The sequence below is a fragment of the Caldivirga sp. genome (assembly GCF_023256255.1).
GTDB lineage: Archaea > Thermoproteota > Thermoprotei > Thermoproteales > Thermocladiaceae > Caldivirga.
Window position 1 is genome coordinate 1 of record NZ_JAGDXD010000055.1, and the last position, 57671, is coordinate 57671.

The 57671-nt window shown below is 40.7% G+C and carries 66 protein-coding genes and 2 tRNA genes (1 of these 68 running past the window's edge); 30 read left to right on the forward strand and 38 right to left on the reverse strand.

Features of this window, described 5'->3' with window-relative positions:
- Positions 1–290: 290 nt before the first annotated feature.
- A complete protein-coding gene (locus Q0C29_RS08455) occupies positions 291–755 on the reverse strand; it encodes a PaREP1 family protein (protein ID WP_292000223.1) in 465 nt (154 codons plus the stop codon).
- Positions 756–1085: 330 nt separating this feature from the next.
- Here Q0C29_RS08455 and Q0C29_RS08460 point away from each other — a divergent pair, with 330 nt between their 5' ends.
- Both Q0C29_RS08460 and Q0C29_RS08465 read left to right on the forward strand, forming a co-directional pair.
- Complete coding sequence (locus tag Q0C29_RS08460) at positions 1086–1292, forward strand: hypothetical protein (protein ID WP_292000224.1); 207 nt, start codon at positions 1086–1088, stop codon at positions 1290–1292.
- Positions 1293–1366: 74 nt separating this feature from the next.
- Complete coding sequence (locus tag Q0C29_RS08465) at positions 1367–3598, forward strand: glycoside hydrolase family 31 protein (protein ID WP_292000225.1); 2232 nt, start codon at positions 1367–1369, stop codon at positions 3596–3598.
- On the opposite strand, the gene Q0C29_RS08470 is transcribed toward Q0C29_RS08465, so the two are convergent.
- Positions 3595–4206 (reverse strand): DedA family protein, encoded by a 612-nt coding sequence (locus Q0C29_RS08470; RefSeq protein ID WP_292000226.1) that lies wholly within the window; start codon positions 4204–4206, stop codon positions 3595–3597. The genes Q0C29_RS08465 and Q0C29_RS08470 overlap by 4 nt on opposite strands.
- A gap of 69 nt (positions 4207–4275) precedes the next feature.
- A complete protein-coding gene (locus Q0C29_RS08475) occupies positions 4276–5511 on the reverse strand; it encodes a M48 family metallopeptidase (RefSeq protein WP_292000227.1) in 1236 nt (411 codons plus the stop codon).
- Between the two features lie 131 nt (positions 5512–5642).
- Here Q0C29_RS08475 and Q0C29_RS08480 point away from each other — a divergent pair, with 131 nt between their 5' ends.
- The 3 genes from Q0C29_RS08480 to Q0C29_RS08490 all read left to right on the forward strand — a co-directional run bounded on the left by Q0C29_RS08480 (position 5643) and on the right by Q0C29_RS08490 (position 8270).
- Positions 5643–6008, forward strand: a complete 366-nt coding sequence (locus Q0C29_RS08480; protein WP_292000228.1) for a DNA-binding protein — start codon at positions 5643–5645, stop codon at positions 6006–6008.
- A gap of 283 nt (positions 6009–6291) precedes the next feature.
- A complete protein-coding gene (locus Q0C29_RS08485; protein ID WP_292000229.1) occupies positions 6292–7671 on the forward strand; it encodes a digeranylgeranylglycerophospholipid reductase in 1380 nt (459 codons plus the stop codon).
- 8 nt (positions 7672–7679) lie between these two features.
- Complete coding sequence (locus tag Q0C29_RS08490) at positions 7680–8270, forward strand: class II aldolase/adducin family protein (protein ID WP_292000230.1); 591 nt, start codon at positions 7680–7682, stop codon at positions 8268–8270.
- On the opposite strand, the gene Q0C29_RS08495 is transcribed toward Q0C29_RS08490, so the two are convergent.
- Together Q0C29_RS08495 and Q0C29_RS08500 are read right to left on the reverse strand one after the other, a co-directional pair.
- Positions 8253–8531 carry a hypothetical protein gene (locus tag Q0C29_RS08495; protein WP_292000231.1) on the reverse strand — a complete coding sequence of 93 codons (279 nt, stop codon included), beginning with the start codon at positions 8529–8531 and terminating at the stop codon, positions 8253–8255. The genes Q0C29_RS08490 and Q0C29_RS08495 overlap by 18 nt on opposite strands.
- Entirely contained in the window at positions 8531–8899 is a 369-nt protein-coding gene (locus Q0C29_RS08500) for a winged helix-turn-helix domain-containing protein (RefSeq protein ID WP_292000232.1), read from the reverse strand. The genes Q0C29_RS08495 and Q0C29_RS08500 overlap by 1 nt, the downstream gene beginning before the upstream one ends.
- Before the next feature lie 137 nt (positions 8900–9036).
- On the opposite strand from Q0C29_RS08500, the gene Q0C29_RS08505 reads away from it, so the two are divergent.
- Positions 9037–10344: a hypothetical protein gene (locus Q0C29_RS08505; protein WP_292000233.1), complete on the forward strand. Its 1308-nt coding sequence runs from the start codon at positions 9037–9039 to the stop codon at positions 10342–10344.
- 81 nt (positions 10345–10425) lie between these two features.
- Here the strand turns inward: Q0C29_RS08505 and coaBC are convergent, their stop codons facing one another.
- Positions 10426–11649, reverse strand: a complete 1224-nt coding sequence (coaBC, locus tag Q0C29_RS08510) for a bifunctional phosphopantothenoylcysteine decarboxylase/phosphopantothenate--cysteine ligase CoaBC (protein ID WP_292000234.1) — start codon at positions 11647–11649, stop codon at positions 10426–10428.
- Positions 11650–11741: 92 nt separating this feature from the next.
- Between coaBC and Q0C29_RS08515 the strand changes: the two genes are divergently transcribed.
- The 4 genes from Q0C29_RS08515 to Q0C29_RS08530 all read left to right on the forward strand — a co-directional run bounded on the left by Q0C29_RS08515 (position 11742) and on the right by Q0C29_RS08530 (position 14002).
- Positions 11742–12941 (forward strand): cation:proton antiporter, encoded by a 1200-nt coding sequence (locus Q0C29_RS08515; protein WP_292000235.1) that lies wholly within the window; start codon positions 11742–11744, stop codon positions 12939–12941.
- Between the two features lie 48 nt (positions 12942–12989).
- Positions 12990–13202, forward strand: coding sequence for a hypothetical protein (locus Q0C29_RS08520; RefSeq protein ID WP_292000236.1), 213 nt, complete (start codon positions 12990–12992; stop codon positions 13200–13202).
- A 111-nt stretch (positions 13203–13313) separates the two neighbouring features.
- Positions 13314–13538: a histone family protein gene (locus Q0C29_RS08525; protein ID WP_012186746.1), complete on the forward strand. Its 225-nt coding sequence runs from the start codon at positions 13314–13316 to the stop codon at positions 13536–13538.
- Complete coding sequence (locus tag Q0C29_RS08530) at positions 13535–14002, forward strand: SAM-dependent methyltransferase (protein ID WP_292000237.1); 468 nt, start codon at positions 13535–13537, stop codon at positions 14000–14002. The genes Q0C29_RS08525 and Q0C29_RS08530 overlap by 4 nt, the downstream gene beginning before the upstream one ends.
- An 11-nt stretch (positions 14003–14013) precedes the next feature.
- Here Q0C29_RS08530 and Q0C29_RS08535 read toward each other — a convergent pair whose 3' ends face one another.
- The 3 genes from Q0C29_RS08535 to rpl12p all read right to left on the reverse strand — a co-directional run bounded on the left by Q0C29_RS08535 (position 14014) and on the right by rpl12p (position 15273).
- Positions 14014–14643, reverse strand: a complete 630-nt coding sequence (locus tag Q0C29_RS08535) for an ERCC4 domain-containing protein (protein WP_292000238.1) — start codon at positions 14641–14643, stop codon at positions 14014–14016.
- A 92-nt stretch (positions 14644–14735) separates the two neighbouring features.
- Positions 14736–14809, reverse strand: a tRNA-Thr gene (locus Q0C29_RS08540).
- 140 nt (positions 14810–14949) lie between these two features.
- Complete coding sequence (gene rpl12p / locus Q0C29_RS08545) at positions 14950–15273, reverse strand: 50S ribosomal protein P1 (protein ID WP_292000239.1); 324 nt, start codon at positions 15271–15273, stop codon at positions 14950–14952.
- 140 nt (positions 15274–15413) lie between these two features.
- Between rpl12p and Q0C29_RS08550 the strand changes: the two genes are divergently transcribed.
- From Q0C29_RS08550 to Q0C29_RS08570, 5 genes are read left to right on the forward strand one after another with little or no spacing between them, the layout of a single operon-like run.
- The gene (locus Q0C29_RS08550) at positions 15414–15980 is read left to right on the forward strand and encodes a 2-oxoacid:acceptor oxidoreductase family protein (protein ID WP_292000240.1); all 567 of its coding nucleotides are present in this window, start codon (positions 15414–15416) and stop codon (positions 15978–15980) included.
- A 44-nt stretch (positions 15981–16024) separates the two neighbouring features.
- Positions 16025–16252 carry a 4Fe-4S binding protein gene (locus tag Q0C29_RS08555; RefSeq protein ID WP_292000325.1) on the forward strand — a complete coding sequence of 76 codons (228 nt, stop codon included), beginning with the start codon at positions 16025–16027 and terminating at the stop codon, positions 16250–16252.
- The gene (locus Q0C29_RS08560; protein ID WP_292000241.1) at positions 16253–17476 is read left to right on the forward strand and encodes a pyruvate ferredoxin oxidoreductase; all 1224 of its coding nucleotides are present in this window, start codon (positions 16253–16255) and stop codon (positions 17474–17476) included.
- 2 nt (positions 17477–17478) lie between these two features.
- Positions 17479–18393 (forward strand): 3-methyl-2-oxobutanoate dehydrogenase subunit beta, encoded by a 915-nt coding sequence (locus Q0C29_RS08565; RefSeq protein ID WP_292000242.1) that lies wholly within the window; start codon positions 17479–17481, stop codon positions 18391–18393.
- Positions 18394–18443: 50 nt separating this feature from the next.
- The gene (locus Q0C29_RS08570) at positions 18444–19544 is read left to right on the forward strand and encodes a glucose 1-dehydrogenase (RefSeq protein WP_292000243.1); all 1101 of its coding nucleotides are present in this window, start codon (positions 18444–18446) and stop codon (positions 19542–19544) included.
- Here the strand turns inward: Q0C29_RS08570 and Q0C29_RS08575 are convergent, their stop codons facing one another.
- Positions 19545–20501, reverse strand: coding sequence for a DHH family phosphoesterase (locus Q0C29_RS08575; protein ID WP_292000244.1), 957 nt, complete (start codon positions 20499–20501; stop codon positions 19545–19547).
- Between the two features lie 52 nt (positions 20502–20553).
- Here Q0C29_RS08575 and Q0C29_RS08580 point away from each other — a divergent pair, with 52 nt between their 5' ends.
- Together Q0C29_RS08580 and Q0C29_RS08585 are read left to right on the forward strand one after the other, a co-directional pair.
- Positions 20554–20925 carry a hypothetical protein gene (locus Q0C29_RS08580; RefSeq protein WP_292000245.1) on the forward strand — a complete coding sequence of 124 codons (372 nt, stop codon included), beginning with the start codon at positions 20554–20556 and terminating at the stop codon, positions 20923–20925.
- Complete coding sequence (locus Q0C29_RS08585; RefSeq protein ID WP_292000246.1) at positions 20906–21514, forward strand: hypothetical protein; 609 nt, start codon at positions 20906–20908, stop codon at positions 21512–21514. Before Q0C29_RS08580 ends, Q0C29_RS08585 begins: the two co-directional genes overlap by 20 nt.
- A gap of 23 nt (positions 21515–21537) precedes the next feature.
- Here Q0C29_RS08585 and Q0C29_RS08590 read toward each other — a convergent pair whose 3' ends face one another.
- Complete coding sequence (locus Q0C29_RS08590) at positions 21538–22479, reverse strand: Mrp/NBP35 family ATP-binding protein (RefSeq protein WP_292000247.1); 942 nt, start codon at positions 22477–22479, stop codon at positions 21538–21540.
- A gap of 166 nt (positions 22480–22645) precedes the next feature.
- Here Q0C29_RS08590 and Q0C29_RS08595 point away from each other — a divergent pair.
- Positions 22646–22734: transfer RNA gene (locus Q0C29_RS08595), tRNA-Ile, on the forward strand.
- Between the two features lie 128 nt (positions 22735–22862).
- On the opposite strand, the gene Q0C29_RS08600 is transcribed toward Q0C29_RS08595, so the two are convergent.
- The 7 genes from Q0C29_RS08600 to Q0C29_RS08630 all read right to left on the reverse strand — a co-directional run bounded on the left by Q0C29_RS08600 (position 22863) and on the right by Q0C29_RS08630 (position 26609).
- Positions 22863–23870, reverse strand: a complete 1008-nt coding sequence (locus tag Q0C29_RS08600) for an ATP-binding protein (RefSeq protein WP_292000248.1) — start codon at positions 23868–23870, stop codon at positions 22863–22865.
- 346 nt (positions 23871–24216) lie between these two features.
- A complete protein-coding gene (locus tag Q0C29_RS08605; RefSeq protein WP_292000249.1) occupies positions 24217–24762 on the reverse strand; it encodes a hypothetical protein in 546 nt (181 codons plus the stop codon).
- Positions 24762–24947, reverse strand: a complete 186-nt coding sequence (locus tag Q0C29_RS08610; RefSeq protein WP_292000250.1) for a hypothetical protein — start codon at positions 24945–24947, stop codon at positions 24762–24764. The genes Q0C29_RS08605 and Q0C29_RS08610 overlap by 1 nt, the downstream gene beginning before the upstream one ends.
- Before the next feature lie 24 nt (positions 24948–24971).
- The gene (locus Q0C29_RS08615; protein WP_292000251.1) at positions 24972–25295 is read right to left on the reverse strand and encodes a hypothetical protein; all 324 of its coding nucleotides are present in this window, start codon (positions 25293–25295) and stop codon (positions 24972–24974) included.
- On the reverse strand, positions 25241–25495 hold the full coding sequence (locus Q0C29_RS08620) for a hypothetical protein (protein ID WP_292000252.1): 255 nt from the start codon (positions 25493–25495) through the stop codon (positions 25241–25243). Before Q0C29_RS08620 ends, Q0C29_RS08615 begins: the two co-directional genes overlap by 55 nt.
- Before the next feature lie 24 nt (positions 25496–25519).
- Positions 25520–25987, reverse strand: a complete 468-nt coding sequence (locus Q0C29_RS08625; protein ID WP_292000253.1) for a hypothetical protein — start codon at positions 25985–25987, stop codon at positions 25520–25522.
- On the reverse strand, positions 25959–26609 hold the full coding sequence (locus Q0C29_RS08630) for a hypothetical protein (RefSeq protein WP_292000254.1): 651 nt from the start codon (positions 26607–26609) through the stop codon (positions 25959–25961). The genes Q0C29_RS08625 and Q0C29_RS08630 overlap by 29 nt, the downstream gene beginning before the upstream one ends.
- Before the next feature lie 139 nt (positions 26610–26748).
- On the opposite strand from Q0C29_RS08630, the gene Q0C29_RS08635 reads away from it, so the two are divergent.
- The 3 genes from Q0C29_RS08635 (at position 26749) to Q0C29_RS08645 (ending at position 30070) form a co-directional block, all read left to right on the forward strand.
- Entirely contained in the window at positions 26749–27408 is a 660-nt protein-coding gene (locus Q0C29_RS08635; RefSeq protein ID WP_292000255.1) for a helix-turn-helix domain-containing protein, read from the forward strand.
- A gap of 63 nt (positions 27409–27471) precedes the next feature.
- Positions 27472–28440: a hypothetical protein gene (locus tag Q0C29_RS08640; RefSeq protein WP_292000256.1), complete on the forward strand. Its 969-nt coding sequence runs from the start codon at positions 27472–27474 to the stop codon at positions 28438–28440.
- Between the two features lie 55 nt (positions 28441–28495).
- Positions 28496–30070 carry an ATP-binding protein gene (locus Q0C29_RS08645; RefSeq protein ID WP_292000257.1) on the forward strand — a complete coding sequence of 525 codons (1575 nt, stop codon included), beginning with the start codon at positions 28496–28498 and terminating at the stop codon, positions 30068–30070.
- On the opposite strand, the gene Q0C29_RS08650 is transcribed toward Q0C29_RS08645, so the two are convergent.
- The 3 genes from Q0C29_RS08650 to Q0C29_RS08660 form a co-directional block, all read right to left on the reverse strand.
- Positions 30067–31041, reverse strand: a complete 975-nt coding sequence (locus Q0C29_RS08650; protein WP_292000258.1) for a tRNA-ribosyltransferase — start codon at positions 31039–31041, stop codon at positions 30067–30069. The two genes, Q0C29_RS08645 and Q0C29_RS08650, sit on opposite strands and share 4 nt — an antisense overlap.
- Before the next feature lie 49 nt (positions 31042–31090).
- Positions 31091–31624 (reverse strand): NTP transferase domain-containing protein, encoded by a 534-nt coding sequence (locus Q0C29_RS08655; protein WP_292000259.1) that lies wholly within the window; start codon positions 31622–31624, stop codon positions 31091–31093.
- Positions 31625–31695: 71 nt separating this feature from the next.
- Positions 31696–32931 carry a thioredoxin fold domain-containing protein gene (locus Q0C29_RS08660; RefSeq protein ID WP_292000260.1) on the reverse strand — a complete coding sequence of 412 codons (1236 nt, stop codon included), beginning with the start codon at positions 32929–32931 and terminating at the stop codon, positions 31696–31698.
- A gap of 48 nt (positions 32932–32979) precedes the next feature.
- Here Q0C29_RS08660 and Q0C29_RS08665 point away from each other — a divergent pair, with 48 nt between their 5' ends.
- Complete coding sequence (locus Q0C29_RS08665) at positions 32980–33423, forward strand: DUF371 domain-containing protein (RefSeq protein ID WP_292000261.1); 444 nt, start codon at positions 32980–32982, stop codon at positions 33421–33423.
- Complete coding sequence (locus Q0C29_RS08670; RefSeq protein WP_292000262.1) at positions 33398–34132, forward strand: phosphatidate cytidylyltransferase; 735 nt, start codon at positions 33398–33400, stop codon at positions 34130–34132. Before Q0C29_RS08665 ends, Q0C29_RS08670 begins: the two co-directional genes overlap by 26 nt.
- Positions 34133–34169: 37 nt before the next feature.
- Here the strand turns inward: Q0C29_RS08670 and rnhB are convergent, their stop codons facing one another.
- From rnhB to Q0C29_RS08710, 8 genes are all read right to left on the reverse strand, one after another.
- Complete coding sequence (gene rnhB / locus Q0C29_RS08675; RefSeq protein ID WP_292000263.1) at positions 34170–34799, reverse strand: ribonuclease HII; 630 nt, start codon at positions 34797–34799, stop codon at positions 34170–34172.
- Positions 34777–35997, reverse strand: a complete 1221-nt coding sequence (locus Q0C29_RS08680; protein ID WP_292000264.1) for an NAD(P)-binding domain-containing protein — start codon at positions 35995–35997, stop codon at positions 34777–34779. The genes rnhB and Q0C29_RS08680 overlap by 23 nt, the downstream gene beginning before the upstream one ends.
- Entirely contained in the window at positions 35987–36646 is a 660-nt protein-coding gene (locus tag Q0C29_RS08685) for an NAD(P)-dependent oxidoreductase (protein WP_292000265.1), read from the reverse strand. Before Q0C29_RS08685 ends, Q0C29_RS08680 begins: the two co-directional genes overlap by 11 nt.
- A 39-nt stretch (positions 36647–36685) precedes the next feature.
- Positions 36686–37897: a hypothetical protein gene (locus Q0C29_RS08690; RefSeq protein WP_292000266.1), complete on the reverse strand. Its 1212-nt coding sequence runs from the start codon at positions 37895–37897 to the stop codon at positions 36686–36688.
- A gap of 85 nt (positions 37898–37982) precedes the next feature.
- On the reverse strand, positions 37983–38483 hold the full coding sequence (locus tag Q0C29_RS08695) for a hypothetical protein (RefSeq protein ID WP_292000267.1): 501 nt from the start codon (positions 38481–38483) through the stop codon (positions 37983–37985).
- A gap of 175 nt (positions 38484–38658) precedes the next feature.
- The gene (locus Q0C29_RS08700; RefSeq protein ID WP_292000268.1) at positions 38659–39213 is read right to left on the reverse strand and encodes a MogA/MoaB family molybdenum cofactor biosynthesis protein; all 555 of its coding nucleotides are present in this window, start codon (positions 39211–39213) and stop codon (positions 38659–38661) included.
- Positions 39214–39374: 161 nt separating this feature from the next.
- Positions 39375–42662: a hypothetical protein gene (locus tag Q0C29_RS08705; protein ID WP_292000269.1), complete on the reverse strand. Its 3288-nt coding sequence runs from the start codon at positions 42660–42662 to the stop codon at positions 39375–39377.
- Positions 42659–43042: a hypothetical protein gene (locus tag Q0C29_RS08710; RefSeq protein WP_292000270.1), complete on the reverse strand. Its 384-nt coding sequence runs from the start codon at positions 43040–43042 to the stop codon at positions 42659–42661. The genes Q0C29_RS08705 and Q0C29_RS08710 overlap by 4 nt, the downstream gene beginning before the upstream one ends.
- Positions 43043–43152: 110 nt before the next feature.
- Here Q0C29_RS08710 and Q0C29_RS08715 point away from each other — a divergent pair, with 110 nt between their 5' ends.
- Entirely contained in the window at positions 43153–44181 is a 1029-nt protein-coding gene (locus Q0C29_RS08715; RefSeq protein WP_292000271.1) for a hypothetical protein, read from the forward strand.
- Between the two features lie 60 nt (positions 44182–44241).
- On the opposite strand, the gene Q0C29_RS08720 is transcribed toward Q0C29_RS08715, so the two are convergent.
- Both Q0C29_RS08720 and Q0C29_RS08725 read right to left on the reverse strand, forming a co-directional pair.
- A complete protein-coding gene (locus tag Q0C29_RS08720) occupies positions 44242–45492 on the reverse strand; it encodes an NADP-dependent isocitrate dehydrogenase (RefSeq protein ID WP_292000272.1) in 1251 nt (416 codons plus the stop codon).
- Positions 45493–45575: 83 nt separating this feature from the next.
- Positions 45576–46298, reverse strand: a complete 723-nt coding sequence (locus tag Q0C29_RS08725) for an exodeoxyribonuclease III (protein ID WP_292000273.1) — start codon at positions 46296–46298, stop codon at positions 45576–45578.
- Positions 46299–46474: 176 nt separating this feature from the next.
- Between Q0C29_RS08725 and hemB the strand changes: the two genes are divergently transcribed.
- A complete protein-coding gene (gene hemB / locus Q0C29_RS08730; protein WP_292000274.1) occupies positions 46475–47515 on the forward strand; it encodes a porphobilinogen synthase in 1041 nt (346 codons plus the stop codon).
- Positions 47516–47528: 13 nt separating this feature from the next.
- On the opposite strand, the gene Q0C29_RS08735 is transcribed toward hemB, so the two are convergent.
- From Q0C29_RS08735 to Q0C29_RS08745, 3 genes are all read right to left on the reverse strand, one after another.
- On the reverse strand, positions 47529–48362 hold the full coding sequence (locus Q0C29_RS08735) for a metallophosphoesterase (protein WP_292000275.1): 834 nt from the start codon (positions 48360–48362) through the stop codon (positions 47529–47531).
- Positions 48363–48399: 37 nt separating this feature from the next.
- Positions 48400–49146 (reverse strand): archaeal proteasome endopeptidase complex subunit alpha, encoded by a 747-nt coding sequence (gene psmA, locus Q0C29_RS08740; protein ID WP_292000276.1) that lies wholly within the window; start codon positions 49144–49146, stop codon positions 48400–48402.
- Positions 49147–49340: 194 nt separating this feature from the next.
- Complete coding sequence (locus Q0C29_RS08745; RefSeq protein WP_292000277.1) at positions 49341–50075, reverse strand: hypothetical protein; 735 nt, start codon at positions 50073–50075, stop codon at positions 49341–49343.
- 78 nt (positions 50076–50153) lie between these two features.
- On the opposite strand from Q0C29_RS08745, the gene Q0C29_RS08750 reads away from it, so the two are divergent.
- Positions 50154–51209 (forward strand): aldo/keto reductase, encoded by a 1056-nt coding sequence (locus tag Q0C29_RS08750; protein WP_292000278.1) that lies wholly within the window; start codon positions 50154–50156, stop codon positions 51207–51209.
- Positions 51210–51446: 237 nt separating this feature from the next.
- Here the strand turns inward: Q0C29_RS08750 and tuf are convergent, their stop codons facing one another.
- Positions 51447–52784 carry a translation elongation factor EF-1 subunit alpha gene (gene tuf, locus Q0C29_RS08755; RefSeq protein WP_292000279.1) on the reverse strand — a complete coding sequence of 446 codons (1338 nt, stop codon included), beginning with the start codon at positions 52782–52784 and terminating at the stop codon, positions 51447–51449.
- A gap of 206 nt (positions 52785–52990) precedes the next feature.
- Positions 52991–54031 carry a glycosyltransferase family 4 protein gene (locus Q0C29_RS08760; RefSeq protein WP_292000280.1) on the reverse strand — a complete coding sequence of 347 codons (1041 nt, stop codon included), beginning with the start codon at positions 54029–54031 and terminating at the stop codon, positions 52991–52993.
- Positions 54032–54314: 283 nt separating this feature from the next.
- Here Q0C29_RS08760 and Q0C29_RS08765 point away from each other — a divergent pair, with 283 nt between their 5' ends.
- The 3 genes from Q0C29_RS08765 to Q0C29_RS08775 all read left to right on the forward strand — a co-directional run bounded on the left by Q0C29_RS08765 (position 54315) and on the right by Q0C29_RS08775 (position 55639).
- Positions 54315–54908, forward strand: coding sequence for a hypothetical protein (locus tag Q0C29_RS08765; protein WP_292000281.1), 594 nt, complete (start codon positions 54315–54317; stop codon positions 54906–54908).
- Positions 54886–55179 (forward strand): hypothetical protein, encoded by a 294-nt coding sequence (locus tag Q0C29_RS08770; protein ID WP_292000282.1) that lies wholly within the window; start codon positions 54886–54888, stop codon positions 55177–55179. Before Q0C29_RS08765 ends, Q0C29_RS08770 begins: the two co-directional genes overlap by 23 nt.
- 67 nt (positions 55180–55246) lie before the next feature.
- On the forward strand, positions 55247–55639 hold the full coding sequence (locus tag Q0C29_RS08775) for a 30S ribosomal protein S8 (protein ID WP_292000283.1): 393 nt from the start codon (positions 55247–55249) through the stop codon (positions 55637–55639).
- Here the strand turns inward: Q0C29_RS08775 and Q0C29_RS08780 are convergent.
- The gene (locus Q0C29_RS08780) at positions 55633–55926 is read right to left on the reverse strand and encodes a hypothetical protein (RefSeq protein ID WP_292000284.1); all 294 of its coding nucleotides are present in this window, start codon (positions 55924–55926) and stop codon (positions 55633–55635) included. The two genes, Q0C29_RS08775 and Q0C29_RS08780, sit on opposite strands and share 7 nt — an antisense overlap.
- A 6-nt stretch (positions 55927–55932) precedes the next feature.
- The gene (locus Q0C29_RS08785; RefSeq protein WP_292000285.1) at positions 55933–57108 is read right to left on the reverse strand and encodes a DUF1512 domain-containing protein; all 1176 of its coding nucleotides are present in this window, start codon (positions 57106–57108) and stop codon (positions 55933–55935) included.
- A 193-nt stretch (positions 57109–57301) separates the two neighbouring features.
- Here Q0C29_RS08785 and Q0C29_RS08790 point away from each other — a divergent pair, with 193 nt between their 5' ends.
- Positions 57302–57671, forward strand: the 5' portion of a protein-coding gene (locus Q0C29_RS08790; RefSeq protein ID WP_292000286.1) for a metal-dependent transcriptional regulator. Its footprint extends 275 nt past the window's final position; only the first 370 of its 645 coding nucleotides appear in the window; its start codon is at positions 57302–57304; its stop codon lies beyond the right edge, outside the window.

A 57671-nucleotide genomic window follows, 5' to 3' on the forward strand; every position in this document is an offset into this window, starting at 1 on the left:
ATACGCTTAATTATCTTAAGGAACAACTCACCATTCCTATAGACCAGCCTAGCCTTAAGCCAATCGTAAAGCAAGGCATGTGCCTTACTTATACTCGAACCCCATCACCACCAGCGGCCATTAACGATTACCCCAAGCCAACTCTAATAAACCTATCGTAGCCTACCACAGCAACCCCACCCTAAAGAACGAGGCTTTAAGTAATCATTGTAACATTAACGTGGATAAGTATTAAACCACTTCATGTAGATGAGGGCTAGATTACTCAGCTTCTAGATATTGGACCAGGCTTATTTAGCTTGGATTAACCTTTTCTCAAGCCTAATGAGCAGCTTAGACATAATACCCTTAGCAGTTTCATCATCAATAACTCTACTTGTACTATCCCTGCATGCGCCGGCACACCAGTACTCACGGATGAGCAATGCTAAGGCGGTTAATTCCATTAATTCCGGGTCCCTATACCTTAAATGCTCAGCGATAGTCATCATTAGTTTAACGGGCATGGTAACTATGATTAATTCACTAGCGCTAACCTTAACATTACCTCTAATTCTCCTAAAGCCGCTTACCTTAATTAGGTCACTGTTGATACTGGCTAAGTATGATAGGTAAGCTTGCCATGCTTGAACAGTCTTAAATGCGGCGTTTCTCAATAAACCGGATCTTAAGAAGACCTTGGCTAACTCTAATTCAATCCTACTCTCACTTAATCTTAATTCACTGATTTCATTTATATTTAAGTGAATTCGCATAAGCTATTACTATGGCCTAGTATTTATACCAATTCCTATTTCTTATCCTTGATCATTAACATAACCTATAGTAAGATTACTGTATTCACGCATTGGCCTTAATCATATTAGTGCGATTCAGGCATGCAACATAAGGTAAGTGAACTGAAGTAAATGACTGAATTCATATCAATACTAAAGATGACGAGTATATTCCCTGAAAAGGAGCTGGTAAATCATGAATTTACTATATAGTGTATTTATGAATTTATGTTATAATTGAGTAACTAAACCAGTAGCACCGAAAGCTATATAAATGCCCAGCCCTATGATGTGGTTGAGGTGAGTAAAATGAATATAAGGGGATCAATAAGGGTCATGAGTAGTTTGTTAGGGGCAGGAAAAGAAACTAAGGCTAATGAAGTAGACTCATCAGTGGAGTTTAAGGGTGATGAGGAATTAAGAAGCAAGGTAAGTGAAGTACTAGTGATACCGAGCTTTAATGGCCCATTAGTGTTGATTTACGATAAGAGGAATAGAACCTATAAGTTAGCGTAATATCTAGGTGAATTCCCTTACTGCTTAATGACCTAGCTTAATGCTTAAATATTGCACCTAATGGTACTGATTTAATGGAATTCTCAATGAAAGTGAGCATGATAAATGATGATGCGTTAAGGATAAGTGTAATTAGAAATGGAAGTAAGTATAGGGAATCCCCGGCTGTTGTTGTTAAGCCAAGCGTTGAATTAGTGAAGGGTGAGAACAGACTTGGCCCATGGTTTGTTGACGTCACTGATGATTCCATTGACGTAAGTGTAAATAACATGAAGGTAACCTTAAGGTTTAGCTACAGTAATGATCAAATAATAGTGAGGGGTAACTTAGGCCTTAATGATGTTGTTTATGGACTTGGCGAAAAGGCGCTGCCGCTTAATAGGAAGAGATTTAGGGTGACAATGTGGAATACCGATGCCTATGGGTATAGGTATGGTTCAGATCCACTATACGTGTCAATACCATTCTTCATAGTTGCTAATAAGAATGGTGGAATAGGTCATTTTGCCGACTCCACAGCTAAGATAATAATTGACCTTGGTGCTGAGAGGGAGAATGAATTCACTGTTATTGTGAATGATTATCAACTGGATTACTATGTTATTAGGGGACCTAGACCTAGAGATGTTGTTACCAGGTTCATTAACTTAACAGGTAAGCCTACTTTAATGCCTAAATGGGCGCTTAGGCACCAGCAGAGTAGGTATAGTTATTACCCTCAGGATAGGGTTATTGAGGTTATTAAGAGCTTTAAGGAAAAGGGACTGGATAATGCTGCAGTTTACCTTGACATACATTACATGGATAACTACAGGATATTCACTTGGAATAAGGACAGGTTCCCTAACCCCAGTGACCTAGCTAAAAATGCTCATGAACTTGGCGTTAAATTAATCACTATAGTGGACCCATATGTTAAAGTAGATCCAGGCTACCAAGTGTTTAGAGAGGGTATTAATGGTAATTACCTATCGCTTGATGATGATGGTGGATTATCCATAGTTCAAGGATGGCCAGGTAAATCAGCATTACCGGACTTCTTCAATAAAGAGACTAGGGAGTGGTGGGCTGGTTTAATTGAACGTTGGGTTAAGGAGTATGGGATTGATGGGATTTGGCTCGACATGAATGAACCAGCGGCCTTCGATCATCCTAACCACACTGTTTCAAGTAAAGTGATAACGCACAGGCTTGATGATGGTTCAAGGATACCTCACGATTTCCTTCATAATGCATATGCGCTATATGAGGCTATGGCTACCTATGATGGTTTAATTAAGGCTGGTAAGAGGCCATTCGTACTGTCTAGGGCTGGGTACGCTGGAATTCAGAGGTATGCAGCTGTATGGACTGGCGATAATACTAGTAATTGGGAACACTTGAAACTGCAACTACAGATACTACTGGGCTTAAGCATGTCCGGTGTTACATTCATAGGGGCTGATGTAGGTGGCTTTGCTAAGTATGTCCCAGGAAGTGGTGGAAGCATGTTATTTACTCTAAGCCCTGAACTACTTGTTAGGTGGTATGAGTGGGCTATTTTCTTCCCATTGTTGAGGAACCATACTTCAATTGGTTCACCAGATCAGGAACCATGGGCTTTTGGGCCAAGGACCCTTGAATTAATTAGGGACCTCCTAAGACTCAGGGTTAAATTAATCCCATACCTGTATTCACTAATGTGGATTAGCCATATTGAGGGTGAACCAATAGTTAGGCCCCTTATTTACGAGTATCCTGATGATGAGGAGGTTCTTAACATTGATGATGAATTCATGGTTGGTCCCTTCATGTTGATAGCGCCAGTGTTAACCAGTGGGAACGTTAGGGAAGTTTACTTACCTGATGGGGAATGGGTTAACATGTGGACTGGGGAAGTACTAGGTAAAGGATTCCACATAATTGATGCGCCACTCGGTAAACCACCGGTGTTTCTTAGGAAGGGTTCACTCGTACCTATACAGGAGACTCAGGGTGTCTTAGGTATATTAACGGTGTTAGGTGATGGGGAGTTCAAGGTTTATGATGATGATGGGGAATCACCAACACCCACACCATCGATATTAGGCCTAAGGGTTAGTGGTGAATCAGTTACAATAGATAATTGGGTTAATCCAACGCCTCAATCACCCTCATCAATACTGCTTGAGGTTTACGTTAGCAAGGAACCAAGTAGCGTAACCATTAATGATACTGAAGTCGCCAAGGCTAAGTTTACTATGGAACCTGGACCACCATCATGGTACATGGATAAACTACTCTACGTTAGGACGATGACTGGGAGTAGGGTTAGAATAATTAACTAAGTAACCTTAGTCCTATGGATCCTGACCACAATCATGAATGCTACTATTGCTATAATTAAAGCCAGGGCTAGGTAATCAATGTACTTTGATATTAATGTTAACCCAGTCTCCCAGGCAGGGCCTAGGCTGAGGCCAATGTAGATTAATACTATGTTCCATATTGTTGAACCTATTATTGTGTAAACCATGAATAACCACACGTTCATCCTGGCTACTCCAGCAGGTATGGATATTAGAGCCCTAATGCCAGGTATGAATTTAGCTAACACTACAGATATACCGCCATATTTATTAAACCATTGTTCTGCGGCATCTAAGTGCTTCTTACTTATGCCAACATATCTGCCCAGCTTAAGGACAATACTATAACCAATGTAGTAGCTTAACAAGTATAGTATTAATGATCCCACTAAGCTGGCTATTGTTGAATCAATGAGCGCAGGTATTAAGCTAAGGTGCCCAATGTAAATTAAGTACCCTGTGAATGGTAATATGACTTCGCTTGGTATAGGTAGTGATAGGGATTCTAAAACCATGAGGATGAATAGCCCTACGTAACCCATGTTCTCCATTACGAATATTACATTTACCAGGGACTGTAAAACCACGGGTGAGCTTAATATTGTGCTTTTTAAATGTTGCTTTATTGGTAATATGTCTTGGATGTATTTATTTACTTACCTTTCGTTAAGTCTCTTAGTCATCTTTAAAATTGCATTAATTCTGCTTAATGTAGTTGGGTGGCTAAGGAAGATACGTTTAACCAGTGATGAATGTATTGACGGGTAGGTCACCTTAACTAAGGCTGTAGCTAATGATTCCTTATAACCACTACTTAATGCGTATAGGTCGGCCTTGGTCTCATTAATCCTACTTAAGGCAAGTGAAGTTACTACTGCCAGCAATGCTATTAATGTGTAAGCGGTTATAGTCACTATGGTTAATCCAGCCCTTGGTATTACATAGAGTAGCATCATTGCTGAGGTTAAGGAGTAGGCTACCGACGCCGCTAACGCCTTGTAAGTATCCTTATTGACTATGTGGCCTAATTCATGGTGAATCACCGCTTTTAACTCATCCTCATTAAGACACGCCACTAATTTAGTACTAACTACGATTACTTTATTAATAAGGTTCAACGAAACAGCATTACATTCAGGGGATGGAACCAGGTAAACGTTGACTCCTTTAATTGAAGGTACTAACACTCTCTCAATGCTAATGTTAAGTATCATTGAACCACCAATAGCTCTTAATCCTGATATTAATAATGCTAACTGATTCTTACTAATGCTTCTAATTGATGAAGCATAGGATATTAGCCTAGTAAGCGTGTCCTCAGGTACATCGATTGGTAATGTTGCCGTTACTTTAATTATGCTTGAGCCATTAACCCTTAGTTTAATCATACGTAGGAAGGAAACGTACGTGTAAGCTATATTAGTTAACAGTACCTGTGCTATAACAACTGTTAAGGTTAGTAATATGCCGTATTTAGTAAGTAGGAGGAATATGATTAAGGTTAGTATTGATGATGTGATGAATGATACTGCTGGATTCATTGTGATTGATGAACTAGGCCTAGTGGGTATCTTAACGTATTCTTCACCCTCATCCCTAAATAACATGACTAACTTTTTACCATTTCCAATAACCGTGTCCCTTAACATGATTTTACTGAACTCCTCAGCCTTTCTCCAATCACCGCGTATTCTAAGGGATCCATTAGTAACGGCTAAGTAGAACCTGGTGAAGTAAGCCTCAATACTAATGTCTGAGTTCAACGAATAAACAACGTAAAGTAGGCCATTACCATTCTTTTCGGCATTAGTGTTGAGGCTCCTCACTATGTCAGATACCTTAATTGAACCAAGCTTCATTAATGAGTCAAGTAGCTTACTGTACGCTCGCATTTACTAAGATACTGACGGAAGCCTTTTTAACTTGAACAGTCAAACATAATTAACGTGACACTGACGTATTACTGTACGTCAGTGTATTATCACTCAACTGCTATAAGGGGTTAAGGTATCCAGGTTAACTTATGGCTAGTGTTAAATTAATACGAGAAACCAGAATGAAGGTAACAACCCACAATAAGGCAGTACACATGAAGATAAGTGTGGTCACTAAGCTTAAGGAGTACGCATCCTCCTCTAAGGGAAACCTCATAACGGTTAGGCCAAGTAAGATAGCCCAAGAGATAAACACCGTAGGGAGGGTAACCAGGGCTGATGGGGTTGTTATAAGGAATTTCCTGGAGCAGTTAGTTGAGAGGGGGTACATGGAGGTTATTAAGAGGAGCGCTAGGGGTAAGGTATACGGAATACGAAAGGGGGGTGAATTCTGGAAGCTCTTAATGTCCCATAATCCTGAAGACATTCTTGACTTAGTAAACATAGAGGAGTAGAATCCTAAGTCTACAGCCGTAAAATATACGCAGATTCAAGTTTTTAAGCAACATGAACTACACCCTTCAAGTGAAGATGACGGGATGAACTGAATAGTGATGAGAACCCGGGCCTGAGATTGTCCTAATACTGCTATTAGCTAATAATGGTTTAATAATATGAAGTAGTACTTTTATTCTACATTTATGCTTAAATAATTAATAATATAAATGCTTAGTTTCACTGTAAAAATAACGAATAACGCATTAATGTTTAAAAACTCGGCATGTTAAGGTAAGTCTAATGGGCAAAATGTATGATGTGCTTATTGTTGGTGCTGGCACAGCAGGTTCATATGCAGCCTACCTAATGGCCAAGCAGGGATTAAGTGTAGCGTTAGTAGAGCGCAAGAGGGCTGAGGATGTTTTTAAAGTAACTGGCGATGCTATTGGGAAGCATCATATTGATGAGTTAACGAGAGCAGGTTTAAGCATCAGTGAGGATGTATTCATGATTAGGTACGAGGGTGCTGAATTATATAGCCCAGACTTAAGTGTTAAGTACTTTGTGGCAGGTGAGGGTTTCGGCTTAGATATTAGTAAGTGGGCTCAGTGGCTCATTAATATTGCCAATAATAGTGGTGCAGACATAATAGATAAGCACACAGTCTCAGCGCCAATAATCGAGGGGGGCTTTGTTAGGGGTGTTAAGGCAAGTAGGAGTGATGGGACCCAGGTTGAATTGAGGGCTAAGGTTACCGTAGATGCCTCAGGCGCCACTGGGGTTGTAAGAACCAAGTTACCTCCCCAATATAGGATTAGTGAACCACTACTACCTGAGGACGCCTCCTACGCCTATAGGGAGATTATTGAGGTTGATTATAGTATACCTAATCCGCAGAACATAAGGATATACCTTGATAACAACATATCGCCAGGTGGCTATTGGTGGTTTTTCCCCAAGTCAAATAGGGTTGCTAATGTGGGTTTAGGTATCTGGGGTAAGTTGGTTAAGGAAAACGGCTTAAACCCCAGGGTTAACTATGAGAGGTATCTAGTACCCTCACCCTATGTTAAGGGTAGGAAAATACTGCATGCTGGTGGTGGGATAGTGCCAACGAGGAGGCCACTAGCTAGTATGGTTGGTCCAGGGATTGTTGCAGTGGGGGATGCCGCAGTGGCGGTTAACCCAATTCACGGTGGTGGTATTGGACCCGCATTATTATCCTCAGAATTAGCCTCCAAAGCCATAGTTGAGGCCTTAGAGAAGGGTGACGTCTCGGAAACTGGCCTATGGAGGTATAACTTGGATTATCTAAATGCATACGGCATTAAGCAGGCTCAACTAGATGTATTTAGGCTAATGCTACAGACCCTTACTAATGAACAATTAAATAGGGGATTAAGGGCTAGGATACTTACTGAAGATGAAGTCTTGAAGATGTCAATAAGCGGTAACCTTGACTTAAGTAGTGGTAAGAAGGTGATCATGGCACTTAGGTTGCTTAAAGTCCCTGATGTAGCTAGAAAATTATCATTAGCATTAAGGTACATGAATGAAATCAGGAAAATATACGTCAATTACCCAAACAACCCCAGTGACTTAAATAACTGGTTGGTGGCGTTAATAGCTAAGTACAATGAGTATAGGCTTAAACTTAAACTACCCTTAATGACCATTTAGGTGATTTAATGGATCCAAGGGATCAATTAGTTAAGTACTTTGTTGAGTCATATAATAAGGGATTAAACACACTAATGGGTGGTAATGCAAGCATTAGAATTAATGACGAAGTATTAATAACACCAAGCAATGTACCTAAGACTGAGCTAGCAAGCAGTGATATAGTTAAGTTATCAATGAATGGTAGCATTATTGAAGGTACTAGGAAACCTTCAAGTGAATGGAGAATGCACTTGTCAATATATAGAGTAAGTGATTATACGGCGGTAATTCATGCACATGCTCCTTCCATAATAACACTATACTTAGCTGGGTTAAGCCTAAACCTTGATACTGTAAGTGAGGCTAAATCATATATACGTAAGGTTAGTGATGTGAAATTCATTAAGCCCGGCACCCAGGAATTGGCTGATGAAGTATCATTAAGGATTAAGGAGGGTGCTGATTTAATAGTTCTCAGGAATCATGGCGTAGTATCCGTTGGTTACTCACTCCCTGAAGCCTTGAATAAGATTGAGGTCGCTGAAGATACGGCCAAGATCTTACTTTTCCTATACTTAAGGCAACTAAGTGATGAATCCCTAAAGCCTAGATACTAGATAAAGTATTAGAATACCGCTTAAATTCATTACAGTTATAACTAATGCAGGTAAGGCGATGGTCGGCCCCATTCCGGCAACTGCCCAACTGTAGTAGGTTATGGTCATCACTATACTCTCCATGAGGAATACCACTGATACACCTATGAGCATCTTCCCGGTTCTAGTGAATCCAATACCTGTATAGTTCCTGATCATTAACCCAAGTATTAAAACTTGGATAATAGATAATGCTATGTTAATACCCCATAGGTAGCCCATTACTCATCACCCCCAGAATCCTTTAAACCAATAATCCTAACAACATTGATTAAAATACTCCATTTATCATTAAGCTCATCACTTATTAGATATGGTGCACCATATCCATCACCAGCCTTAGTAACTAAACCATTCCTCTCCAGTATCTCCAAGTGATATATAACAGTCCTATAGTTAACATTCAAGAACTTGGCTAATTGGTTAGGGTTCATTGGTCTCTCCCTAAGAGCCTTAAGAATCTTATACCTCATTAAACCACCCCTAGAGCCACCTATTAGCCAAATCAACAATCTCCTTAAATCCTTATCGTAACCAATCATTATCAGTTTATTGCTCGTTAGTAGTTTATAAGCATTTATCCTTCTCATGCCGTTTAACCCTAATTAATGACACTTAATAATCTTTTTCACTAATTTATTACAATTCTAGAAACTGACTCATTGAGTGTTTGATTTATAATAAAAACTGAATAAAGTTTATTTATACGTTAATGCAATGATGCATCATGGATGCCAAATCCATTAGACTTACAGTTGCCATAGTGGCAGCAATAGTTGGGTTCGCCTTAGCCGGCTACTTAGCCATAAGGCCACCCATTACTATAACATCAACAGTAACTAGTACAATAACATCACCAGTGACAACAACAGTAACTACGACTACTACAGTGCCAGCTACGGTGACCACAACAGTCATGCCGCAGTCATCAAGTATGGCTCCTGAACTAATACCAGTTGGAGTTAGGACGATAATGGTTGACGCGGCTAAGGGGGCAACATTAAGGTTGGGCAACATAATAGTTATAATTAGGCCAGGGACTTACGTTATGACTCCAAGCGGACAGATGCTAAGTTCCTACAACTTCTCAATAATAGATTATGAACTTGTTAATATTGGATCACCAATGATGGGTGGGGAACCAGTCTTCGCTTTCGCATATGCGGTCAATGGTAAAGTATCACCAGGCTATACCTTCGTCAACCAGGAAGGTAAGCCGTATGCTGTAGTTACAGTGGTTAGAATGCCTAGTACTTGGACATCCTGGACCTGGTTAGGCTTTACACAGGAGTCTAATGGTACATTAGTTGGTGGTCACTACGTATTTATTGACTCATGGGCTTATGCAGGTTCTGGAATATTCGTCAATTACCAGTTTGTCAAGCCAGTACCATGGGTATTCGTTAATACTGGTATGCCAGCATCATCACCGGTCGTTTACACAAAGCCCACTACACCTAACTCAACTGAGGTAACCACCATGACTCCTGAATTAATACCAGTAGGTATTGGTACATTAATGGTTAATGCAACCCAGGGAGGTGCCGTGGCGGTTGGTAACATTCTAGCTATAATACTACCTGGTACATACGTTAAGACTCCTAGTGGCCAGATTCTGAAGGAGTATAATTTCAGTTTAGTTTACCAAGCAATAATGAATATACCACCGTTAAACATGAGTGGAGTGTATTACTGGCCATTGTTTTCATACGCCTTTGCCGTTAATAATCAAATCAACGCGGGTTATACCTTCGTTAATGCAAGTGGATCACCAGTGCCTGTGCTTACTATTGCCTTCTTACCATCATGGTTCACTTCATGGACTTGGCTAGGGTACGTGCAATTGCCTGATGGCACGTTACTAGGTGGTAAATACACGTTCCCTAACCCATGGATACCTGGGGACGATTACATAGTTAATGTAGTCTTCATAAAGCCAGTGCCTTGGGTATTCTTAGCTGTGGAACATGGCTACGTTAACATGACCAGTACCACAACGACCACTACAACATCATCCAGCAGTGGGGGAAGTTGATACGTGTGGGGATAATAATTAACATTTAAGGAACCGATAATTAGCCTCAAACATTTTTAAATTCATAATTCTTCAATAGGATTATACCTTAATCATATTCAATGCCTTATCAAGAATTACCCTAGCTAACTCCCTTTTATGCGCTGGACCAATCTTCACGTGGGATCCCTTTTTATCAATAATGTGGTAAGTATCCATCATTGTACCAAAGCCTAATTCAAATACATCATGTGCAATAACCATATCCCATGATCCTTCCTTCATCCTATTTAATGCCCTTCTTAATAAGTCATCTTCACCCACATTAACCTCAGCCTTATAACCCACAACTACTGTACTTGGGGAGGCAGCCTTAGCGTCATTAATAATCTTGGGTGCCTTAACCAGGGTAATTGCAACATTCTCAACATCACTGCTTAACTTACCCTTAACCCTATCCCTAACGTAGAAGTCTAATGGCGCAGCGGCGAAAATTGCCATATGTATTTGCCTACTCTTCAATAAATTTATTACGGCATCACGCATATCTAATACACTTGTTACATTAATAACCTTGATACTGCTTGGATACCTTATGTTAACTGGCCCTGATATTACATAAACCTCAGCACCCCTTGCAGCAGCCTCTCTAGCAATGTAATAACCAGTTAATCCACTACTTGGTGTAGTAATATACTTAACATCATCTATGTATTCCCTGGTTGGACCTGATGTAACTAATACCCTTAATCCACTCATGTTTTTAGGTGATGTTAAATCTATGGTGGATTCAATAATTTCATCAGTAGGCGGTATTTTGGCCTTACCTTCCTCAATAACTGGCTCAATGAAGTTTACGCCAAGATTTCTTAATTTCTCCACATTACCTTTTACAATTGGGTTACTCCACATGTTGAGGTTCATGGCTGGAACCATTAGTATTGGCTTACCAGCACCCATAGCAACTGTTAAGCATAGTGATACTGGTGAATCAGTTATACCACCGGCAACCTTACCTATTAGGTTAGCTGTCGCTGGCGCTGTTACAATTACATCAGAGTTGGCGCATATGTTGACATGCTCAGCGTAACCACTTAACTCTGTCAATGGACTATTGCCAGTGGCCCACTGCATTATTAGTGGGTTTAATAGTCTTGAGGCGGTCTTACTCATGAAAACAGTCACGAATGCTCCATGCCTAATTAATCCCCTTGCAACGTCAGGTATCCTGTATATTGATACACCACCAGTGATAGTTAGTACTATTCTCTTACCGTCAAGTAATTTACTTAAGCTGCCTCTAATGGTCTCAACATTCTCACTCACGCTAGAGCGTTAATATGGCCTTTAATAAGAATTAGCATCATTATTACCAGAACGATAAATTTATTTAGTTTCTATGCGGTAATTAATGCCTAATGATAAGTACTGACGGCGTATTAATAACGCTCGCATTAATCATCTTGATTGGTTACGTTGGAGATTACCTATTCAGGTTAACTAGGGTACCTGAGGCAGTAATATTAATGCTCATAGGTGTATTACTCGTACCCATTGGACATGTTATCCCCGTGAAGTATGTTACGTTACTTAGGGATTTAGCCCCCCTCTTTGGTGATATAGCCCTAGTAATGATAATGTTTGATGGTGGACGTAGGATAAGCTTCAGGACCCCAATATCATCAAGTGGCCTTGGTTTAGCATTAGCAACCCTAGATGTAGCCATACCATCCGTACTCTTAGCCGTTGTAATGTACTCCTTCTTCAACTGGCCTCTTGTGTACGGTGCAATACTAGGCGCAATACTAGGTGAAACAACCACAACCGTTATTGTACCATTAGCCACTAGGTTAGTTATAAATGATGAAACTTACAATACCATAGTTATAGAGGCTACGTTTAACTCAGTTGTATCCATTCTATTCTTTTACCTCCTAACCATACTTCTAACAGGGCATTTCTCAATCTTATCCTATACTAGGTATGTTATATCCTACTTCAGTATTGCAGTATTCCTAGGCTTAATCGCAGGCATGCTGTGGTTACTGGCGTTAAACTGGATTAGGAGTACTAAGGCTTATGTGGTTACAATAGGGATAGCCTTCCTACTCTATGGTATAGTTGACTTACTAGGCGGTGCAGCAGTTGTTGCTGTCCTCATATTTGCAGTAATCATAGGTAATCACGAAGTCATAAGTGAATACATGGGGTTAAGGCTCAACATCAGTGAAGAGAGACTTAACATAGTTGAGAGCGAGTTGGAGTTCCTAGTTAGGACATTCTTCTACGTCCTAATAGGCATGATCTCAATAATATCACTATACTATGCGCTTTTAGCATTAGTGGTCACTGGGGTTCTCTTAGCCATTAGGTACATTGAAATATTCTCAGTAGTTAGGGATAGTAAAGCATCTAATTTACTATTTGCCCTAGCTCCAAGGGGTTTAACGGCGGCGGTATTGGCCAGTATATTCCTTAACATGAATTATCAACCATACTCAAGCTACATATTTCTAGTAACCTTCATGGTCATAATATTCACTAATATTGTCTCAAGTGGGTTACTATCAATTATGGTTAAGGCATCAGTGAAGAGTGAGGAGCAAAAAGTAGAGTAACCATTGGGGGAAGTAAGGTTTTTAACACCAACTATCCACTGAGGTTTAATGAGTATTCCAGGTGAGACTGAACAAAGGATTGTCTGCCCATACTGTGGTTTAACAGACTGGGTTCTAGTTCAACCAATTAATAGGAGGGATAGTAGAGGGTTCCTAGTGAGCGTCATGCTCTGCAAGTGCAATAACTGTGGAAGAGTGTTCTATTTATTTAAGTATAGGTTTAGAAGCATACCGTATAAGCTTGAAAACCTGGCTGCCTAATGTTAATTCAACGTTTACTACAATGTGATTACATTATAGATGATGGTTGAAAGAGATAGCACTAATGTTTTAAGAGTAAGGTTTATATAATGTTAATTAATCTAACTAATCATGCCTGAAATACCACTAGCTCCCATAGAGAGAATCTTCAAAAAAGCAGGAGCAGAGAGAGTCGGAGAGGATGCAGTGATTGCGTTAAGGGATGTGCTTGAGAACGTAGCTTACGAAGTTTCAGTTAAGAGCATTGAACTGGCGAAGCATGCTGGTAGAAAAACAGTAAGCGCGGATGACGTTAAGGCTGTTGTAAGGATTTTCAGGTGCATTAACTTATCATGAACGTTAAGGTACCCTACGTACCAACCCCAACGTCGGTAGCCATGGAGATTATTAGACGGGCTAAACCACAGCCGGGTGAAGTAATTGTTGATGCTGGAGCAGGGGAGTGTAACATTGTCATTGAGGCCGCAAGAATATTTGAATTAATCGGATTAGGTGTGGAGAGGGATCCAGTACTCGTTAAGAGGTGCCTTGAGAAGATTAATGCGGAGGGCTTACGTGGGAGAGTCTACGTTGTATGGGGTGATATCTTTCAATTTAATTACTCAATAGCCGACATAGTTTACCTGTACCTAGGAACTGATGTTAATAAGGAGCTTGCGCCCATACTGTTCAACACACTTAAGAGGGGAGCGAGGGTAGTCTCTCATGATTTTGAAATACCAGGTTATAGGCCTGTTGAGTCAGGTTCAGTAAAGGGGCCCTTAAGGGAACATAGGTACTACCTGTATATTAAAACCTAGTGAATTCAAGCCTAATCCTCACCGTTGAATTTTGATTCTAGAATCCTCCTAATCATCAACATACTTGAGGATGAAAGCCCACTTAGCTTAATGGGCCACTGCCTATAGTTATTTAACGCATTCAATGGTGTTCCATAGATTTTAAGTAACTTGACTGCTCTCTTAACCCCTATTCCTGGTAATGATGAAAGTAGGGAAACCTGCATATAACTGGTTGATTCACTCTTCCTCCTATTACTTATCTTAATTAAGCCGGGTGACGCCAATGCAAGGGAGTAAAGTGCCTGAGCTGTATCCCGCTCATCCCTGGCCCAAAGGATCCTAAGCCCACTCCTACTTACCTTAACTAAGGCTCCAATTAACGCACCCCTACTAATGCCCCTCATCGATACTGTCGACCATAAGTCACCCTCGATGATTATGTAGGGTTCTTGGTAAGACTCAATTAGGTTACTGGCCTGCTGAAATAACCTACCGTCAATAATAGAGTTAATTAAATCCATAGTCCTCTTACGCTCCACAGCAACCTCGCTTGAAACCACGTAATCACCAACAGTTAAAGTGGATACTAGCACACTGCATCCAAGCTCCTTTAAAGCACTTATAACTGCTTGAGCAGTCTCATGCTCCCTCGAATCCACAACAATACTACACCCCAATTTAGATCAGGCGTGATCCCTCATGTGGGTTTAAATAAGTTTAACAATTAGGAAAACAATGTAGGTAATCATGAAGCCCCGGCCGGGATTCGAACCCGGGACCTCCTCATTACCAGTGAGGCGCTCCGCCAGGCTGAGCTACCGGGGCTATGCGGACCTTGCATCACTGATTCCCGTATTTTTTAAATTTTTCCCATTAAGTAGACCTTACCTACACTTATTGATCATGGTGCAAAACTGAGTAAGTGTACATGTGATTTTAAGGCGTATTAAGGTGAGGTTATTTTATTAACCGAATAGTGAGGCAAGGCTCTCCAATGTTTCCTCCTCCTTCTTCTCCTCAGCCTTCTTCTCCTCTGCCTTAGCCTCAGCCGGCTTAGCCTCGGCTGCCTGAGGTGCTGCCTGTGGGGCAGCTGATGGTGCAGTAACTGGTACTGCCGCCGCTGTCTTTATTGCCTCATCTATGTTAACCTCCTTTACTGCTGAGACTAGGGCCTTAACCTTAACTTCATCTACCTGTATACCTGCTGATTGAAGTATCTTAGTTACATTATCCTCCGTTATTGGTTGCTTTGCGTAGTGCAGTAGTAATGCTGCATACACGTACTCCATAACCACCTTTACTGAAGAGCCTTTTTAAAGCTAACCACAATGATTGTTCGACTACTATTTATTACTATATAATATATATTTAATTATATTAATTTGTGAGAAAGATTTATAAAACTTAGTAGACTAACCTCCCGGTAGCTATGCAGATGCTAATTAGTGATACTAGGGAATTAATAATACTCGGTAGAGGAGGCCAAGGTGGGGTAACTGCCGCTAGAATAATAGTGTCCGCAGCCGCTAAGGATGGTAAATGGGGCCAAGCAATACCGGAATTCGGCGCTGAGAGGAGGGGGGCTATTGTTAAGTCTTATGCGAGAATATCAAGTAAACCAATAATTACCCATAGTGGAGTAAAGAAGGCTGACGTACTATTAATCCTATCACCAGATATATTGAAGCTTGTTAACATTAGTGAATTAATGAAGGGACAGGACTCAGTCATAGTAATTAATTCACCCACAGCGGTGAGGACAGGCTACAGGACATATTGGGTTGATGCGACTGGGATAAGTGAGAAGTTAGGCTTAGTAATGGCTGGTTGGCACATAGTGAGTACACCAATATTGGGCGCATTCGTTAGGGCTACTGACTTAGTTACATTGGATTCGGTGATATCATCAATAAGCGAATTTATTGGGAGAGGCGACTACGTTAAATTGAACATTGATGCTGTAAAGATGGGGTATAGTATGGTTAAGGGTGATTAAATGTGAACAGCGTGCACACTAAGTACTTATTATCAAGGCCAGCCATGGGTGCTGGCGGTAAGACAGGGACATGGAGGATACGTAAGCCTATTGTTAACCTGGATAAGTGCATTAAATGCGGCCTATGCTGGCTTTATTGCCCAGAAAACTCAATAGATTGGCTTGAGGATAAGACCGTGAGTATTAATTATGATTACTGTAAGGGTTGTGGTATATGTGTTGATGTTTGTCCAGTTAAGGCGATTACAATGATTGACGAGCGGGTGGTTTAAGTGATCAATCAGCAGAATGTAATTAGTAGAGGGGTTAGGAAAATAATGGTTGGTGATCATGCGGTTGCCGAGGCTGTTAAGATGGCTAGGGTAAACGTGGTTTCAGCATACCCAATAACACCCCAGACGCTAATAGTTGAGAAGTTAAGTGAGATTATTGATAAGGGTGAGTTAAAGGCAGACTTCATAAGGGTTGAAAGTGAATTCGCAGCCTTAGCATCAGTATACGGAGCATCAGCCGCAGGTGCAAGAGCCTTCACTGCTACTTCAAGCCATGGGTTATTCTACATGTATGAGATGCTTTGGTGGGCTGCAGCATCAAGACTACCACTAGTCATGGCTGTGGTGACTAGGACACTTGGACCACCGTGGAACATTCATGATGAACACACTGACCTATTAGCAATAAGGGATAGTGGATGGATTATAGGTATGGCATCAAGTGTACAGGAGGTTTTCGACATGACCCTTACGGCTTTTAGGATAAGTGAGGATGAGAGGGTACTATTACCAGTTGCAGTGGGGCTTGATGGATTCGTGTTAAGCCATACCACCGAACCCATTTACGTCCCCTACCAGGAGGATGTGGATGCTTGGTTACCGCCAAGGAACCCTAAGGTACCTTACGTTATTGAACCTGGTGGTGAACCAATAACGCTAGGTAACTTACCTAAGTCTGACTTATACCATGAGTTACATAAGGCTTATATGGATGAGTCAATGAGTGAGGCTAAGAGAGTCATAGCTGAGGCATATAATGAATACGGTAAGTTAACCGGGAAGGATTATGAACCATTAGTTGAATGCTATAGGTGCAGTGACGCTAAGTACCTTGCAGTAACCATGGGTGCGTGGAGTGGGGATGCTGAGGTTGCTATTGATGAGTTAAGGAATGAAGGATACCAGGTGGGGCTTATTAGAATCAGGTACATTAGGCCATTCCCTGATGATGAGGTTTCAGAACGCGTCAACGGGGTTAGGGGGGTTATAGTGTTTGATAGGGATTATTCAATGGGCTTTGGAGGAATATTGGCAGGTGAATTAATGGGCTTAGTGCCGAGTAATGTATCATTTAAGGGTGTTGTAGCAGGCCTAGCTGGTGTTGATGTATCACCTGGTGAATTCCGTACCATTATAAGGGACTTCATTAATGAAACTGAAGCTAATGGTATCATGAGGATTAGGAAGTGGTGGTACATACCTAACACTAATGGGGGTGATTAATCATGGTGACTATGAGTGAACTCCACAAATACGGTAGGACTAAGGTAATAATGCCTGGTACAGCGGCATGCCCAGGTTGCCCACTTCAAATAGGCTTGAGGCAACTAATCATGGCGCTGGATGGTAAGTTAACCCTTATCATACCGGCCGGGTGCTCAAGCGTAATACCTGGCGTGGCACCATACACATCATTCACAGTACCTGTTATACACGTGCCCTTTGCCTCAAGTCCTTCCGTAGCTAGTGGTTTAGTTAGGGCGCTTAGAGCTAGAGGTATTGATGGCCACGTGGTTGTTTGGGCTGGTGACGGGGCAACGGCCGACATAGGTTTCGCAGCCTTAAGTGGAGCTGCCTACAGGAATGAGGACATTATTTACGTTCTAGCAGATAATGAGGCATACATGAATACTGGTATCCAGGCCAGTGGAACTACGCCCCAGAAGGCTTGGACTACAACATCCCCAAGGGGGAAGACTGAGGGAAAGAAGAACGTTGCATTAATCATGCTTATGCATAAGATACCCTACGTAGCTACAGCTAGTATAGCTTACCCAATAGACTTCATTGATAAGGTCAGAAGAGCAGCTTCAATAAAGGGTTTCAAGTTCATACACCTTCATGCGCCATGCCCTCCAGGCTGGAAGTTCCCTGACGATTACACAGTTAAGGTGGCTAGGTTAGCCGTGGAGACTGGGGTGTGGGTGCTTTGGGAGTATTACCAAGGTAAGTTAACCATTAGTCCACCCAGCGCTCCGTATAGGGATAAGCAGAGGCGTAAGCCTATTGAGGAGTACCTTCGTATACAGGGTCGTTTCGCCCACTTGAGTAAGGATGATATTAATGAGATTAAGGCCATGGTTGATCAGGAGTGGGATACGTTAATGAACCTAGTTAACGCGCTTAATTACCATGCTTAGCCATTAATTAAGACTTTAAGCTTTAAAAACAGGTAAAGGAGCGAACATGCATGAAAGCTATCGTGGTTAAGCCCCCGAAACCTGGGGTGGAAATTAGGGATTTAAGTCAAGTAGTTAGGCATGGTTCGGGTACTGTTAAGGTGAGGATTCTTGAAAATGGCATATGTGGTACTGATCGTGAGATAGTGAGAGGTGAGTTATCCACAGCTAGACCACCGGAGGGTAGGGATTGGCTTGTCCTGGGCCATGAGGCCTTAGGTATTGTTGAAGATTCAAGTGACCCAAGGTTTAAGCCAGGTGACTTAGTGATGCCCATTAATAGGAGGAGTTACCATGGTAAGTGCCCTAACTGCCTTATAGGTAGGCCAGATTTCTGCGAAGCCAATGAGTTTGTTGAGGCGGGTATTATAGGAATGGATGGTTTTATGGTTGAGTACTGGTATGATGATCCAAAGTACTTGGTTAAGGTGCCTAAGAACTTAGCTGATATAGCAATAATGGCTCAACCCCTCTCAGATCTTGAGAAGTCCGTAGAGGAGATACTTAATGTTCAGAGGAGGTTAATTTGGACTTGCGATGATGGAACCTATAATTGCAGAAGGGGCATAGTCTTCGGCACAGGCTCCACTGGAATATTAATTTCACTACTGCTTAAAACAGTGGGGTTTGAGGTGTATGTTGCTAATAGGAGGGATCCGCTTGAGAATGAGGCTAAGATAACTGAGGAGGCTGGTATAACTTACTATAATTACTCTAAGGATGGTTTAGATAAGCTTAAGGCAATGGGCTTTGACCTAGTTGTAGACACTACTGGTGCTTCCGCATCATTGATTGGGCATGAAGTTGAGATGCTTAAGCCAAATGGCATATTAGGCCTATTCGGCTTCCCAGCTGAGGGGGAGTTAACGTTAAGGTATGATGTCATACAAAGGTTCATCTATAAATCCAATGCAATAGTAGGCCTAATAAATGGGCAAAAGCCCCACTTCCAACAAGCTCTTGCCCACCTAGCCCAGTGGAAGTCCATTTGGCCTACTGTGGCTAACTCTTTAATATCGAGGATAGTTGACGTTAATGATGATAAGGAGCTAATGCAGGTTCTTAACCATAAGGAGAAGGGGGAGATAAAGGTTAAGATAAGGTGGAGTTAATCACTTTATTTCCCTAAGTCTCTCACCTAATAAGTCCTCAAGTTTGCTTATTATTAAGTTGAGAACCTTAACGTATGGTTGCTTTTCCTTAGTCACTAACATACCTGCACCCTCATGACCACCACCTTCACCACCCAATTCCTCGGCTATTTTACTTAGAATTACGGCAACGTTAATTGACCTTGACCTTGCAATAACCCTTAATTCATCACCGTGGTCAGACACTACGAAGACAGCATCGCAGCCAATATCAAGGAGCTTACCGGCAACTAAGCCTTCGTAGGCGTTTACATTAGTTACACAAACTATCATTGACCCAGCCCTATATGGTATAAGCCTTATTGAACCCTTAATTAGGGCTATTTTAGCGGAGTCATCGAGTTCCCTAACTAGTAACGCTAAGGCATCCCTGTAATTAACTCCACTAACCTTAAGTAACCAGGCCACTGTTTCAAAGGTTCCCTGAGTAGCTCTACTAAACCTATTTGTTTCACTTAATATGGCCGCTAAGGTTAACTTAACCATTAATTCACTGGGCGTGTAACCCATCTCCCTCAAGGCATTGATTACCACTTCGACTGTTGATGGTGATTCAGGATTAATGAACTCTAGGTCACCCCTAATCCCCCTAACCTCATGATGATCAAACACTACTACCCTGCTACCCTGGCATATTTCAACTTCCAATTGAGCCTTATTCGCCACATCAAACATTATTGTTAAGTCACCGCAGGTACAGGTTTGAGAACAATCAAGCGTAATACCTAGCCTGTTAAGCACTTGCTTAGCCTCCTTATCAGCATTACAATTGTTAGCAAGGCAGCTTAACTTACCTAGACTATTTAAGTAATCCCTGAATAATAACGCTGAAGCAAGCGAATCTAAGTCAGGGTTCCTATGCGTTGCTAGTATTATTCTTTGCGAAGTCTCAATTAACTTCTTAAGTTCACTTATCACTAATCACGGTTCAACTAAACACTTAAAAATCAAACCCTAAGTAAATATAATTGTGGTAGCTTTTATTGAATCCACGGTTAAGGATTACGTGAAATTACTTGACGAGAGGATAAGTAAGCTACGGGAACTTTCAAGTAGATTAAGTAGTAAAATATCTGATACTAACATTGAGAGCACTAGGCTAGGTGTTTTAAGGTTTGAGAACAGCGAAGTACTAATAGTTAATGGTAGTGATAATGAACAGTTAACCAGCGCATTATTCTTTATTCAGAAGCTAGCTAATCTCCAGGAGAAAATATATACATTAGTTAAGAATGACCTAAGTAAGATTTCTGATGATAATATTAAGATTGCGGTGATTGAACCCTTAGGTTTACCCACAAGGATAATTATGGTGCCCAATAATGTTACCACTAGTGGTTAATACTGATGAACTTAGAAAGCATAGGCAAAGAATAGAGGAACTACACTCAGCAATAAGGGTTAGGCCAATTAGTATTAATTGGAGTATAGTGAACACTATTAATAAGGCTCTCTCCGTTAAGAGTGATGAAAAGAAGATTATCTCTAGAGGTGATAAGAGATCATTTAAGATTGATGATGTTGAAGTAGTTGTAGCCGACACTGTAAGTGTAGCGAGCAGCTACATGAGCATATACAGTACCTATGCAGTAAACATGATGAGGATAAGTAATGTTATTGAGAATATTATCAACGGTAATAAATCACTCATATACATTGATCCATTCACAGGTACGGCAATAATAATATTAAATCACCCAACTAAGGTACCACTAGTTGACACAGAATCATTAAAGAACACTATTGATTCATTAATGATACTTAACATGGGTTATGTTGAGAAAGGCGAAATCACTACCACTCAGTTTGATTCCAATATTGATGTATCACCAATATTGGAATCATTATCGAGCAAATCGGATTCAGTATACATTGATGTAGATGATGATGTTTACTACATTATTAGGAAATACATGCACCATGAGAAGTAGTGTCTTTAAAAACTGTATAATAATTACTGCCTACCCTCCTCACTATCTTCACTTGAGGATTCCTCCTCGCCAGGTAGCTTCATTAACCTTATCTCCCTCTTTGCCTGCTTACTTAACTCACCTTTAAATCTACCTATGAGTGAATCAATTATAACCATTAGGTTCTTAGAAGCTTCAATATCAGGGTACTTCAGCAGGAAGGGAGTTCCTGTATTATTAGCCTCGCTTATGCGTGGATCAAGAGGTATCTCGCCTAGGAATGGTACATTAGCCTCCTCGGCTATTCGTTTCCCCTCAGGTTCACCAAATACGTAATATGTCTTGCCTGTGTCTGGGCAAGTGAAGCAACACATGTTCTCAATAACACCAATCACAGGTACTTTAACCTTCCTAGAGAAGTCAATAGCCTTCTTAACTATTCTACCTGAAACATCCCCTGGAGCGGATACAATTATGCTACCTGTTAATTGACCACTGAGGGCTTGAGCTATGGTTAATGGTGCATCACCAGTACCTGGAGGTAAATCAATCATCATTACATCTAAGTCACCCCAATCCACCTTAGAGAGGAAATCCTCAATAGCTTTAGTTACCAAGGCCCCTCTCCATATTACAGCTGAGTCTTCACTTGGAAGTAGGAAATCTATCGACACAACCTTAATGTTCAACGGGCCAGTGGCCGGTATTATTAAATCCCTCTTATCATCGTAGTAAAGTGGACTACCCACAAGCCCCAGTAGCTTAGGTATTGTAGGCCCATAAATATCAGCATCAAGAATCCCAACCTTTAACCCCCTCAGGGCGAAGCCAACCGCTAATGAAGCAGTAACAAGGCTCTTACCAACCCCACCCTTACCGCTCATGACCGCGAACTTAAGCTTAACGTTACCTGCACCGAAGCCCAACTTAATCTGCTGCTTCTGGGGTTGCTGAACCTTAACGTTAATATTAGATTTATTACTCATTAATGATCAGCCAACTAACCCCTTATAAATCCTTCCACATATCGAATCCAAGAGAAAATGCGTCTAGTATAATAGGTTAATTCAATTTATTATTTAAGGTAAATTTAAGCAACCTTAGAATTCCGGGAGAAAAACTTAAAAAATAATGTAACCGGCATGTTAATGAGGGCCCGTAGCTTAGCCTGGTCAAAGCGCCCGGCTGATAGCCCAGCGTTAGAGACCGGGAGAACGTGGGTTCGAATCCCACCGGGCCCACTAAATTAATATTGAGGAATTTCACATAACTTTAAGCATAACCTGAGAATCAGGGAATTGAATTAACATCGATGGGATTATGTTAATGAGACAATAACAAGGCTAGATGCAGTAGAGAATGCGCATTATTATGCTCCTAACACTCTTCTAATAGCCTCCTTATATAATGGTGCTTGCCAAGCATTATCCTTACCTACACCTATTTCAAGATCCTTCTCAGGTGGTGGGGTATCTATCCATAAGTGACTTAATCTTTCAGGTATAGTATCAACAATTAAGTTTAAATCAACTAACCTATCCATTAATGGTATTCTCTCTCTCATTAGAAGAGTATCAGGATCCTCCACAGCCTCCTTAAGCCACTTCCTCTCTTCAGGCAGTAGTGATGATGTAAAGGCTTTAAGCCTCTTATCATTAATAATCCTCATTAATACAGCTTCAACGTTCCACCTAGCCTCATAGAGTTGACCTAATATTTTCGGATTTCCACCAGTTAGCCTCCAAGTCTCCTCGAAATCGGGCTTGCTTCCTGGTATATGCTCGTAGAGTTGTTTAAAGCCTTCCTTACTCATGTTCCACATGGCATCTAAATAAGCCCACCTATGCCTACCAATCTCCCTTCTAGACAAACCCTCACTAGTGGCAGCAACAGTAACAATGACATCGTAATCAGCCGGTGGATACTCAATTAAACCAAGTATCCCTTTAACATATATGGCAGCCTTATCAATACCTATGGCTTTAAAGACATCATCAACCAACACAGCAACTCTTCTTTTCCTTCGTTTCAATGCCTCTTTGACGAATTCTAGAGCTAATGTTGCAAGTCGCACTTGAGCAACACCAAAGACCTCTGCAGCGGCTTCAGTTAATTGCTTAATAAGATCCTTCATGTCAGTATACGCTGTAAACTCCTGATGAAGAGGATTAATGTAAGTTACTTCGAACCCTAATTCCCGCAGAAGCTCCGTGGATTGCTTAAGCCAGGCAGATTTCCCACAACCCTCAGGGCCGTAAACCACATGAACCACAGCCATACCATGTTCAGCCCAATACTCAATACGCCTAAGCGCCAAATCCCTATCAGTGAATTCAACATTAAAGCCAGGAATTAGCGGAAACTCAAGTCTCTTCACGCAGTAATTACTGTAAAGTCATTAAAAATACTTTCCCTACCCTAAGCTACTGAATTAATATCATTATCGCTGGATAAAACTGAAACCTCCACTAAACTATGTCCAAGTTATTATATATTCTAAGTCTTTTAAGAATTATTTTTAACATTATGGAAAATAACTTGAAGAGTACTGATAATTACTTAACTTAAATATATTTATTTAAAGATTCCTATACCCTAACCCTAATTCTGAACTCATCTCTCAAATAAATCCTGAGATAGAGAGCTTAAATACCTTTATCATATAATACTGAAGTTAATGTAATGTGAAGACTATTGGCTTCACTATTTAGGTTAAGTTATGGTTATTGTTGCTTGTTCTTGGATTCTTTGCCTTGGGAGTATATTAGGTTCATTAATGTGTCCCATTCACTCTTAGTTAAGCTTGACCACCATCCTTGATATGGTGGTGTTAACTGTACCCTTGGTGGTGTTGGTTCCTCCCCCTTAAGTATCCTTAGTGCTTGGTAGTAGTGTGGTGATGGTATTGGTCCGTTTAGTATTGGGTCATTTGTTTCCTTTAGGAAGCCGTAAAGCCTACTGAGGAGATCTTTTAACACGCTTTCATATTCGGGGTCTCTTGAAACATCATGTAACTCAAGGGGATCCCTCTCAAGATCATAGAGCTCAACAAATTCATTAGGTGTGGTTATCTCATCAACAACAACCTCATGGGCTGGGCTGAGCTTAGAGTCTATTGCAGCATCAGCAGTGTCCTGGGCTTCGAAATGCATTATGAGTTTAAACCTACTGGTCCTAATAGCCCTAATCGGATCATACCTCTCATGGTAAGTCTTCTCAGCGTAGACAGCATCCCTAACACTGGATACTGAACCCTTAAGTAAAGGCATTAGACTAACGCCCTGAACAATGATGCAACAACCTGCTGAAGCATAGGGTCAGGCTTAGGAATACCTAGGAATGCGGCGTATTGGGGATACTTAACCCATAGCGAACCATTAATAATAGCCTCAGCCAAAGGAGGGGTAATACCCCTTGGTGCAATAAGATCCCAGGTGGCTATTACTTGTAACATGCTGTATGCCCCATTGCCATAGCCTCATGTCATGACCTCAAGCTCATAAGTCAACCAAGGATAATGATCAAGAATATAGCCTTGGAATAGCCAATTCGGATCCATTAACTCAACCCTATACTCATAGGGCTCAAGCTTCTCGAAGAATGGTATTGTTGGTACGAAGTAGTGGAACCATGAGAAAATAACCTCCAAGGCTAGGTCGTAGTCTGATGTTCCTGGGTATGTCGCGTATAGGAGTGTTTGCCAACTTGTTAAATTAATGTATCCGAATGTTGAATTAATACACCGAACTATGGTTGCATTAGGTAACTCCACTGTGTTGAATGGGGTGTGCGCAATAGGCACATTAACTGGTGTGCATGTGCCATTGGGCCATAGTAACCCCATGTACCTGGAATATCATTCCATGCACTACTATATGCGAAATTCACTGGAGCAACCCAGCCGGCGGTCTGATACTGGCCACTGGAAATATTTGGTGTGTACCAGTACCCATTAACCTTCTTGAAGCCTAAGCCCTCAAGTATTTCAGCAGCCTTAGTCACATTGTACTCACACGGTATTATAAACTACCTAACGTCGGATGGGAATGTTGCCATTGAAGTAGGTGATACTGGTTCAGGGTAGTAACTTGGTAATGTTATGGCTAAGCCCCATGAAGCAGCCACAGCAGTCCTATTAATAACGTCGCATAGAGCCTCCCTAACCTGAGGAATATTGTATGGGTAAATCCTCGGATTGGGTGAAATGTCAACATTATTGAATGATGGTATTACGAAGGAGGACCAGCCTGGAGTCTTATTCAATGTTGCTAACTGGGATTGGGATAAGTATATCCACCCATAACTAGCCTTATTGACAAGCATTGCACTCAACGCCTGCGTATTACCACCAATCTCCCATAATGTTGCCGTTGGTGGGTAGTAGCCCCATGTTGCGAATGGGAAGATTCTATACCATGATGCTAATAGTGGTACATCATTGAAGTACATAGGCTCTAACGCGTAATTAACGTATGTTGGGTTTATCGACGTCATGTAGTATGGGGAATAACGCCCAGTATGGTGGTGTGAATTTCGTTATGTTATTGGCGAATAGTGATGCTTGGGTAGCATTCATTGTCTTCAACTCATCCACAATAGGCCTCCACGCTTGCCATGGTGCGTCTATCCAAGTCGTCAGTAGGATTATCCACCTTGTCGGACTCCATTTCTGGAATAGGAACTGCACCGTGTAGTTGCTAATCACCCTCACATCATCAGCATACTGCGGCAGCATAAATGGGTAGAACCATTTAAATGCCTTAACGCCAATGTAGAATTCTGCGTAAACGTCCCAAGCAGTGAAGGGCATTACTGCTGAACCATTAAACCAATACAAGCCCCTACGCAAATAGACTGTTAAAATACCACTACCATTAGGCAAAACCTCAATAGTCCAATTCCTAGCCAAAACAGGCCAGAATTGACCAGTGAGTGGGTTAAAGGCCGCTAACGGTAACCATGTCCCAGTAGTCCCAATCACGTTACCAGGTGTGTATGGGTTCCAAAGTGGGATGCCAGGTGTTATTATTAGTGTTGTTGGATTTGGGTAAACTAGCGATGGTAGTGTTGATGAGTAGGCTAGGTATTGGGTGAGTGAAAGCAGTACAGTAGCCACTGCTATTGCTATCAGTGTATATTTTGTTTTAGGTTATATAATTATTAATTATTACTCCTAACTTATTAGTTTTATTCCAATAATTGGTTGGTATTCTATGGGTTGAATGTTTTTAAGGGGTGTGTTGTTTCTTGGTTTTATGCCTATTGAGTTTGTTAGGCTTGTTGTTGAGCATGATGATTGGTCAACCTTCACTAGGGGTCTTGATGCTTGGGTTAATGTTGCATCCTCCGTGCCCATTTCTAATCGTGTTAAGAGGTCTATGCTTATCCTCAACGCCTCAAGCGTTGGGGTTGCTAAGACGTTGATTAATAGGGTTAGGGGGTTTAGGGGTGTTAAGGTTGTTGACGTTATTGGTAGGTATAACGTGAGGGGTAAGTCGATTACACTACTCAGCACCATTAGGGCATTTAACGGTGGTGTCCTTGAAACAATCCTAGGCAGTAACGTGTACTATTATCATGAACTTATAGCTAATGGTGTTGAGTATTGGAGTATTGTGACTGGTGGTGCTGATGGGCTTATTAGTGAATTGGGCAGTAGGTTTAGTGTTAGGTTGGTTAGGAGGATTAACGTTAATGAACTAACTAAGAGTATTGGTGACCCAACGTTAACTAGGAGGGAGTTGAGGGTTCTTAAGACTGCCTATGAGTTGGGTTACTTCAATTGGCCTAGGAGGCGTAATGTGGGGAGTATTGCTGAGACTTTAGGCATCAGTAAGACTACTCTAATGCAGGAGTTGAGGAGTATACTGAGGAAGCTTGCCCTAAGGGAGTTGAGGAATGATTACCCTTACTGATTCTATGCTTGTTCGGGTTTATGCTTAAATAATACCTACGCCTAAAGCCTAATAGTGATTCGGATGGTTTGTCCGCAGTGCATCTTTAGGTTGAGGAGGTTTACTGGTGTTGTTTTGGATCCTCCAAGCTTCGAGCCTGGCTCATGGAGGGGTGCTGGGGATTTGCTTATTGACCCTGTTAACCGTGAGTATTGGCTTACAAGTAGGCCTAGGGTTGCTGGTCCTAGGGGTACTGGTGTTGAGGTTTGGTACTCCAGTAATGGTGAGTATTATAGCCTAGTGAGCTTCATCCCTAAGGAGGTGGTTTCGGAGTGGGCTAAGGTTAATGTGCTTAGTATTGAGAATAATCAACTTATTCAAGACCCATTAACAGGTAGGTACTACTTATACATGTCCCTTGACGTTGGTGGTGGTTGGGAGACATTCCTAGCAGCCTCAGATGACCCACGTGGCCCATGGGGTCCAGTTGGCTTCGTTATTAGGCGTGATCAACCATACGATAGTGGTGAGGCTAGGGACTGCACGATAAACGTGATTGACGGTAGGTATATTGCATTATGTAAGGCTAGGGCTAGTAACGATAACAAGGTTTACACTGAATTACTCACTAGTAGGGATGGGGTTAATTGGGTTAAGTTAGGCTTACCCACGATTAATGGGCAGCAGCAGAGGCCTCAACCAGACGCATTCCTACTTAATGGTGACGTAGTGTCATCAACCTATGGGCCAATGTTCATTGGGACAGTGACAACATTCTTCCATAACGCGCACGTGACCAAGTACTTCGGTGCATACATCATTGACCTGAAGGCTAATAACCTTGAGGAGGTTTTCATGACTGAATGGAGGCCGGGCTCAATGTACGAGCATCCACAATACCCAATACACACCTACTGCAACGTAGTCAAAGACCCATTCACGGGAGAGTGGAGAATACTCATTGAGGCAATAGACCCCAAATACACGAAGGACATCGGAGTAAACACAGAAGTAGACAGAGTACTACAATACAAAGCAAAGGTGCCTGAGTAGTCTTAGGTTTTAACTTAAACAATCAGCCTATTAACCATTAGTATATCTCACTTTAGTGGCTAATCCAATTGGTATAATCCACGGTGTTGATGGGGTTAGGAGAATTAGGTTCAGGGTCTTTGATGGTGCCTCAGTGTGGATTGGGCAATACGTTATCACTAGTGAAGGTTACTTATGTAGGGTCTCTAGGATTGAGAGGAGGAATTATCTGACTGATGATAGGATTCTGGCTGAGATGAGTAGTTTTGAGAGAGTTGAGAGACTTAAGAAGTATGGCTTTAACCTTGAGTTCACATCAACAATAACCCTTGCTGAGGCTTTAATAATAGGTGTTGTTGAGGGTTCAAGCATAAGGCAACCGATGGCTCCGCCTCACCTGTACACTTACGTGAGTGAAGTCCCCAGTGAATTAATAAGCAATTTAACCATCATCAATGGAGTACCTATAACAATAGGTAAGGTTAAGGGTAGCGATACACCTGCTAGATTGGATGCTGAGAAATTAACTACTCACCACTGCGCCATATTGGCGTCTACAGGTTCAGGCAAGTCATGGTTAGCTGGTGTAATTGCTGAGGAGTTGACTTTAACCATTAAGATGCCTGTGGTCATAATTGATCCTCACGGTGAATACTCAAGCATGCAGTACCCAATGGTTGATGATCCCTTAGCTAGTGAGGTTGCCAATATGGTTAACATATATGTGCCTGGTAGAGTTGATACTAGTGAAATAGATAAATACTACATAGCTAAGTTTGGGGAACCTAGAAGATATACCAGGGTTGGCGTTAACCCAAGGAACATGCCCCTGAGCGTGCTCATTAAGCTTCTTACGCATTACTACGGTATAACAGACACCCAGAGGAGGTTATTGGAGGAGGGGTGGCCTTATGATCCATCAATAGATGCCCCATTGACGACTATAGATGAACTGATAGGTGAGGTTATTGAAAGGAGTCGTAGCTCAGCCCCAAAGGGTTATGCCGGTGAGTCATCAATATCATCGTTAGTTTCAAAGTTGAGGTCTTTTCTTGAGAATAGGCCATTCTTCATAACGATGTATGGTGAGCACTATGGTGATGAACCCATAAGGTTACTTGACGTTGAAAACATGCTTAACAAACCTGGCATAAACGTACTAGACCTCTCCACGCTTGATTTAATGGATCAACAGGCCTTAGTAGCGTTAATGCTTGACTCCATGTTCAATCTAGCTAAGAGGAGGCGTATAATGCCAACCTTTGTGATAATTGAGGAGGCGCACAACTTCTCGCCATCAAAGGCATTATCAATTAGTAAATCATCAATACTCAGGATCGCTAGGGAAGGGAGGAAGTTTGGACTGGGCTTATGCATAGTGTCCCAAAGACCTTCTAGGATTGACCCAGACGTGCTTAGCCAATGCATGACCCAGGTTTTTAAGAGGATAATAAACCCACTGGACCTGAAGTACGTAGCCTCAGTTGCTGAGAATATTTCAAGTGATGAATTAACGACCCTTAAGTCACTTAATCCTGATGAAGCATACGTCACTGGGATGGCTACTCCAATACCCCTTCTAGTTAAGGTTAAGGAGAGGTTAACTCACCATGGTGGTGTAACAAGGTGGATGAGCACTGTTAGTTCCTAGGCATCAGCCTGCTCCATTAAGGCTCGAATCCTCTCATACATTAGCCTAAAGCTGCTTCCCCTAGGTTTACCATTATTCATTAAAGTCACCCATGCATTGACCAATGCCCTGTATTCGAAGCTTGAGTATAGGCCATCAGGGTAATTCCCAAGAAGGGGGAATTTAGTTTCCCTTAGGAATGTGTAAAGCTCCTCAAGCTCATCCTCCTTAATTGTCCTCTTACCGAAGTTAACCCTACGTCCAGTTACATGTCTCTCACCTCCACCTGGTAACATTACCTTACCATACGCTGCCTTAATCCTCCATGTTGAGGAGTCCGTTGAATAAACACCCAGTAACTCAAGCGTTGGTGTTATTGATGGGCTACCTAACCCAAGTACGTGGATCTTACCATTAAATTCCCTCATCACCTTAGCTATGAAGAGTAATGCCCTCCATCTGCTATTCTTAGGCACATTCCTAGTCACTAGTACATAAGGTACTAATCCTCCTATCGCAATCTCCTTAGGATTATGATCAATAATATTCTCTAAAGTCCCTAGAACTATTTTCTCATCCCTATAGTAATGGATTACGGGCATAACCTCAATACTTTCCTTCTCCAAGGCCTTGCTTAACGCATCATATGCTTCAATAGTCTTACGAAACTTATTGAAGGCAACATTACTATCATCACTCGGTAGTGGTGGATAATCAAGGGCTAGATAAGTTGATGCATCCCAAAAGCGGGAGTATACTTTAGCTACATCATCAATACTTATTTCAATACCTCTACTTAAGAATTGGTAACCCCCTGAATCAACCCATATTTCACCACTGTGTTGAAGTAGTGAATGTAACGGGGCATCACCAGGGGATCTCATTTTCAGTAACTCAAAGGCACTTACTATGACTGGTACATTAATTATGCCGGTGAAGTCAATCCAAGGTCTCGGCGTAGCCCTTGGTGGTGTCCCAAGCAAAACCTTCACTGGAAGTACTCAAGCCTGAACCTTAAAGTTTCACCCATTTATAAACCATTTAGGTAAAGTTACGTAACTTAAGACATAATTGACTAGCAACATTAACATCAAATGGCGTGTCAATATCCATAACTAGGGGTGAATCATAATTCACGTCAATCCACTCACCCATTGATTCATTGAAAAGCGTAACACCTACATGGCCATATTTACCAATCATATTAACCACTGGTTTACCTGATTTAATACCCCTCTCAATGAAGTCCACTATTAAGTCTGGGATTATTAATGGGGTATCAACAGGCATTACAAGTAGTGGCCTTACCCTAATTAACTTAAGCGCGAAGGAAAGATCAGTAACATAATTAATACCACTACTGATGTATATATCATTATGGGTTTCCTTAAGTATCTTTAACGTATTATGATTATACCTTGATATAGATACTATAATCTTTTCAACACCAGCGTTAGTTAAATTACCCAACACCCACTTAATCATTGGCTTACCGCATATGTTTAATGAGCCCTTATCAACATTACCCAGCCTACTTCCCCTTCCCCCAGACATAACTAGTGCAGCAACCTGCATTAATTCAACACATTATGGAAGACTTAAAACACATACGCTATAAAGTAGTAAAGGCTCTAAGGATGCATTAATCAGTAGAGTGCTTCTATGAGTAGGTAAACTCCAAGGGCTATCATTGCAATTCCAGCAGCCTTCTCAATCAATGATCCTACCGAGGCTACCTTACTTATATTCCTCCTACCTAGGTTAGCTAAGGCTAGTACAATTGAAGCCATGGTTACAAAACCCAGCGAAAAGACCGTGGTAGTTAGAACACCCATTAATATATTATGAGTTAACTGAGAAGTTAGAATTGAACCTAAGGCTACACCAGCGAAGATTGGCCCAATACAAGGTAACCACAGTCCCGTTAATATAAGACCCATTGTTAAATCAGCTAGGATACCACCAGGCCTTACCCTGCTTCCCATGTTTTGTATCCTGGAAGTGAAGGTTATGAAGCCTCTATATAGAGATGGTATAATGAATATTAAACCCATTAAAATTAATACTACTGAGGATGCTACATATAGTGCTGACCTGGCTATGCCGCTAAGCCCAATGAGACTTAGCAATGAACCTAAGGCTATGTAGAATACTAGGAAGCCTCCGAATAAGGCTATTGGGTTTATCTTCTTATTAAGGGCCATTAATGCAATAGACACTAAGGCAGGTAATGCACAGGGCATTATTGCTGAACCAAGACCAGCAACATAGGATAAGGCTAGTGTGGTTATGTTAGTAAACGATGCGCCATTCTGCTCCTGTAACGAAGTCTCTACTGCTTTAGTGTGGACCAGTGATAGTATGTTCATGAATATTTGAGGTGGGTAGGCTCCGAGTATTATTTCCTTAACTATTAATGCACCATTGTTGTCGTAGGCTATTAGTAGTGTTGGGGTTGCTTGAATTGAGAATGGGACTACTTGGGTGGTGTTGGTTCTATAGGCTCTTACGCTTACCTCATTACTGATTGGTTCAATCACGTAGACTGTTCCATTAATCATAATGTTAATGTTGGTTAAGGGTATTGCTGATTGATAATCCAAGTCAACGTAAACTGGAACATAATGACTCTGAACATAGTTAGCTATCGTATAATTACTCAACACGTAGGATTTAAGGTAATTACAGGCAACGCATTGGGAGTCAGCGTAAATTATGAGAAGATACTTACCACTACTACTCATCAATAGATTCTCAAAGGAAATAGGATCCGTCACCAAGTAAGCATTAACAGAACCAAACCTAACCATAGTCAATGAGTAAGCCAATAACGTAACCTCTGCAAGCATAAGGAGTACAATTACTATTATACGTCCCTTCACGGTCATTAAATGAGATAGGTTATTTAAAAACTTTTTCCCAGGTAGCCAGTGGCAGGTAGGATGGTGATTGATGTAGTTTGGGCTAGAGGTCATGGTAATGTGAAGGCTACCCATAGGAATACAATTGAAGTAACTAAGGATAATTACATTACTAAGAGGGGTGATTGTATAATTGCTTGCTGCGCCGATAAGGCTGCCTTAGACCTAGACAATGACCTTAAGAGCGTGATAACTAATGATTACTCATTAGTCTTAATGATTATTGTGGCTGGTTCAAGCATTGACGTTATTGTTGGATTAGGGTTAAGGGGGTTAAGATTAACCGATGAGAGGAGGATCATAGTTAGGAGGAGTGGGTATATTGATAATGCTACTGTTATGCTTCTTGCTAATAAGGCAGCAAGGGACTTAGATAGGGATCTTATTAATAAAGCCAGAGATAGTGAACCAATTGAGGTGATTTTAATTGGTACAGAACTTGAGCAGAATTAACAGGGTTAAGGCGTTACTATACAGGAAGCTTATTCACCTACTATTGTCTATTCTACTAATAGTACCGTTAGTGGTTGGACTTGAGCAAGCATACATTGAAGCGTACTACACAGTACTTTTAATAGGCTCATCATTCCTATACATATACCAGGTTAAGAGGCCTTTAATATCAGTAGTTATTAGAGATACCCTTGAGGACGCTAGGAATAACGTTAGGTTAAACATACTGAGAGTTGCCGAAATGCTTAACATGACCAGTGTCAGGGAGTTAATAGCGTCAATGGATAAGCTTGAGTACACGTTCAGTGAATTCATTAAGAGTGTTGAGAGGGATTATGAGAGGAAATGGGGTTACCTAGGGGTTGTAATGGGTATGGTTGGTGTTTATGCATCCTACGTGCTGTTTAATACTTACGCCTACTATGGAGTGCTGGCGCTAATGTTCTATGACACATTCAGCGCATTGTTCGGCTCCCTCATTGGGAGAACTAAGATGCCCTACAGTAGTACTACAATTGAAGGTATTGTGATGGGGGCTTTAGTTTTCTCACTGGTGGTGGGCTTATTAGTGGGGCTTAGTTACTTCACATGGCTTTACCTAGTGGGTATAGCCCTTGGTGTTGTTGAATCATACAGTGGTGAAGATAACTTAGCGATTCCAGTAACGGCATCACTATTAGCCTACTTCCTAAGGTTCCCCAGGATTTAGGTTACTTGCGGAGTTACCTTAAATTTTAAGGCATTATTTAAAATAATCTCATGTTAGACATTCTTCTAACCGTCCTCCAGCTTCTCCTAACTATTGGAGGTAAGGTACCATTATTAATCCACTTCCTTAAAGCGCTTATAGTCCTTGGATCACTTGGGTAACCACTTCCGAAATCCCCGTAAGTTTCCTTAAGTTTATTTATTATAGTGTCCCTAATTACCTTCGCTACTATGCTGGCTGCTGATACTAATGGTATTGTCTCATCAGCATGGTTAAGTACTATTAGCTCAACGCCCTTAACATTAATGAATTCCTTAAACCTATTCGGGTCAGGGTCAGGTGAATCCACGTAAACCCTGGTGATACCACTGCATGATTTTATGAGTTCACTCATCTTATTAGCCTCAAGTTCATTCAGCAACCCCCTATTGACGTATTCATCTATTTCACCCGGTTCAACAACAATATGCCTAACACATGGTGCCTTACTTACTATTAGCCTATATAGCCTGCTTCTTCCACTTGGGGTTAATTGCTTAGAATCCTTAACTCCTATACCCTCAGCCTCTGAGTTACTCCAACCTACTATTGCTATTACCATTGGCCCTATTACTGGACCTCGTCCAGCCTCATCTATCCCTGCCTCAAGCTTGTTTACCATCCCCATTAAGCTTAGCCCTGATCCCACTTATTATTGTTAATGCTTCATCAAACCTATCCTCCTCAGCAAGTTCCTTCAAGTACGTAATGAGAGGTAACATTACCTTCTTAACGGTTGATTTAACAGCTAACGCTGCACCATCCTCATCATTCCTTATTAAACCAGCCTTAACAGCCCTCTTAACCTCACCTTCCCCAATGCTTAACCCCCATTTAGTTAATTCACCTATCATACCTTCTATAATCCTCCTCGCAAAGAGCCTCCTATACTCAATTAGTCTATGTTCAATTAATTTACTTGCCTCATCTAATGCCCTCCTCTTGCTTTCCCTAACCTCACTCTCAAGATTCTTTAATTCATCTATTGAAACCACATTAGGGATTTCAGGGTCAACATTCCTAGGTATTCCAATATCAATTATTATTGGCTTACCGCTTAATTCCTCAGCATCCCTCTTACTCAATAGAGGCTTCATCGTGGACGTGGCGAAAACCACTACATCGCTTTCCCCCATAATGCTCCTCAATGAGTCAAGGGATGCGTACTTGAAATTGTACCTTAAAGCCACGGCCTTAGCCTTATCAAGGGTTCTGTTAACTACTGTTACGTTCCTAAAGCCCTTTTCGGCAAGTCTCCTAACTATGTCGGATCCAATAGAACCTGCACCAACCACGATAACCTTAGAGTTAAGTCCCCTAAACCTATGCACGTACTCAGCTACCAATGAACCAACGCTCGCTAACCCTATTGAAATCTCAGGAAACCTACCCCTGATCTCTTTCCCAGTCCTAATAGCCCTCTCAATAGTGAATCCCAGTAAACCACCCAGCGCCCCCCTCCTTCTAGCATCATTGAACGCATCCTCAACCTGGCCCAGTATTTCCGACTCACCCACCGCTGCTGATTCAAGACCTGCTGCAACCCTGAAAATGTGCCGTACTGCATTCATTCCTACTAATCTATCTACATAGTTAACAGTGCCCTTAACCCTATAAACGTCTTCTGCAACTGAATAATCATCACCATAAACGTAGATCTCAACTCTATTACATGTCTGAAGTAGGAAGACCTCATTATAGTAGTTCATTAATTTACCATAAACCTCATCACTGTTTAGGTATGTTTCAGACAACGTAATCGTATTAACCCTCTTATGGTTAAGCGTTAAGGCCTTTATCTTGCTTAAGTAGTCATCAATACCCATGATGCTTAATCACCTCATTAACGTACTTAACCACATTACTCATGTCCCCCCTCCTAGCTAGTTCAATAAAATTCTCATCATACTTAAGCTCAAAGTATATGCTCATCCTAATATGTGGATCATTAACCCTCTTCTTTATTAACTGCTTAACCTCATACCATGCGTTTATTAATGGATGAAGCTCACTCTTAGCCAACTCAGCCTGCAGGTAATCCCTAACTATTGATGCTGCAACACCACTTTTGCCTTCTGTTGTTACTGCGAATCTTATTCCATTAACCTCACCCTCAAAGGGGACCACTACTTCTGTTTCATTGGCGTTGGTTGCGTCATTAAAGAGCACACGCCTATCCTTAATCATTCTCCTAAGCCTATTCTTAAGCTCAGTATTGGTTGGTATAGCGTAAACCAATAGATTAATTACTCCTATCACCCTACTGTAGTTGAACATGCCTGCATCAGCTATGATTAAATCAATATTACTTGTTGAATTAGCTCTAATAAGCTCACTTGATGGCTTAAGCGCTATTACAGTCACGTAGGCGCCTGCTTCAGAGAACTTAAGAGCTCTCCTTGTGCCAACATAGCCGCCGCCAATAACCAATACCCTCTTATCACTGAATTCGATAAATAATGGTACTCTAGCCACACGGGCCTGTAATTAGTTAACTTATAAAGCTCACTACCTTCAAATGGCTTTAGTTCTGAACAATAGTAGTGTTAATATAGCTAACCCAACAGCGAACAGTATTACCATTATTACTTCACTAATTGATATAATCCCCTCTTTCACAGGGCTTATGTGAAAACTGGGTATTACTTGAGATGTGGGTGTGTTGACCCCCATTGTGTAATTAATCTTCGTTATGAATGGTTCACCTAACAGTGTTGTAATATTATAAACCACGTTTAATCCACCCCCTATCCAGTTACCCAGTACCGCGAAAACTGCGCCACTTAAGCCTACTGGTATTATAGTTGACCTACACTGATTAATATTAAGCACTGATAGGTATGGTTCCCAAGTGGCACCGTTAACAATACCTCCCCCAAGTAAGGCGGTGGTGGTGTTAATCCAATAAACGTCAAATATAACTGCGTTCGGGTTTATGCAATCAGTGTAGTTGAATAATGTACCATTATTGTAGTAGAGTAGCGTGCTACCCATTGTGTAGGCATTACTCATCCCAGAGAAATACGTTACTGATATTGTTGGTGACTGCTGCTTAATAACCATTATTGGTATTAAGGCTTCATTATTAAATTGAAATAAACCAAGAGGTAAACCCTTAATCTGGGGTGTACTTATTGTTCTAATACTATTACCACTAAGTAAGCCTAGAAGTGGTGTTAGGCTACTTGACATGGCTAAAATGAGCAGGGAATTACTCTTCATCACCGTGGCTGACACAGGTGTTGATGATGCCCAAACACCCTTGAATAGGCTTGTTAAATTAGTGATGCTTCCTTCACTTAAATTTATTAGGAATGCGGATGCATACCCATTAATTATCCCAAACACATATATTGTATCATTCAATATGGTTAAGGCGTAGGGCTGTAGACTGGCTGGTAGATAACTTGATAAGTTTGCTACTTCCGTTACATAGTTATTCCCAAGCCTAAGTCGAACCAGTAATGGACCACTACTACTGAAGCCCAGTAAATACAATTCGTCACCATACTGATACGTATTGGTTACCAATACTCCACGTCCATCATTAGGTATTGCATTAACATTAAACCAACCTGAATTATTAACTAAGTAAACTTGCGAGTACTGGCTTGTTGAAGTAAAGTTCACTACGACCGCTAATAGGTAGTTACCCCCACTGTATAAGTAGATTACAGGCGCCTTTAGTAATCCTAAAGTCAATATTATTAATGCTAGATTCAGCATTAAACTCACCAGTATTACTGGATATTAAACCTTTCTACGTTAAGGCTACTGAAGGGCTTAGGGTTATAGTCACCTTGCACCTTAATTAAGCACCAATGGCTACTAGTGCTAAGCCTATGAAAATTAAAACTAGACCAGTTATGAATAAGTATAATGATTCAGGCAGCGCCCCAATTTGAACCTCCCATATGAGGCCATTACCATAGTACTGGCATACACCATAATTAATTATTGTTACCTTACTGCTACTAATAATTGATGGGGATGATTGACCCCCATTAAGTACTGGTGGTACGTATGAACCATATGAGAATACTAAGGTTCCATTTAAGGCATACGCGCTTACCCTCATTGATACATGATACATCTTAGTGTAGTTCCTAACCATGCTAACTATAGTTGATTCATTGGCTTGGCTAACTCCAGTTAAATTATTTATGAACTCTAGACACAATGTTGTTGCATTATGCCTGTTAGATAATGATAGGTACATGTGAGATAAATATAGTAATACTCCTGCAGTTATAATGGCTACTACACCCATTATTATCATAATTCTCTTAACACGGGCAGGTAACCTAGGCATTGTGAATCCAACTACTACACGTTTAAAACCGTTATTCCATATGGCATGAATTATTATAATGAATCACCTCACGTAAGATAACCAATGATTAATAAACACTGTTCCTGCTTTATTTCTTATAGAATATAGAATACTCGCTGATTCATGCAGTTGATGCCGCCTCATAGTAGTTTACTTAGCTACTTAAACGCGCTACGTAGAGTATGTGGGATACTTGATCAATAATTAGGTTAAGCCCAGTTTCAACAGCATCAGGTGATCCAGGTAGGCAGACAACCAGTTTATTGTTGATTATTCCTGCTGTTGCCCTACTTAACATGGCTGATGCCCCTATTTTCTGGTAACTAATGAATCTAAATAATTCCCCGAAACCCTCAATCTCCTTACTGAATAATGGCCTAACAGTCTCAATAGTTACATCACTCTTAGCCAAGCCTGTACCACCTATTAAAACTACAACATCTACATCATCCCTATGAAGTAACTCATTTAATGAACCCTTAATCATGCGTTCATCATCACTAACTAGTAGCCTCCCTACAACTGAGTGACCAGAGTTAGTTATCTTTAATGAAGCTAAGTCGCCTGACTCATCCTTATACTGCTTGCCAGCCTTCATTAACTCATACCTTGACGTACTTACAGTAATTATAAAGAAGTTAACCTTACTTGGCCCCTTCTTTTCATGCTCCATATGAGGTGATGCCGCATTATCCTTACCCATACTCATAACTTTCATTATCCGTTAGTACTTAATTTTAAGTATTACTGATTCATGTAGTTCAAGAGAACAATAATGAGCACAATCATCAGCGCTATGGACCATCATCAATTAGGTCCTCAGCCTAGGTAAGGCCCACCAATAGGCCTTATCCGTTGCTCATCACCAGTTTAACTACGCTTAATACCTCTTAAATACTTACCCCTAGTGAAACTGATGCTTCTCCTAATCCTAATAGTACTTAACAGTATTGAATAAGCAGACTTATCACTAATGCTTAACTTCATTATATCCCTCACCGCGTTAGCCTTGCTTAGCCTTAAAGCCATCTTGAAATTTGCATTACCAATACTTTTCTTAATATACAAGTCAATAAACAATGTAGTCATGTAATCAAGTTGATTCATTAAGCCGCTTAACCATGCTTCATCATTAGTGTTAGCGATACCCGAGTAGAATCTACTCATTCTTATTAAGTAACGTTCATAGAGTCTCCTATATGGTGAGGAATTGGGATTAAGCGTTATAGCTACTGTTAGTTCCCTCCTTAGGTTCTCATCCAAGATCCCTCGCTTAATGGTATTATTAACAGCGTTAGTAGCTGTTGATGGGTCAAGGATCATCAGCATTTCCTTAATTAAAGTTGCAGGATGCAGCCCTAGGCTTGCGGCAACTAAAGCTAAGTCTACGTTACCCCTACTAAATGCATACTCTACAATAATATTCATTAATATGCTTCTGCGTTTAACATTAATCGTCCCTGCACTTAGATTCCTTAGATAATTCATGAATACTGAGGATACGTTCGTTGAATCTCTTAATAGGTAGACCGCCAGGTTGCTTATGTTCCTAGCATTAACTAAACCTCTCAGTGGAGTTGATCCATTTAAGTTACCGTACTTAAGCCTTATTTTCTCGGCACTTAATCTTACGTATTGCTTAGTTAAATTCTCTTGCTCAATAAGCATTTTCCTTAATTTCCCCATTATTATTCTATAGGTTTCCGTAGATACTTTCAATTTCTGCAAAGAATTAACAATGCTCTTAACATGATTGATAACCCATGGCGATGTTAATTCCCTATAAAAACTCATTAATGCTACTAACCTACTCTTATCAACGCTTACTAACCCAGACTTAACCAACGCCACTATTGCTTCAGCGTCAGGATTCATGGCTAATGACAATAGGGTAAACACCATTAAATTATCACTCTTATTAACCCTAAGTCCACTACCTAATTTTACTTCACCACTCACTTTCAATAATCTAGGTATAATATTCTTAGAATGACCATGAGTTAAGTAAGTTAGTGCCGTAAGTGCATTCCCCATACTGCTAATCATCCTTAACCTACCCCGGTACTCCACTATACTCCTAAAGAACCAGTACCTAACCCTCCTCTGCACTTCCCTTCGGCTTAATAATCCCCTCTCGTAAAGCTCAAAGGTAAGTATTTCATTTCTAATAAGTCTTCTCACCAAGAATTCCCTCACCTCAACCCATTGGCTCCACTTATCCCCAAGCAGTATGCCTTCGACTAATTGAATTGAACCAAGGGGCCTAGCTAACAAGTATCTTATTCTAACCCTACTTATTAACCCTAGACCACGCCTATTACCTGATACTTCCCTCAGCAAGCCTGATACGTAAGGATTACTTCTTGCCTTGAGGTAAATGCCGAATAAGCCATGGTTACTTAAGTAGTTTAGGTACCTTGGCTTACTGTAGAAGGATAATAACCTACGCATCCCCTGTCTATTAGTTAGATAATTGTGGTAATTCTCATTAATGATGCCACGTAAGTCTAGGGTCTGATTCTTGCCTCGCCTAACCCTAATTAAATTAGACATCAGTGATCTTGGGGATTGATTACTGACTAGAAATATGAGGTTCCTCAGCTCACTAATTAGTCTCATTATAGGAATATTGAGCGGGGTTGATTCACCTACAAGCATTAACAGTGCTTCAAGTAACCCCACTACTGATAGTGGGTACATTAGCCATGCTAATGCGCTTGGAATTACCGTGAATTTCCTTAATAATGAACCATGAAGCTCATTATACATGCTTTTAAAGTATGCATATAGGTTACCTGTATACGCTATTAGATTACCCTCATAGCCCCATGTGCTTAATTTGGAGCCAATAATAGTAATATTACCTCTTACTGTTCCATTACCAATACAGGTCACGTTAACTAAGTATTGTCTTAAATCACTTGGTGGATTAGGGCTTATGGGGTTGAATAAACTTTTATTCCTTAACCAAACCTCATCATAGACAAGTGATGAGTTATAGTAGTCTAATGTATACTTCTCAAACTCATTAAACCTCATGATTAATTCACTGCTAATAACGTTACCATTAATGCTTAACACTTCCTCACTACAGTTACTTGGCTCCTCTAAGTGAATTCTAACATTACTTGCATACGCCCAGAGTATCATCATTGATTTATTGGTAATTGTTTGGTTAAAACACAGTGTTAAGGCATCATCATTCTTAGTGATTAACCAAGACGACGGCTTCTTTACCCAATGCCAAAGTGCCCTTACCTCACCGTTAACAATTAACTCATTAACCATTGGATACACGTTAATGTATATTACTGGAATTGCTGACTCATTACTAATACTCACTGAACTTACTGCAGGAACCTTAATCCAATCTACATACGTAGAGTTCAAGATTATTGAACATCCCAACTGATTCCCAATTATTATTGATTCACCATACGATATGAAACCTACGCCGCATATGCTCCCTGTAGTTAAGGTATATGGAGAATTAATCAAGTATACGTGAATGACATTACTGTAGTTCACTAAATTAAGGGTTCTATTTATGAATGTAATTAGGTTAATTATATTCACGTTACTGTAACTTAAGTGAGTTGAAGCATATACTGGTACCATCATTAGGGATAAGCCTACTGCTATTAACGGTACTATTAATGGTCTAGTGCTCTTAATCATTACGAGTGGCGCAAGTAATATGATCACTGGTTCATACACCTTAGCGATGATCCATATAACATGAACCATGTGATACATTATATACATTAGTTGAGAATATGAGAACGTAATGTATAGTACTTCTGAGGCTAAGTCAATCAACCTTCCAAAAACTAGGTTTAACCCAATATTGCTTAAAATGTAGCCAATGCCAACATTATATATGAATAGGCCTAAAATATTCAAAACCATTAATGCAATACTCCTAACGATCATAACTTCGGCTACTGCATTAATAACTGAATTCCAATACTCCTCTAGCCTAATTATGGTATTTAGGTTACTTCTATTAAATAAATCAATAATCGCAAGGGATAATGATACTATACCTATGAATAAAATTATGTCATTAAAAATAAGCTTATACCCTATTCTCCGTATTCTATAGGTTATTATTAATGATGCTTCAATAGGCATCATTAGTAGAATTACATTAATCATGGTGCTATGCTTTTCCAAATTTCAATAAATGGACTGAAGAATACCTTATAGAGTAATTCACTTGCAAAGCTAGCTGGATTAACTATACTTGATCCACTCACGTAATTAGCTATCAATGCAAGTGAGTAAACTGTTACATACAAGCCTACTATGGTTACTATGAACCATTTGAAATTACTGAATAAATCCCATAATGCAGCTGCCCTAGCCCACCCTGTTGGGCCTAGTTTACTCTCAATAGCCTTAATCAACACACTTACTACCATTAGCCATAGCGCCAAGCCCCCAATGACGCTTATAACTTTGAAAACATCGCTCATTATAGGTATCACTAATTCATTTTCAATTTCACTAACTATATCGTAAATCAACTCAATCATTAAAGAGTAGTTATTCTACATTGCTTATTCCTAAACTATGTAGGGTAATGCTACTAAATAATGTACCCTATATTAAATAAATGTTATAAACATATAAGTGTGGAGTAACTATGGGGAGTGACAATCCTTCACAGGTAACGTTATATATGCACGCTCCATCACTATTCCTTGACTTATACATAGGTTCAAGTCTACTAGCTAATCGTTACATCAATTCTTCAATATCATTAGCATCATTGATTAATGATGAACCCTTCAAGAAAGCACTCATTAATAATCTGCTTAACGCTATAAGTGAGGAGGAAGTGGGCAATATTATTGGTGATTTAAGGCGTGTTTCCTTAATTTCAATAATAAATCCAGTCTATGTGGTTAAGAAGGCTGAAAACACAGTTAATTTGATTAAGAATTATGAGTATACGTATAAGGATGATATTGCCGAATGGTATAGTAGGGTCACTAACCATAGTAACTTACCCTACAGTAAAATGATCTATTCATTGAAACATACCATAAAGATAACTAGGGGGATGGTTAGGCATTACTTATACAAGAGGGCGCAGGGCTTGATAAGGAGAAGTACTATTAATTCGCTAATGCTTTACATGTCCGCATTACCCAATGCACTTGTAGAGTATTTGAATATAACCAGTAAAAGCGACGCAATGGCTGTAATCTTCATTAGTTCCCTTATTAATAGATATAAGGTTAATTACCCCATACACCTAGTATTTAATGTATCAAGGAGAGTACTGGCTATGAACCCTCAGCTACTGAAGAATGCACTAAGTAACATAATAACTAGTTTACCATCTAAGTCTAGTTACTATAATGCAGTGTTGGCTGAACTGGCGAGAATCTACATTTACGACCATGGCTTTCTCGATGATGCTCAAGTTAACTATCTGGCATTTAACCCAGCGATATCTGATGATATATTAAGTGGTCACAGTATTGAACTCATTAAGGCACTAGGTCCCCTGATTTACGACTACATGTATAAGCTAAGTTTATTATACATAAACAATGACTTGAATTCGCTTCATGAATTATCTAAGATACTTGGTAATATTAAGGAGAATTTAATTGCAGTGATTTTAAACGAGTGGAGTAGGTTAAGTGATGAATTAACTGTTTAAATCATGTAATTGTAATTAAATTTAATTTTAACCTATCAACAAGAGTAGGATTAATAGTGCCTACTTAATGGTTTCCATGATCTCCATTAATGCCTTTCCATACTCCTTAGTGCCAAGTGGTGTAACACCCATGTACCTGGCTATATCTTGTGTAACCTTTTTCTGCCTTATAGCCTCAGTAATAGCCTTATCAAGTAAGTTAGCTGCTTCACTCCAATTCATGAACCTTAGGAGAAGTTCAATAGCCCTGATTTCACTGGTTGGGTTAGCAACATTCTTACCCGCGTACTTGGGTGCTGTTCCATGCATTGCCTCAACCATTACTGCTGTGTCACCGACATTAGCAGCCCCAATCATACCAACATTACCCATTAATGATGCTGCTAGTTCACTTATGTAATCACCATTAACGTTTGGGGCTAGGACCACGTCATAGGATTCAGGTCTAGTGACAAGTTGGGCAAACATGTTATCAGCCATCCTATCATTCACAAGTATCTTTCCAGCTGGTACCTTACCACCGTAAAGCTTATTGGCCTCATCCTCAGTTATAATGTAATCTCTGAACTCCTTTAAGGCGACTTCATAGGCCCATTCCCTGAAAGCACCCTCCGTGTACTTCATTACATTACCCTTATGCATTATGGTTACTGACCTCCTCTTATTATTTAACGCAAACCTAAAGGCAAACCTGGCAACCCTCTGGGTCCTCCAACGGCTTATCGGCTTAATACCAATTCCGCAGTCCTCATCAACCTCAACCTTAAGTTCCTCCCTAAGGAACTTCCTTAACTTAGCCGCTTCAGGGCTATCCCAAGTCCACTCAAGCCCCTTATATAAGTCATCAGTGTTCTCCCTGACTATAACCCAATCAATCCTCTCAGGATTCTTCAATGGTGATTCAATACCCTGAACATACTTAATAGGCCTAACATTGGCGTAGGTATCCAGTAGGAGCCTAATCGCCACGTTTATAGACCTCCAACCACCGCCAACTGGGGTTTCCAGCGGGCCCTTTAACACTACCCTATACTTCTGAAGGGCATCAATGGTCTCTTGAGGTAACCTACTACCGGTAAGCTTCTCAGCCTTCTCACCGGCGTAAACCTCCATCCACTTTATTTGTCTTGATGAACCGTAGGCTAGTTCAACCGCCTTATTAGCAACCTCCATGGCTACACTAACTATCTCTGGTCCTATTCCATCACCAAGTATGTAGAGGACTATAGGCTTATTTGGAACCTTTTCAAACACGGCATTCCTTATCACTATTGGTTCCCCATCCTCAGGTGGTTTATACTGAATAGGCATCAACCCTAGCTCTAAGTCTAATGTTTTAAGTCTTACTCTGGATTAGGGCATGTTTAAAATCATTAAATGAAATAGCACCTAGGTTACTTAACCACTAGAAGAATTGGATAATGGTCGGAGCCCTCAATATTGAGGATATCCGCATCAATAACCCTCTCAATTAATTCACTTGAAACAAAACAGTAATCTATCCTCATTGCCATACTTTTATTCCTATAACTCCTCCACGAGTACTTAACCTCATTAGGGTGGATTAACCTAAATGTATCAATGAATCCCTTCCTAATGAATTCACTTAACCACTGTCTCTCTGGTGGTGATAAGCCTGGTTGATTCTCATTCCAGAAGCTTGAGTCCTGCCTAGCATATACTGCGTTAAAGTCACCGCAAATGATTACTGGTTTCCTTTGTCTTAAGTTTAATACGAAACTCTCAATACTCCTATTGAAAGCTAACTTAAATGGGAGCCTATTAAGGTTATCACCAGCCCTTGGGAAGTATGCGTTAATTAAGTAGAAGTCAGAGAGCTCAATTGATATAACCCTACCCTCATCATCAAAGTCCCTTACCCCAATTCCCTTAATCACATTAATAGGCTTAACTCTACTTAATGTTAACACTCCACTGTATCCTTTCCTCACCGCTGGGAATCCATAAATCTCGAAACCCATAGATAGTAAGTCTAAAGGTAAGTCGCTTGATTTGATTTCCTGAAGTAAGGCAACGTCGAAGTCGTTAATCACCCTTAACGCACCCTTCCTTGATAGGCTCCTAACACCATTAACATTCCATGATATTAACTTCACATGAAACACCCCGGAATATTAAGTTAAGGCTCTTTTTGTGCACTACTGTTGAAATTAAACAATGTAATTGAGGAATTAATTCCACTTAGGGGCATACTCTTTGTAATTGATGGTAAAGCAGATGGAGATCCTTAAGTGAAAAAGGTATTTATCCCAGGGCTCAGTCCCATGACTTAATGTACTATAGGTTCCCAACTACAAGACCAAGGAGGCTTAGGAGTAGTAGAATTATTAGGAACATGGTTTCTGAGACCTCATTATCCTCCAGTAATCTTGTTTGGCCATTGTTCATTAAGGATGAGGGACCTATTGAGCAGATAAACTCAATGCCTGGGCAGTACAGGTATCCTATTGGGGACGAGCTAATTAAGGCAGTTGACGATGCTGTGGAATCTGGGGTTAGGGCATTTTTACTATTTGGTGTAACTAAGCATAAGGATGCCGTAGGCTCCTTAGCATACGATAAGAAGGGACCAGTACCCATGGCGTTAAAAATGCTTAAGGATACCTTTGGCGACTCAATAATACTCATGACTGATGTATGCCTATGCGACTATACTGAGCATGGGCACTGTGGTGTAGTTGAATTTAAGGATCCGCCTGAACTTCAATACGCTAAGCAGCCTAAATACGTTGTTGATAATGATGCTACAATAGGCATTTACGCTAAGATTGCAGTCAACTACGCTGAAGCTGGGGCTGATGTAGTAGCCCCTTCAGGTATGATGGACGGGCAGGTTAAGGCTATAAGGGAGGCACTTGACAATAATGGGTTCAGTGACGTAGTGATAATGAGCTATAGCTCCAAGTACGCAAGCACGTTCTATGGCCCCTTCAGGGAGGCTGCTGATAGTGCACCTAAGTTTGGTGATAGACGCAGTTACCAGATGGATCCCAGGAACGCTTATGAGGCTATTAAGGAGGTTTCAATGGATCTTGAGGAGGGGGCTGACATAGTTATGGTTAAGCCAGCAATGCCTTACCTTGACGTAATCAGGCTAGTTAAGCAAAACTTTCCTGAAGTACCCTTAGCCGCCTATCAAGTGAGTGGTGAATACTCAATGATTAAGGCCGCTGCATTAAATGGTTGGCTTAATGAGAAGATGGCTGTGCTAGAGTCATTAATAGCTATTAGGAGGGCTGGCGCCAACGTGATAATAACCTACTACGCTAAGGACGCTTCAAGGTGGATTACTGAAATTGAGAACAACTTCTAGCTATTATACTTAACTATAAGGTAATAGTATCAGTAACCTTCTTACTATTAACATCAATTACCTTAAGTATGTTCCCTGATAGTAACATTACCTTCGGTTTACTTAAACTATAAGGGCCTGATGATGATGTGAATAATGAGATTACTTTGCCATCATGGAACTTCCAGTATCCCTCAGTTATGTAACTATGGCCCCTCACTATGAGGTTAATGTTATTCCTTTTAATGAAATCCCTTGTAACATCAGGACCAAATAGGTAGGCGCCAATTCCCCTAGGGCTATCTACAAATCCCTTAACCTCATCACTTGGGTCATTCCAAAGAATTTGAAAGGCCATTGGGTTACTTGGCTCATCATCATGTTTACTTAACTTAAGTATATCATTAATGGTTTCTAGGCCCTTAGCTAAACCACCATGTAGGAGAAGTATCTTATCATTCAATAAAGCCGCGTAAGGTAATGCTGGGAATAATTCATGCATTATCGTATTCAATAAGCCTTGGCCAAGTAGTGGTAATGCTTCATCCATGAAACCATAGACCTCATTCATAACATATGATTCATGATTACCCCTTAACGGTATCATGCTTCCCTGCAGGAATAACTTGAGGACACCCTCAAGGGTCTCAACCTGATATTCCCCCCTATCAACATAATCCCCTAAACCTATGTAGAACCAGTCGCCGGGTGGGTAATCGTTAATCACCTTCTCTAGGGAATCTAAGTCACCGTGTAGGTCACCCAATATCACCACCTTATCTGAATTAATCTTAACTAAGGTATCTAATTCACTTAACCTATCTAATGCCTTATCCACTAGTTCTTTAAAATGACTCCTATTAGTCATTGTTACTTAGCCTTAATTCCTAATTACTTTAATAAGATTACGCGCTTGGTCTCTGAGGCAGCCCCTCGTTCTTAGCCTCCTCAATTAACTTCTTCAGTTCCTCAGCGGTTAGTTTCCTGAAGGACTTGGTCTTAGCATCAATAACTCCAATTTCAAATCTGTCAGACTCAAGGCTCTCTGCCACTAGGCTTAGTGACTTAATGGTTAACTTAACGCATGAATTAATATCCATCTCATATTTATAGTTCTTCTCAAGGTATTCAAGTATTAAAGATGAGCCACTTCCTAATGCTGTTGCGTAGTAGCCAAAGTATATTCCACTTGGGTCTGTTTGGTAAAGCCTTGGACCATTCTTATCAACACCCCCTATTATTAATGCTATACCGAAGGGTCTAACACCACCATGTTGAGTGTAGGCTTGCTCCAGGTCACTAATCCTCTTAGTTATGTACTCGACATCAGCCTGCTCATCATAGAGAAGCCTATATACTTGGGCCTGTTCCCTAGCGTAATCTATCAGGATCCTAGCGTCTGAGAGTAATCCTGCTGAAGCAGCACCAATATGGGTATCAATCATATACACCTTCTCTATTGAATTAAGATCTATTAATGGCCCCAGTTTCCTTTTTTCAGCAGCAAGTACAACACCATCAGAACATTTTAAGCCAACAGTAGCCCACCCCCTCTTAACTGCCTCACCAGCATACCTAACCTGGTATAATTCACCCTCTGGGCTAAATATCGTTATAGCCCGATCATATCCAGCCATCTGTGGACTAAACATACTGAAAACCTAGTTGCCCTGTGTTTTTAACCTTTAACTAATAGTTCACAGCTATCCTAATCTAGGTCACCATCAGTAAGCCCATTAGTATGGATTAATATGCCTTAGAATGGCTTAGATAGTAACTTTAATGGGCTTATGAACATTAATGAATAATGAACGCTAAGCACAAATGATAAAGTTAATTAGGTAGCTTACTTTCTAACTATTAAATATCTAGTAAGTACAAGCAGTGCAGCTGCCGTTAGAATCAGTGATACTATTGATAAAATCAGTGATAGGTTAATTAACTCTGCATTATAGCCTACAATGCTAACTTTATTGACTGTAACCGTTGCCGTAACTGTGGTTAATAGGGTGCTATACGATGTTGAGTAAATGACACTACTCACTGTACTAACCGTGGTTACTGTTTCAGTTATAATTGAGGTTTCAGTTACGGTGATTGTCTTGTTAATTAGTCTTGGGATTAATGACGACGTATTCGATACCGTTACGGTATATGAACTAGTACGTAACTGAGGCTCAACAGTTATGTTCACAGTCCTTTCATCAACAAGTACCCAGGATCCATTAAGTAGATAGTAAAGGCTTACGTTCAACCTATTAACACCAACATGGGGTAAGGATACAAGAAACGTGAACCTAAGTATACCTGGTGCAGTACTTATTGGTAAACTTCCAAGCGTTAAGGATCCATTACTTAATACTACCATTATTGTTGACATGCATGAGTTAGGGCTTGTTATAAGGCATGGAGGAGCATACTCAACTATCACCGTTATATTAGTGGGTTGCCCTACCTCCACTGGGCTAGTGTAGTTAACTTCAATTATCTTAGTATAATTCTCATAGTTACCCTGAGCCAATACGCATACTGATACAGCCAATACTGCAATCACCACACCCACTAGCACTCTCTCATCCATAACCTAAGCCCAGTTAAGCTAATTATTATGCGTTTCGAGGACACTAAATTAATTAAGGTTTAAGTAAGGGGCTAAAGTATGAAGTACGTTAGGTTCGGTAACAGTGGAATAAAGGTGTCTGAAATATGCCTTGGTTTATGGCATCTCCCTCCTTCTAGGGTTAAGGATGAGTATGGTGTCTATAAGGTTGATGAGGAGGAGGCTATTAGGATAATTAAGAGGGCTATTGACTTAGGAATCAACTTCATAGACACAGCCAATATATATCATGGAACTATGCAGGGACCGGACCCTATCCATGCTGGTAATGCTGAGAGAATACTGGGTAAGGCAATAAGAGGTTATGATAGGGAATCATTAGTTATAACTACTAAGGTTAGGGGACGGATGGCTCCTTGGCCTAATGGGGAGGGGTTGTCTAGGAAGCACATTAGGTGGCAGATTAAGGAATCATTAAGGAGACTAGGGACAAGCTACGTAGACTTATACTTAATGCATAGGCCTGATCCATCTACACCAATTGAGGAAACCTTGGACACATTAAAGGACTTAGTTAGCCAGGGCCTTGTTCACTATGTTGGGGAAAGTTACTTCCACCCTGATGACATACGGTATATTGTTGAGTACTCTAGGAGCATTCACTTACCTTTCATAGCCATGCAGGAGCCTTATAACTTAATTGAACGCGACATAGAGAAGGATAAAGTACCGTTGGCCAGTAAGTACGGTTTAGGCATAATGGCCTATATACCTCTTGCTCAGGGGGTGTTAACAGGCAAGTATCTTAACGGCATACCTGAGATGTCTAGGGCAAGTTACGTTGATGAAATACGGTGGAGGTACTTAACTCCAGAGACGCTGAAAGCAATGAGGGAGTTCCATGAAATAGCAAAGGAATTAGGGGTCACTGACGCTCAATTAGCATTAGCGTGGATTTTGAAGAAATCAGAGGAGATGGGGGTTACCATAGTACCAATAATAGGTGCCACAAGTATAACTCAACTTGAGGATAATGTAGGGAGCGTTAATGTTACATTAAGTAGCGATGTGATGAAAAGATTAGATGAAATCTCCAAGATGGCTAGGGTTAATTGGGAAATCAAGTATGATAGGATAATTAAATTAACCCAGTAGTTAAATTCATTGTCACTTAGTAGTTAAAACATACTTTACAGTAAGGGTCATGCCGGGTTCAATTCATCACACTCTCAGAAGCACCCCTACTCACTAATCACCAGCTGGTGTTAAATACCTGTATTTTTATAGTTACCCATTTATGATGACTATAATTAATCTAGGCATGGGAAAGTTAGAAGTCATAATTTAAGTTATTTAATTTAAAAAACACCCTACAATAATGAATACTACTCATTACCTCTTTATCTCAACTTTAGCAGGCTTAATCTCTATTATTTGCCCAGCCGCCACAGTCCTGCCCATGTCTCTAAGTGAGAATCTACCTAAGGCAGGTAGGTCTGAGAACCTTTCAACAACCACCGGCTTAAGCGGCTTAAGCCTAACCATTGCTACATCACCCCTCTTTATGAATTGAGGCTTCTGCTCAACTGTTTGCCCAGTGGCTGGATCTAACCTTGATATTAATTCGATTATTTGGGTTGGCACGGTAGCAGTGTGCACATGCATGACTGGGGTGTACCCTATGCCTATTGTGGTTGGGTGCTCTAAGACAGCTATTCTGGCCACTATCTCCTCGGCAACGGTTGGTGGATTACTTAAATGACCGACTACGTCACCTCTCTTTAAATCCTGCCTCTCGAAACCCCTAACGTTAATACCCACGTTATCGCCTGCCTTAGCCTCCTCAAGCTTCATATGGTGGGTCTCAATACTCCTCACATCACCGACCTTGGCTGGTGGTAATGCTACAATTGTGTCGCCTACCTTAACTACGCCTGATTCAACCCTACCAGTTATTACAGTGCCAGCACCAGTTATCGAGAACACATCCTGTATAGGTAACCTAAGTGGCTTATCAATTGGCCTCTGCGGTGGTTCAATTGAGTCAAGGGCCTCTAATAGAACTGGGCCATTATACCAAGGCATGTTACTGCTCTTAGCCTTAATGTTATCACCCCTAACTGCACTCACCGGTATGAAGGGTACCTTATTAACATCATACCTAAGTATCTTAAGTATCTTAGTTAACTCACCTCTTATTTGCTCGTACCTCTTTTGATCATAGTTAACAACATCCATCTTATTAACAGCAACTATTAAATTCCTTATACCAAGTGTCCAAGCCAGAAACAGATGCTCCCTTGTCTGCCCCTGTGGACCAACACCAGACTCAAACTCACCTGGCCTTGCTGAGACAACTAGTAGAGCGGCATCAGCCTGGCTTGCACCTACGATCATATTCTTCACGAAGTCCCTATGACCAGGTAGGTCTATTATTGTGAAGAAGTACTTGGGGGTCTCGAAACCCACATGCATGGCCTCAATGGTGACACCCCTCTCCCTCTCCTCCTTAAGCCTATCCATTATCCAAGCATACTTGAAGTCCTCCTTGCCTAACTTCTTAGCCTCAGCCTCAAGTTCAGCGAAGGCCTTCTCATCAACATATCCTGTTTCAAGCAGCAACCTACCTGTTAATGTTGACTTACCATGATCCACATGCCCTATTATAGCTAGGTTTAGGTGAGGCTTCTTCAATGCACTCTCAGTAGGGTTCTTTATTATGCTCATCAATAGAAGCCATTAATCTACTCTTTAAAAATTTAACTGAACGGATCCTTAATACGTATGCTTAAACCGCAAACCCTTACTCGTAATCCTAATAATACCTCGCTGAAGGCTAACTCACTCCTCATTTCCCAAATAGAGTGAATTATTAATCCTTAAAGTACCTTACAGCTTGCCTATTGTGATTAAGAGGGTAATCATCAGGACTTAGGTTAAATTAATGACTTAACGTAGCTTATTAGCCTACTTTTAAATGCCTTATAGGTGAATAATACTGAATGCTCCCTAACCCTCATACTGTAGGCATTAAACAACTCCTCATTACTCAGCAGCCTAATTATTGATTCAACAGCCTCATTACTGCTTAAGTACCCTAACCCAAATTCACCGTACTCAACTATGTCACTCCATAAGCCACCCGACTTATGCACAACAGGCACTACCCCAGCATACTGGGCCTCAGCTGCAACAAGGCCGAAATGCTCATTAAATGCAGTGTGGAGTAATACCTTGGCTCTACATAAGTAATCCCACTTAGTTTCCTCACTGGCATCAAGTATGAATTCGATATGCTTAGCCTGCTTCCTAATGCACCTAAAGTATTCTTGATTGTAAGGTAGTCCAATGATGTAGAACGTAGCCTTAGGATAATGTGCATAGACAGCTTCCATTATTTTAACGGCGTCTGTAATTCTCTTATCAGTAGCTATCCTACCTACGGTAATCACCATGTCCTCTTTACGCACTGAACCACATTCATGCGGTATTACTGGAGGATAAAGCACGCCACTTAGCTTTGGCCTATAGGGTAATTGATTAAGGGTCCACTTTGAATTAGCTAGAAGTAACCTAGGCCCTAGGATAGGTAATGTGATTCTGTTAAATTCTAGGAAAATCCTCCTCCTGAGCCTATAGGGTGGCATGTATGTTCCTGGATTATTCAAGTAACCTATATCAAATGGCCAAAACATAACGTGGTAAACAGTGTTTATTGTTAGATCATATCCTAAGCTCATTAGACCTGTTATAATATTCCTAGTTAATCCACGTACGGGTAAATTAGGATCATGCTCAAACACGCTTACTATCCTACGTGCTGGTATATCGCTAATCCTACGGTCTATTCCCCCATTGAAAAGTAGAACAATATCTACTGTAAATCCACTTTCATGAAGAGCCTTAGCCATTGCATATGTTACTAGCTCCTGACCACCCCATCTACTTAAGGTATCGTAAACTATGGCCACATTCATTAGTCACTCACCGCATTAGCTGGTATTAAGCATTAATGAATCAAGAGGAGATACTGCTTAAGGTATCCTCCTTGTCTTAGAGGGCGTGGATTCCCCTTCAGGGGTCGCTGGTTCCTACACTTGGTCGCGGCATCATTGTGTTAGGTAATTTACCTCCATCTTAGGGAATGCGGTAAAACGCACTCCATATTAAGCCATTAACCATAAATAATGGAACTTTCAATTACAAATTAACAATGCCTACCCTTAGACAATTTATACTGGGTTTCGCTGACCATTAAAAATGTTTTTAACCGGCTTAATAGATAGCCTACTGCTTGCAATGAAGAGCGTTAAGATTCTTAAGGTCAAGAGCGTGGGGGATTTTTACGCTATAGAGGATGACTTATCTAGGTTACTGTTAAGTGATAAGAAGCCTCTTGACCCAGATAAAATAGACCCAATAGAGTTAGCTTACTTAATATACGTTGGTGACTTTAAGGTTTACGTTGATGGGAAGCAAGCCTCAATAACTGACGTGCTTCACTCAGGTGACTTAGAGAGATTCGTGGTTTACCTGGATTTAAGGAATAGGGGCTTATACGTTAAGCCTGTTAGGGATGGTAAAATAGATATGCTTGTTTGGGATAAGAAAAAGAACGCACTCTCATCTAACCCCCAGTACATGATTAAAATCCTTGATGAAGGTAAAGGAATTAAGACTACTGAATTACTTGAATTAACTGATTACGCGGAGAAGAATAGGATGAGGCTAATCCTAGCACTATTAAGCTCAGAGGGGACGTTAACTTACTATAGGGCATTCACAATAGAGCCTACCCAGAGGGATGCAGGGTGGCTGAAGGTGAGGCAGGGTGGTGAACCTAAGGGATCTTGAACAAGTGATAGACGCCTCAAGAACTAAGGGAATTAAGGTACTAGTGAGGTTTAAGGGTATTAAGAACCTCATAATGATTGATGGAGAAATTAAGGCAATTAATGTTGAAGGATTAAAGATACCGTGGAGTAGGGCATTCCAGAAGCCACCACAAGTGGTAATTGATACATACCCAGTGGAGAGGATAGAAGTAATATGTGGTGATGAAGTGGTTGCATCATACAGCAGTTTCAATGAATTGGTTAAATCATTGAGCATGCTTGAGTGTTAGGCAATGGGGGTTTAAGTCGAATGTATAGTACGGAAACGCTTATATAGAGGGCTAGGGCTGAGGATCTATGGTCATGCTAGATGTCTTATCTAACGCACTAATGAGCATAAAGAACGCGGAGTCAAGGGGTGATAGGCAGGTTATTATTTGGCCATCATCAAAGCTGATCGGTAATGTACTAAGAGTCATGCAGAGGTATGGTTACGTTGGTGAATTTGAATACGTCTACGATGGTAGGGGTGGGAAGTATGTTGTTCAATTACTGGGTAAGATAAATGATATTAGTGCCATTAAGCCCAGATTCCACGTTAAGGTTAATGAATTACAGAAATGGGAGGAGAAGTACCTACCAGCTAGGCAAGTAGGCATATTAATACTGTCAACATCTAAAGGCGTTATATCCCACTTGGAGGCTAGGGAAAACAGAGTTGGAGGCATTTTAGTGGCGTATGTCTACTGATTGCTCAAAGTCTCCTTACCGATGCCTACTATCATTAAGTTTGACCCATCATTAGGGCACTTCTCCTCTTCGACCTTACCAACGTAGTCACCAGGTCTAAACTCCCTAACTTTAATGTAACCGCATGTTGGGCATCTAAGAGTAGTGTACTCACTCATTCTTCGAGCAACCACTGCTGACGTAATGTTCCTTAAGTCCCTTGCCACAACGTAAAACAACGCCACTGCAAGCGCAACGGTTACTAGTATGGGGATTATTATAGTGTATAAGTCAATGTTAACCAACATTAATGGTCACTGAGCAACCCCAATTGTGTTACCAACACCCACTATTATGACCTCATCATTAGGCTCTGAGTAGGAGTCAATCACCTTACCCAGCCTCTCAACAACCTTATTAACGGCCTCATCTATGACCTTCGTCATTGCGTTAAGTGCCTCAGGCATGCTCATTTTCACTAAAATTGCGTAAATAGGTGTATCGTACTTGGTTGCAATCGACTCTATGTTAAACTTCTCAACCCCAATACCACCCATTGCTACACCAAGCCCCTCCGCTATTGAACCACTTTCCTCGCCTTCCAGCTTTAAGGCAGCATCAATGGTTATCATTAACCTTGGCCTAGCATTAATGTTCTCGTAAATATACCTTATCGCATCATCTAAATGCCCCACTGTTCCACCAGGTCCCTCGGCCTTAACCAAGTATATTTTCCTACCCTTAAAGTTGCATGATGCTATGTAAGTGTCCTTAACTGAATCACTTACTGGCTTCAAATCACTGCATAGGTTCTTAAATCTGAAGACTGTTAATGGGCCCGCTGAATCCCCAATTGGCTGCCCCTTTAGGAAAACTGGTACTGAACCATTTAATGCATCAATCTCCTCCTTCAGTAATGGTAATATCGCAGCCAATTGAATAAGCAGGTAGTAACTCTTGTACTTCATGGCTAACCTATAATAATGGTCAATGACCTTATATATGAAGTTCAACTCCCTTAATACATCAACAACATTAGTGAAGTTCTGAATAATAGGCTTGCTACTACTTATAGCAGGTATGAGCCTTGAGACATCCTTCTCAAGTCTATCATTATAGGAGTTAATAAGTGCCTTATACTTCCTAACTAAGCCCTCAGGCTCCATACTGGTTGGTTCTATTATAACCATTTCCATCAAGTCCCTTATCCTACCCTCTATTAGCCGTTTATCCTCATTAACCTTACTTGATATGAAGTCTAATACCTGCGTAATATTATTATTCATTGAGAGTCTTAGCTTATTTAGGAAACTACTGACCTGTGATTGATACCTCCATAGTTGGAATGTCTCGTAAAACCATGGAAAGACCCCGAACCAAAGTATTAGAAGAATAATATTATATAGTAGATATTGTTGAGTACTTTGACTACCCATGGGGCTTACTTGAAGCGCTTGAAGTATGCCTAAGGCGACCAACGTATACACCACACCCGAAAGACGTAGTGGGGTAATTAAACGTTTTCACAGTATTTAATCAAGTAACCCACATCCTCATTAATCAGTGCAATATCATAATGCATAATCATCATGCATAGGGCGCTTTTTAAGATTTAGGGTGTTTTCTACTTAGGTTAAAAACTTAGGGCATTATTTTTATAGGGTATAAAATTAAGCTACCGTGATGGAGGGTATTAGGGAGAGCAGGAGCACTAAGGTGGCTATGGAAGATTACTTAATGGCAATTAAAGTATTCAATGACTTCCATGGGGAAGCAACATTAACATTAATAGCTAATGAACTTGGCGTAACCCCTGCGACCGCGCATAAGGTAATAGAGCACTTAGAGAATGAGGGTTATGTTGTTAAATTAAGCAGAGGTATATATTCACTCACCGATAGTGGTAATGAAATTGCTAGTAAAATGCTTAGTAAACACAGGATTCTCGAAATATTCCTAGGTGTATTGGGCTTCAACATACTTGAGATCCACGTATACGCTCATGAACTGGAGCATGTTAATGACGCAGTGATTGACCGTATATACACTATGC

Bases quoted from the DNA above. Each gene is read 5' to 3' on its own strand.
- Q0C29_RS08550 (WP_292000240.1), top strand. From the start codon at position 15,414: ATGCAGATGCTAATTAGTGATACTAGGGAATTAATAATACTCGGTAGA.
- Q0C29_RS08760 (WP_292000280.1), bottom strand. From the start codon at position 54,031: ATGAATGTGGCCATAGTTTACGATACCTTAAGTAGATGGGGTGGTCAG.
- psmA (WP_292000276.1), bottom strand. From the start codon at position 49,146: ATGTTTAGTCCACAGATGGCTGGATATGATCGGGCTATAACGATATTT.
- Q0C29_RS08475 (WP_292000227.1), bottom strand. From the start codon at position 5,511: ATGCGAGCGTACAGTAAGCTACTTGACTCATTAATGAAGCTTGGTTCA.
- Q0C29_RS08605 (WP_292000249.1), bottom strand. From the start codon at position 24,762: ATGCCTTTACTTAAGGGTTCAGTATCCAGTGTTAGGGATGCTGTCTAC.
- Q0C29_RS08780 (WP_292000284.1), bottom strand. From the start codon at position 55,926: ATGTTGGTTAACATTGACTTATACACTATAATAATCCCCATACTAGTA.
- Q0C29_RS08640 (WP_292000256.1), top strand. From the start codon at position 27,472: ATGGTTTGTCCGCAGTGCATCTTTAGGTTGAGGAGGTTTACTGGTGTT.
- Q0C29_RS08465 (WP_292000225.1), top strand. From the start codon at position 1,367: ATGGAATTCTCAATGAAAGTGAGCATGATAAATGATGATGCGTTAAGG.
- Q0C29_RS08520 (WP_292000236.1), top strand. From the start codon at position 12,990: ATGAGTATTCCAGGTGAGACTGAACAAAGGATTGTCTGCCCATACTGT.
- Q0C29_RS08565 (WP_292000242.1), top strand. From the start codon at position 17,479: ATGGTGACTATGAGTGAACTCCACAAATACGGTAGGACTAAGGTAATA.
- Q0C29_RS08515 (WP_292000235.1), top strand. From the start codon at position 11,742: ATGATAAGTACTGACGGCGTATTAATAACGCTCGCATTAATCATCTTG.
- Q0C29_RS08705 (WP_292000269.1), bottom strand. From the start codon at position 42,662: ATGATTAATGTAATTCTACTAATGATGCCTATTGAAGCATCATTAATA.
- Q0C29_RS08680 (WP_292000264.1), bottom strand. From the start codon at position 35,997: ATGGGTATTGATGACTACTTAAGCAAGATAAAGGCCTTAACGCTTAAC.
- Q0C29_RS08695 (WP_292000267.1), bottom strand. From the start codon at position 38,483: ATGCCTAGGTTACCTGCCCGTGTTAAGAGAATTATGATAATAATGGGT.
- Q0C29_RS08500 (WP_292000232.1), bottom strand. From the start codon at position 8,899: ATGAGAAGGATAAATGCTTATAAACTACTAACGAGCAATAAACTGATA.
- Q0C29_RS08525 (WP_012186746.1), top strand. From the start codon at position 13,314: ATGCCTGAAATACCACTAGCTCCCATAGAGAGAATCTTCAAAAAAGCA.
- Q0C29_RS08485 (WP_292000229.1), top strand. From the start codon at position 6,292: ATGGGCAAAATGTATGATGTGCTTATTGTTGGTGCTGGCACAGCAGGT.
- Q0C29_RS08715 (WP_292000271.1), top strand. From the start codon at position 43,153: ATGGGGAGTGACAATCCTTCACAGGTAACGTTATATATGCACGCTCCA.
- Q0C29_RS08700 (WP_292000268.1), bottom strand. From the start codon at position 39,213: ATGAGTATGGGTAAGGATAATGCGGCATCACCTCATATGGAGCATGAA.
- Q0C29_RS08625 (WP_292000253.1), bottom strand. From the start codon at position 25,987: ATGACGTCGATAAACCCAACATACGTTAATTACGCGTTAGAGCCTATG.
- Q0C29_RS08530 (WP_292000237.1), top strand. From the start codon at position 13,535: ATGAACGTTAAGGTACCCTACGTACCAACCCCAACGTCGGTAGCCATG.
- Q0C29_RS08720 (WP_292000272.1), bottom strand. From the start codon at position 45,492: ATGCCTATTCAGTATAAACCACCTGAGGATGGGGAACCAATAGTGATA.
- Q0C29_RS08495 (WP_292000231.1), bottom strand. From the start codon at position 8,531: ATGGGCTACCTATGGGGTATTAACATAGCATTATCTATTATCCAAGTT.
- Q0C29_RS08745 (WP_292000277.1), bottom strand. From the start codon at position 50,075: ATGGATGAGAGAGTGCTAGTGGGTGTGGTGATTGCAGTATTGGCTGTA.
- Q0C29_RS08555 (WP_292000325.1), top strand. From the start codon at position 16,025: ATGGGTGCTGGCGGTAAGACAGGGACATGGAGGATACGTAAGCCTATT.
- Q0C29_RS08460 (WP_292000224.1), top strand. From the start codon at position 1,086: ATGAATATAAGGGGATCAATAAGGGTCATGAGTAGTTTGTTAGGGGCA.
- Q0C29_RS08490 (WP_292000230.1), top strand. From the start codon at position 7,680: ATGGATCCAAGGGATCAATTAGTTAAGTACTTTGTTGAGTCATATAAT.
- Q0C29_RS08690 (WP_292000266.1), bottom strand. From the start codon at position 37,897: ATGCTGAATCTAGCATTAATAATATTGACTTTAGGATTACTAAAGGCG.
- Q0C29_RS08655 (WP_292000259.1), bottom strand. From the start codon at position 31,624: ATGCAGGTTGCTGCACTAGTTATGTCTGGGGGAAGGGGAAGTAGGCTG.
- Q0C29_RS08750 (WP_292000278.1), top strand. From the start codon at position 50,154: ATGAAGTACGTTAGGTTCGGTAACAGTGGAATAAAGGTGTCTGAAATA.
- rpl12p (WP_292000239.1), bottom strand. From the start codon at position 15,273: ATGGAGTACGTGTATGCAGCATTACTACTGCACTACGCAAAGCAACCA.
- Q0C29_RS08455 (WP_292000223.1), bottom strand. From the start codon at position 755: ATGCGAATTCACTTAAATATAAATGAAATCAGTGAATTAAGATTAAGT.
- Q0C29_RS08505 (WP_292000233.1), top strand. From the start codon at position 9,037: ATGGATGCCAAATCCATTAGACTTACAGTTGCCATAGTGGCAGCAATA.
- Q0C29_RS08590 (WP_292000247.1), bottom strand. From the start codon at position 22,479: ATGAGTAATAAATCTAATATTAACGTTAAGGTTCAGCAACCCCAGAAG.
- Q0C29_RS08735 (WP_292000275.1), bottom strand. From the start codon at position 48,362: ATGACTAATAGGAGTCATTTTAAAGAACTAGTGGATAAGGCATTAGAT.
- Q0C29_RS08710 (WP_292000270.1), bottom strand. From the start codon at position 43,042: ATGATTGAGTTGATTTACGATATAGTTAGTGAAATTGAAAATGAATTA.
- Q0C29_RS08610 (WP_292000250.1), bottom strand. From the start codon at position 24,947: ATGTTACAAGTAATAGCCACCTGGGATCTTATTGCACCAAGGGGTATT.
- rnhB (WP_292000263.1), bottom strand. From the start codon at position 34,799: ATGGGGATGGTAAACAAGCTTGAGGCAGGGATAGATGAGGCTGGACGA.
- Q0C29_RS08635 (WP_292000255.1), top strand. From the start codon at position 26,749: ATGCCTATTGAGTTTGTTAGGCTTGTTGTTGAGCATGATGATTGGTCA.
- Q0C29_RS08585 (WP_292000246.1), top strand. From the start codon at position 20,906: ATGTTACCACTAGTGGTTAATACTGATGAACTTAGAAAGCATAGGCAA.
- Q0C29_RS08570 (WP_292000243.1), top strand. From the start codon at position 18,444: ATGAAAGCTATCGTGGTTAAGCCCCCGAAACCTGGGGTGGAAATTAGG.
- Q0C29_RS08775 (WP_292000283.1), top strand. From the start codon at position 55,247: ATGGTCATGCTAGATGTCTTATCTAACGCACTAATGAGCATAAAGAAC.
- Q0C29_RS08480 (WP_292000228.1), top strand. From the start codon at position 5,643: ATGGCTAGTGTTAAATTAATACGAGAAACCAGAATGAAGGTAACAACC.
- Q0C29_RS08765 (WP_292000281.1), top strand. From the start codon at position 54,315: ATGTTTTTAACCGGCTTAATAGATAGCCTACTGCTTGCAATGAAGAGC.
- hemB (WP_292000274.1), top strand. From the start codon at position 46,475: ATGTACTATAGGTTCCCAACTACAAGACCAAGGAGGCTTAGGAGTAGT.